General features: G+C 56.4%; 39 protein-coding genes, 1 tRNA gene and 1 CRISPR repeat array (2 of these 41 cut by a window edge). Of the genes, 13 read left to right on the top strand and 27 right to left on the bottom strand.

Annotation, left to right across the window (positions count from 1 at the left end; all coding sequences use genetic code 11):
• The 4 genes from RWZ58_RS05000 to RWZ58_RS04985 form a co-directional block, all read right to left on the bottom strand.
• Positions 1 to 264, bottom strand: the 5' portion of a protein-coding gene (locus tag RWZ58_RS05000) for a DUF6318 family protein (RefSeq protein WP_314657864.1). 234 nt of this gene lie to the left of the window's left edge; only the first 264 of its 498 coding nucleotides appear in the window; its start codon is at positions 262 to 264; its stop codon lies beyond the left edge, outside the window.
• 48 nt (positions 265 to 312) lie between these two features.
• Positions 313 to 1,047 carry a DUF6318 family protein gene (locus tag RWZ58_RS04995; RefSeq protein WP_314657862.1) on the bottom strand — a complete coding sequence of 245 codons (735 nt, stop codon included), beginning with the start codon at positions 1,045 to 1,047 and terminating at the stop codon, positions 313 to 315.
• Between the two features lie 181 nt (positions 1,048 to 1,228).
• Positions 1,229 to 2,119 (bottom strand): peptide ABC transporter ATPase, encoded by an 891-nt coding sequence (locus RWZ58_RS04990; RefSeq protein WP_314657860.1) that lies wholly within the window; start codon positions 2,117 to 2,119, stop codon positions 1,229 to 1,231.
• A 284-nt stretch (positions 2,120 to 2,403) separates the two neighbouring features.
• Positions 2,404 to 3,147: a DUF6318 family protein gene (locus RWZ58_RS04985; protein ID WP_314657858.1), complete on the bottom strand. Its 744-nt coding sequence runs from the start codon at positions 3,145 to 3,147 to the stop codon at positions 2,404 to 2,406.
• A gap of 699 nt (positions 3,148 to 3,846) precedes the next feature.
• On the opposite strand from RWZ58_RS04985, the gene zapE reads away from it, so the two are divergent.
• Positions 3,847 to 4,896 (top strand): cell division protein ZapE, encoded by a 1,050-nt coding sequence (zapE, locus tag RWZ58_RS04980; protein ID WP_049327058.1) that lies wholly within the window; start codon positions 3,847 to 3,849, stop codon positions 4,894 to 4,896.
• Positions 4,897 to 5,025: 129 nt separating this feature from the next.
• On the opposite strand, the gene cas3 is transcribed toward zapE, so the two are convergent.
• A complete protein-coding gene (cas3, locus tag RWZ58_RS04975; RefSeq protein ID WP_314657856.1) occupies positions 5,026 to 8,175 on the bottom strand; it encodes a CRISPR-associated helicase Cas3' in 3,150 nt (1,049 codons plus the stop codon).
• 377 nt (positions 8,176 to 8,552) lie between these two features.
• On the opposite strand from cas3, the gene casA reads away from it, so the two are divergent.
• From casA to cas2e, 7 genes are all read left to right on the top strand, one after another.
• Positions 8,553 to 10,238 carry a type I-E CRISPR-associated protein Cse1/CasA gene (gene casA, locus RWZ58_RS04970; RefSeq protein ID WP_314657854.1) on the top strand — a complete coding sequence of 562 codons (1,686 nt, stop codon included), beginning with the start codon at positions 8,553 to 8,555 and terminating at the stop codon, positions 10,236 to 10,238.
• Positions 10,231 to 10,845: a type I-E CRISPR-associated protein Cse2/CasB gene (gene casB, locus RWZ58_RS04965; RefSeq protein WP_314657852.1), complete on the top strand. Its 615-nt coding sequence runs from the start codon at positions 10,231 to 10,233 to the stop codon at positions 10,843 to 10,845. Before casA ends, casB begins: the two co-directional genes overlap by 8 nt.
• Positions 10,846 to 10,873: 28 nt before the next feature.
• Positions 10,874 to 11,995, top strand: a complete 1,122-nt coding sequence (gene cas7e, locus RWZ58_RS04960) for a type I-E CRISPR-associated protein Cas7/Cse4/CasC (RefSeq protein WP_314657850.1) — start codon at positions 10,874 to 10,876, stop codon at positions 11,993 to 11,995.
• Complete coding sequence (gene cas5e, locus RWZ58_RS04955; protein ID WP_314657848.1) at positions 11,995 to 12,711, top strand: type I-E CRISPR-associated protein Cas5/CasD; 717 nt, start codon at positions 11,995 to 11,997, stop codon at positions 12,709 to 12,711. The genes cas7e and cas5e overlap by 1 nt, the downstream gene beginning before the upstream one ends.
• The gene (gene cas6e / locus RWZ58_RS04950) at positions 12,708 to 13,388 is read left to right on the top strand and encodes a type I-E CRISPR-associated protein Cas6/Cse3/CasE (protein ID WP_313987848.1); all 681 of its coding nucleotides are present in this window, start codon (positions 12,708 to 12,710) and stop codon (positions 13,386 to 13,388) included. The genes cas5e and cas6e overlap by 4 nt, the downstream gene beginning before the upstream one ends.
• 111 nt (positions 13,389 to 13,499) lie before the next feature.
• Positions 13,500 to 14,441, top strand: a complete 942-nt coding sequence (gene cas1e, locus RWZ58_RS04945; RefSeq protein WP_314657845.1) for a type I-E CRISPR-associated endonuclease Cas1e — start codon at positions 13,500 to 13,502, stop codon at positions 14,439 to 14,441.
• Positions 14,438 to 14,776, top strand: coding sequence for a type I-E CRISPR-associated endoribonuclease Cas2e (gene cas2e, locus RWZ58_RS04940; protein ID WP_049352937.1), 339 nt, complete (start codon positions 14,438 to 14,440; stop codon positions 14,774 to 14,776). Before cas1e ends, cas2e begins: the two co-directional genes overlap by 4 nt.
• Before the next feature lie 94 nt (positions 14,777 to 14,870).
• A CRISPR array of direct repeats spans positions 14,871 to 18,376; the repeat unit is 29 nt; unit sequence ATGTTCCCCGCGCGAGCGGGGATGAGCCG.
• Between the two features lie 164 nt (positions 18,377 to 18,540).
• Here the strand turns inward: cas2e and RWZ58_RS04935 are convergent.
• Positions 18,541 to 19,293, bottom strand: a complete 753-nt coding sequence (locus RWZ58_RS04935; protein ID WP_314657843.1) for a nicotinamide mononucleotide transporter — start codon at positions 19,291 to 19,293, stop codon at positions 18,541 to 18,543.
• A gap of 492 nt (positions 19,294 to 19,785) precedes the next feature.
• On the opposite strand from RWZ58_RS04935, the gene RWZ58_RS04930 reads away from it, so the two are divergent.
• The 4 genes from RWZ58_RS04930 to RWZ58_RS04915 all read left to right on the top strand — a co-directional run bounded on the left by RWZ58_RS04930 (position 19,786) and on the right by RWZ58_RS04915 (position 27,500).
• A complete protein-coding gene (locus RWZ58_RS04930) occupies positions 19,786 to 20,865 on the top strand; it encodes an S-layer homology domain-containing protein (RefSeq protein ID WP_314657841.1) in 1,080 nt (359 codons plus the stop codon).
• Positions 20,866 to 21,255: 390 nt separating this feature from the next.
• A complete protein-coding gene (locus tag RWZ58_RS04925; protein ID WP_314657839.1) occupies positions 21,256 to 24,345 on the top strand; it encodes a DUF5074 domain-containing protein in 3,090 nt (1,029 codons plus the stop codon).
• Between the two features lie 579 nt (positions 24,346 to 24,924).
• Complete coding sequence (locus tag RWZ58_RS04920) at positions 24,925 to 27,117, top strand: LPXTG cell wall anchor domain-containing protein (protein ID WP_314657838.1); 2,193 nt, start codon at positions 24,925 to 24,927, stop codon at positions 27,115 to 27,117.
• 310 nt (positions 27,118 to 27,427) lie between these two features.
• Positions 27,428 to 27,500, top strand: a tRNA-Glu gene (locus RWZ58_RS04915).
• A 159-nt stretch (positions 27,501 to 27,659) separates the two neighbouring features.
• On the opposite strand, the gene RWZ58_RS04910 is transcribed toward RWZ58_RS04915, so the two are convergent.
• The 11 genes from RWZ58_RS04910 to msrA all read right to left on the bottom strand — a co-directional run bounded on the left by RWZ58_RS04910 (position 27,660) and on the right by msrA (position 37,674).
• Positions 27,660 to 28,508 carry a DUF6318 family protein gene (locus RWZ58_RS04910; protein WP_314657837.1) on the bottom strand — a complete coding sequence of 283 codons (849 nt, stop codon included), beginning with the start codon at positions 28,506 to 28,508 and terminating at the stop codon, positions 27,660 to 27,662.
• A gap of 172 nt (positions 28,509 to 28,680) precedes the next feature.
• The gene (locus RWZ58_RS04905; protein ID WP_314657835.1) at positions 28,681 to 29,385 is read right to left on the bottom strand and encodes a DUF6318 family protein; all 705 of its coding nucleotides are present in this window, start codon (positions 29,383 to 29,385) and stop codon (positions 28,681 to 28,683) included.
• Between the two features lie 174 nt (positions 29,386 to 29,559).
• Positions 29,560 to 30,270 (bottom strand): DUF6318 family protein, encoded by a 711-nt coding sequence (locus RWZ58_RS04900; protein WP_314423584.1) that lies wholly within the window; start codon positions 30,268 to 30,270, stop codon positions 29,560 to 29,562.
• A 192-nt stretch (positions 30,271 to 30,462) separates the two neighbouring features.
• Positions 30,463 to 31,230 (bottom strand): DUF6318 family protein, encoded by a 768-nt coding sequence (locus RWZ58_RS04895; RefSeq protein WP_314423587.1) that lies wholly within the window; start codon positions 31,228 to 31,230, stop codon positions 30,463 to 30,465.
• 106 nt (positions 31,231 to 31,336) lie between these two features.
• A complete protein-coding gene (locus tag RWZ58_RS04890) occupies positions 31,337 to 32,137 on the bottom strand; it encodes a DUF6318 family protein (RefSeq protein WP_314657833.1) in 801 nt (266 codons plus the stop codon).
• Between the two features lie 39 nt (positions 32,138 to 32,176).
• Complete coding sequence (locus RWZ58_RS04885) at positions 32,177 to 32,929, bottom strand: DUF6318 family protein (protein ID WP_314657832.1); 753 nt, start codon at positions 32,927 to 32,929, stop codon at positions 32,177 to 32,179.
• A gap of 250 nt (positions 32,930 to 33,179) precedes the next feature.
• Positions 33,180 to 33,932 (bottom strand): DUF6318 family protein, encoded by a 753-nt coding sequence (locus RWZ58_RS04880; protein ID WP_314657831.1) that lies wholly within the window; start codon positions 33,930 to 33,932, stop codon positions 33,180 to 33,182.
• Between the two features lie 259 nt (positions 33,933 to 34,191).
• Positions 34,192 to 34,977 carry a DUF6318 family protein gene (locus RWZ58_RS04875; RefSeq protein ID WP_102033859.1) on the bottom strand — a complete coding sequence of 262 codons (786 nt, stop codon included), beginning with the start codon at positions 34,975 to 34,977 and terminating at the stop codon, positions 34,192 to 34,194.
• A 266-nt stretch (positions 34,978 to 35,243) separates the two neighbouring features.
• On the bottom strand, positions 35,244 to 36,044 hold the full coding sequence (locus RWZ58_RS04870) for a DUF6318 family protein (protein WP_005507520.1): 801 nt from the start codon (positions 36,042 to 36,044) through the stop codon (positions 35,244 to 35,246).
• A 141-nt stretch (positions 36,045 to 36,185) separates the two neighbouring features.
• Positions 36,186 to 36,950, bottom strand: coding sequence for a DUF6318 family protein (locus RWZ58_RS04865; RefSeq protein ID WP_303975931.1), 765 nt, complete (start codon positions 36,948 to 36,950; stop codon positions 36,186 to 36,188).
• A gap of 202 nt (positions 36,951 to 37,152) precedes the next feature.
• Entirely contained in the window at positions 37,153 to 37,674 is a 522-nt protein-coding gene (msrA, locus tag RWZ58_RS04860; protein ID WP_303940552.1) for a peptide-methionine (S)-S-oxide reductase MsrA, read from the bottom strand.
• A 98-nt stretch (positions 37,675 to 37,772) separates the two neighbouring features.
• Here msrA and RWZ58_RS04855 point away from each other — a divergent pair, with 98 nt between their 5' ends.
• A complete protein-coding gene (locus RWZ58_RS04855) occupies positions 37,773 to 38,705 on the top strand; it encodes a Nif3-like dinuclear metal center hexameric protein (RefSeq protein ID WP_303940549.1) in 933 nt (310 codons plus the stop codon).
• A 136-nt stretch (positions 38,706 to 38,841) separates the two neighbouring features.
• On the opposite strand, the gene RWZ58_RS04850 is transcribed toward RWZ58_RS04855, so the two are convergent.
• From RWZ58_RS04850 to RWZ58_RS04805, 10 genes are all read right to left on the bottom strand, one after another.
• On the bottom strand, positions 38,842 to 40,470 hold the full coding sequence (locus tag RWZ58_RS04850) for an S-layer homology domain-containing protein (protein WP_314657826.1): 1,629 nt from the start codon (positions 40,468 to 40,470) through the stop codon (positions 38,842 to 38,844).
• Positions 40,471 to 40,812: 342 nt separating this feature from the next.
• A complete protein-coding gene (locus tag RWZ58_RS04845; protein ID WP_314657824.1) occupies positions 40,813 to 42,384 on the bottom strand; it encodes a gluconolactonase in 1,572 nt (523 codons plus the stop codon).
• A 275-nt stretch (positions 42,385 to 42,659) separates the two neighbouring features.
• The gene (locus tag RWZ58_RS04840; RefSeq protein WP_314657822.1) at positions 42,660 to 44,225 is read right to left on the bottom strand and encodes an S-layer homology domain-containing protein; all 1,566 of its coding nucleotides are present in this window, start codon (positions 44,223 to 44,225) and stop codon (positions 42,660 to 42,662) included.
• 353 nt (positions 44,226 to 44,578) lie between these two features.
• Positions 44,579 to 46,117 carry an S-layer homology domain-containing protein gene (locus RWZ58_RS04835; protein WP_314657819.1) on the bottom strand — a complete coding sequence of 513 codons (1,539 nt, stop codon included), beginning with the start codon at positions 46,115 to 46,117 and terminating at the stop codon, positions 44,579 to 44,581.
• A gap of 308 nt (positions 46,118 to 46,425) precedes the next feature.
• Positions 46,426 to 48,369, bottom strand: coding sequence for an S-layer homology domain-containing protein (locus RWZ58_RS04830; RefSeq protein WP_314657817.1), 1,944 nt, complete (start codon positions 48,367 to 48,369; stop codon positions 46,426 to 46,428).
• A 378-nt stretch (positions 48,370 to 48,747) separates the two neighbouring features.
• Positions 48,748 to 49,629: an S-layer homology domain-containing protein gene (locus RWZ58_RS04825; RefSeq protein WP_314657815.1), complete on the bottom strand. Its 882-nt coding sequence runs from the start codon at positions 49,627 to 49,629 to the stop codon at positions 48,748 to 48,750.
• Positions 49,630 to 50,081: 452 nt separating this feature from the next.
• Positions 50,082 to 51,914, bottom strand: a complete 1,833-nt coding sequence (locus RWZ58_RS04820; protein WP_314657813.1) for an S-layer homology domain-containing protein — start codon at positions 51,912 to 51,914, stop codon at positions 50,082 to 50,084.
• 419 nt (positions 51,915 to 52,333) lie between these two features.
• A complete protein-coding gene (locus RWZ58_RS04815; RefSeq protein WP_314657811.1) occupies positions 52,334 to 54,343 on the bottom strand; it encodes a peptidase in 2,010 nt (669 codons plus the stop codon).
• A gap of 447 nt (positions 54,344 to 54,790) precedes the next feature.
• The gene (locus tag RWZ58_RS04810) at positions 54,791 to 56,809 is read right to left on the bottom strand and encodes a superoxide dismutase (protein ID WP_314657809.1); all 2,019 of its coding nucleotides are present in this window, start codon (positions 56,807 to 56,809) and stop codon (positions 54,791 to 54,793) included.
• A gap of 262 nt (positions 56,810 to 57,071) precedes the next feature.
• Positions 57,072 to 57,671, bottom strand: the 3' portion of a protein-coding gene (locus RWZ58_RS04805) for an S-layer homology domain-containing protein (protein WP_314657807.1). 2,742 nt of this gene lie beyond the right edge of the window; 600 of the gene's 3,342 nt are visible here — the last part of the coding sequence; the start codon falls outside the window, past its right edge — the gene reads right to left on this strand; it ends in the stop codon at positions 57,072 to 57,074.

The raw sequence follows: 57,671 nt of genomic DNA, 5'->3' as shown, positions 1-57,671 counted from the left end.
ACGGTATTCGCCGTCGGGTGCTTTCGAGCCGCCAGAATATCCACGAGTCACAACAGGCTTCGGGGTGGTTGAGACCGAAGCAGATGCAGACTCAGATGCCACTGCAGACGCCGAAGCGGTCTCGCTCGGAGCAGTGGTCGATGATGCCGAGGCGGCTGCCGCCTCATTGTTAGCTTGCTGACCGCAGGCTGCAAGAATGGTACTGAGGCCTATGAGTGCGCCGCCGCTCAACATTGCGCGGCGGGTAAAAATGGTGGAAGTCATGGAAGTGTATTCCTCGTATCGGCGTGGTATGTGAATCAAAAGAAAAGGCTATTTATCGTTTTGCAATTCTTCGTCTGATTTACTTCCAACAATCTTCCAATAACCATCAGAATAGGTGAAGAGGAAGTAGAAAGTATCGTCACTGGTGTCAGTGTTAGCTTCCATATTCAATGTACCGTCGGGTTCTACATACATAACGGTGCTCCAGAACCGGCGATGCAACATGCGGTACTTTTTCTTCGCCTCATCGTAGATGAGCGGGCCTTGAGGTTGGTAGCTGTCCAGCCCGTCAACGGTCCATCCGCCGCGCTGGTAAAGACTCTCGATGTACTGGTAGAACTCGTATTCTTCAGCGTCTTTCGTGATGTACTTGAACGCGTAGGAGCAGTCACCGGTCTGGATGGCGTAGTTATGGGAGACAAGCCAGTCCTTCATCATGCGGTAGAGGCCTTGTTCGGTCTCAGGGTACTGTGCGGGCTCTTTGCGGGGTTCCTGGACGTTCTGCGCAGGGCCGTAACCATCAGCTTTGCGATACTTGCCATCCGGGGCTTTGGAATTGCCCGAATATCCACGAGTCACAACAGGCTTCGGGGCGGTTGAGACCGAAGCAGATGCAGACTCAGATGCCACTGCAGACGCCGAAGCGGTCTCGCTCGGCGCGGCAGAGGCGGTGGCTGCCCCCTCGTTATTTGCCTGCTGGCCACACGCCGCAAGCAGGGCCCCCAGGCCCACAAACACGCCGCTGCTCAGCATTGAGCGGCGGGTCAAAAGAGTGGAAGTCATAGAGGAAACTCCTCATATCGGTGTGAAGTGTGAATAGGTGGCTGGCTAGAAACCGGAAGACTATCCAGCCGAAGGGAAGAACCCCGATAGATGAGAAGCCACATGTGTTTCGAGAAGCCACCATTATCGTGGCTTCTCGGCGAACATGTGGCTTCTCAGCGTAAGACCCACGGGGGGGGCTTTACATGTCGGGCCAGTCGCGGTGCAGTGAATACTCTGTGTCCCCGTCACCATTGTCGTTCAGATGCCAGCGCTGGCCGGTGCGGATATCGGCCTTGCGTAGGCGCGGGTTCGGGTTATCCTTCTTACCCATGGTGGGGTCGTTCTTGCAGCCCCAACGAGTATCGTCTTCATCGCAGGTGCCGCCGACACGGCCCACATCAACCCACCACACACGAATCAGTAGCGGTTCAGCAGTGTCCTTCTTGATGACAGTACGCATCGCCTGCCATGGGCCACCATTGACGCGGTACCGGCCAGCATAAGAGACCGTTGCGTAGGCGTGGAAGTTACCCGAACGCTTATATGCATAGCTGGTCGCAGTCGGTCGTGCTTTCGAGCCTGACTTCGGGTAGATGGGCTCGCCGATGGTGTAAGACGTGCCCTCGTCACCGTTGCCGTACTGGACGGTCATCTGCACCGGATAAGACTCGATTTCAACGTGACCGGCCGAAAGCTCACCTTCCCAATAAGCGGTGGGAGCTTCAGCGTAGAAATTGACGTTGTCGCCCTTGTAGATATTCGGGTCACCTTTAGCTCTGCCGGTGCCGTTACCGGAGTTATAGGACTGCTTCAGGATAGGGGGTCGGATATCGGTGTTGGCGAATTTGTCTTCAATTTCTTGAAGCATTTCAGCAGGGTTTGGCTTGCGAGGTTCTCCGGGGTTATTGGCGGTTAGGGTGCGGGATTCTACTGGGGTGCAGTAGGTTCCGATGCCGGAGGTATTGTAGTAACCGGTGTAGTCGTTGCCGTCGTCAGGCTGCATCCAGGTGCGGAAGTACTGTCCTGGCTGATGATCAGCGGTGACGCAGGAGTCTTTATCGGTGGTTGAAGCGTAATATTGACCGCCCATGCCATCATTTGCAAGATAATGCGTCTCCTCAAATTTTTGCTGTTGCTGTTGTTTTGCAGTCCTAAGATCATCTTGGGCAGACTCATGATTAGGATAAGCATTTGTTTGAGCTATATCATCTACATCATCATATGAAGAGGGAACGCTATACGGTGCTTTTACGTCGGAAATACTATGATTGTTGTTATCTGAGGTGTCCTCTAAAGCGTAAATTAGATGTGAAGCAGGGCCAATAAAACCTATTATACATGTCGCACAGAATAGGGATAGTTGTTTTTTGTGCATTATTTAATAACTCCTTGTTCGCGGAGCTGCTTATTAGAAACATAACCAGACAGATACCAATAACCATCCTTATAGCGATAACGCATCATGAAAACTTCGTTATTATCATGCTTGGTATTGGAATGCTCCGTCCTGCTTCCATCAGGATTGACATAGATGGCATAGGTCCAAAGGCGCCGAGTAAGAACCCAATACTCTTTTGCTTTATCGTCGTAATTGAGGGTGCTCTCTGCTTGAAAATCTGAGGTTCCCGCAATAACCCAGCCGCCACGCTGATAAAGACCCTCGATATCCTTGAGGAACTTAATATCCTTCTCGTAGGTATCCAGCATATAGGGCCATACATACTGCATATCACCGGTCTGAATGCCGTAGTTACGGGCTCTGACCCAATCGGTCATCATCTCACGCAGACCGGCGAAGGTTTCGGGGTACTGTTGCGGCTTAGCCTTGGGGAGAGGGACGTTCTGAGCCATACCGTATTCATCAGCTTCACGGTATTCGCCGTCAGGTGCTTTCGAGCCGCCGGAGTAGCCACGAGTAATGACCGGGCTCGGAGTAGCTGATGCAGAAGCAGTATCAGATGCCGCGGTAGACGCCGAAGCTGATTCGCTCGGCGCGGCGGAGGCGGTGGCTGCCGCCTCGTTATTTGCCTGCTGGCCGCACGCCGCAAGCAGGGCACCAATGCCCACAAGTGCGCCGCCGCCCAGCAGGGTACGGCGGTTGAAGATGGTCGAATCCATAGAAGATGCGCTCCTATCGTCGGTGATGGTGTGTTGTTTAGTTACTAGTGTCGGGCTGCTTTTGTGGGTCGTATCTGACCTCCGGAAGGAAAACAGCCCCGTAGTGCGCCTAACAAGCGCATCAATGCGCCGTAGAACACTACAGTTACCACCCTACCGCATCTTTGTGTCTATTTGCGTTGTTTTGAGTGCAATAGTATCTGAACGTCATTATTCGGACACATCAATGCTTTATGCATCAAATAAATCTACACTCGCGGAGGCGCCGACCCTGCAGAATTTGTGCCATGGTTTAGTGTCTTCGACCGTGGCTTTTAACTACGACCAAAGACGCTAACCTATGGCACGAATCCGTAACCCATTACCGAATTTGGGTCTGCGTCGGATATGTGGGCGGGAGTCGGTAATGACTTAGTTTTTTCGGTAATGGGTTAATGACTTTAGGGTGGGGTTTTAACCACCTCCAAAGACGCTAAGTCATGACTGAAATTGCTAGGTCATGACCGAACCTCCACCGGCGCGGAGCAGCACCTCCACTGGCACTGAGCGGCCCAAGCAAAACAGAGTGGCCCCGCACCCCGCCCACTCCCTCCTCATGCCCGTAATGTGGCGGGCAACTCATGCGGCTCACGCGGGGTGTTAGACAGTACTACACTTAAAGCGGAAGTCACATCGCCGTCACTGAAGAAAAGAGTTTTTGTGCCCACCACGACCGTACACTTGACCGACCGCATCCCTCGCGTTTCTGCTGATGAGTTGCTGGCGGGTTTCCGCCCCTCTGAGCGTTTTGGTGAAGTGTCTTTTGATAGCTACATTCCTGATCCGAATCAGCCGTCGCAGGCTGAGGCTGTGCAGAAGCTGAAGGATTTTGGCGACAAGATTAATGGTGGCGGCGCTGGTGCCGGTTTCTTTGGTCGCCTGTTTGGTGGCAAGAAGAAGGATTCGACGAAGGCTGGCCTGTATCTTGACGGCGGTTTTGGCGTGGGCAAGACGCACCTGTTGGCGTCGCTGTGGCATTATGTGGATGGTCCGAAGGCGTTTGGCACGTTTGTGGAGTACACGAACCTGGTGGGTGCGTTGACGTTCCGTAAGACGGTTGAGGCGTTGAGCAGCTACAAGCTGGTGTGTATTGACGAGTTTGAGCTGGATGATCCGGGTGATACTGTGCTCATGTCTCGTCTGATGCGTGAGCTGGCGGATGCTGGCGTGAAGCTTGTGGCGACGTCGAACACGCTGCCTGGTGCGCTGGGTGAGGGCCGTTTCGCGGCTGAGGATTTTAAGCGTGAGATTCAGGTGCTTGCTTCGCAGTTTGAGGTGCACCGTGTGGATGGTGAGGATTTCCGTCACCGTGGCTTGCCTGCTGCGCCGGAGCCTGTTGCTGATGATGCGTTTGATGCGAAGGTTGAGGAAGTGTTCGGCGGCCAGACTGTTGGTGTTGATAACTTCGCTGACTTGGTGGAGCATCTGGCGAAGGTGCACCCGTCGCGTTACCGTCAGCTGATTGATGGTCTGGATGGTATTGCGTGGCGTGATGTTCACCCGATTACTGAGCAGTCGGTGGCGTTGCGTTTTGTGGTGTTGGCTGACCGCCTGTATGACAAGGACCTGCCGATTGTTTCTTCGGGTGTGCCTTTTGACAAGGTGTTTACTGAGGAGATGCTGGCTGGTGGTTATCAGAAGAAGTATTTCCGTGCGGTGTCTCGTTTGACTGCGTTGGCTCGTGAGGGCATGCTCGGCGAATCTGAGTAGCCGCCGCCTGACGCTGTGAAACCCTGCAGGGTAAATCCTGCAGCGTGAACTGCGCCGAAAAGTTTATATAGTAAAGACCCCCGCCGGATGCTCCACGAGAGGATCCGGCGGGGGCTTTGTTTATCTTGGCTAGTCTTCGTTATCAAGCTTGAAGCTCTGCAGCCCTAGCTTGGTGGTGTATACCAGCTCGTAATCGCAGAGCCTGTACGAGTACACGCCTGCTTCGACCTCTTCGAAGGGCAGGATGAGCTGCCCTTCGAGGACGAATGATTTCTGCCAGTTTTCGATGCGTTCCTTTTCCAGCTGGTCGAGTGCGGCGTCGAAGCGGAGCTTCCTGCCTTTGATGCGGTTCTTGGGCGCATCTGAGTATTGGTAGGGGAGTCGAATCGATGAAGCCGCAAGTTGCATGCTTTGCCAGTAGCTCGGCGGGTCATCGGCTGAAGCGTCAAAGCAGAGAGAGTCAGCCTCGTCAGTACCGTTGATGGAAGGCAAGAGTCGGTAGCTTACAATCGCGCTCTTGGGGTTACCCGGGTCGTTTCGCTCCACCACGATTGCGATAACCTCCAAAGACGAGTCGGTATCGCGAACCTTGGCCTCACCAACTTGGTCGTCGGAGAATCGCAAGTCGTCAGGCTTAAGGAGACGATTCATACAGTCCGCCATGGTGTACTGTTCGCGCTTGGGTGCGCAGAGCAGATAGCCTTCAGCGCGGGTCTCAGCTTGTTTCTGACTCTTCTTGCATTCCTTCTCGGCGCTTTCATAGCGCTCAGACCATGCTTCCGGGATATCGGCAGAAGCACTCTTACGGTAGGTCTTTTGCACGAGCGGACTAATATCAGCCGGAATACGAATGGGCGTACCGTCAAAGTGGGGGAGTAGCTGCGCGTAACTGCTGAGCAAGATCATCGGTTCATAGACAGCTTTGGATCCGCTCGGAAAATCTGGCGCCTCGTTGTGCGAACCCACAACCTCAACTCCACGCACGTAACACACCGGCTTGCGGTACGCGGGGGCTCGCTCTGAACTGTCACGGTTCTCATGGCGGTGTAGACGTCCCATGCGCTGAAGCACCAGGTCGACCGGCGCGAAGTCGGTAATCATCACGTCAAAGTCCAGGTCAAGCGACTGCTCGATGACCTGCGTACCCACCACAATGAGGCGGTGCGGGCGCGAAGAATCCTCCCCGTCAGCTTCGCTGTAGTGCGCCTTCTTGCCGAGCTTCGATACGAGGAGTTCTTCTTGCTCGGCGCGGTGCGTGGCGGTAAAGCGAGAGTGCGTGAGGATAACGTGCTCTTCACCGAACCGTTCACTCAGAAATGCGTGCATTTCCTGGGCTCGTCCAACGGTATTGCAGATGACTGCGGCACATCCGTGGTCGTTAGCGAGCGGTTCGAGTACATTCAGGACGCTTTTGGGGCTGTCGTCAATGAGCTTCAGCTCGATTTCGGTTTGCTCTACAGGCTGTTCAACCTTCCATTTCTTGGGAGTTCCATTGTCTTCGGCAGCGAGCGTGTGAATGACGGGGTAATCCAAATCAAGAGGAGAATTATCAGTCACAGCAGGTGCTGAAGGTACTTGATTTTTCGCAAGATTAGCCATCATACGAGCTAGCTTGTCATTATTCTGTGGCGCAGAAACAGAAGCAGCTGCCTTGTTCAGTTCTGCTCCAATCCTCAGGCCCTTTGCATAGTTCTCCATGAGATCATTGCGAGTGGCTGACGGCAGGGTTGCCGACATGAGAATGACGGGCGCATTCATCTGGCCCAGCCAGTAGAGCGCAGCGGAAAGATACTTGCTCATGTATGCGTCGTAGGCGTGCACCTCATCAATGATGATGACTTTGGAAGCAAGACCGAGGTGCCGGAGCATCACATGCCGTGTTTGTAGGGCGGTCATGAGTACCTGGTCGATGGTACACACAACGAAGCTGGAGAGGAGTCCCTTCTTGGTGCCGCTGAGCCAACTGTGGCGGGCGAGAGACGTTCCGGGGCGTAACGTTTTTCGGTTGTTTTCTCGCCCGGGGGTAGATGATTCGTCGAAAATATCTGCCTTGGAGAGTGCCTCGTAGGACTTGTTGAAGCGGTTCTTGGAATGGCCCAGGAACATGGAGTGCGGCTCAATAGGTCCGCCCTGTTCTTGTGCCACGTTGTTTGTCTGGTATTTCACCCATTCGATAACACGGTCAAAGAGAGCGTTGGAGGTCGCCTGAGTCGGTGCCGCGAAGGCCACTCCGGTGCGACCGGTTGCCTGCGCAAGGAACTCGGCCGCGATGAGGCCGGCTTCAGTCTTACCCTGACCCATCGGCGCTTCGATGCACATCATGCCGCCGCTTTGCATGGAGCGTGCCGCTTCGACTACGACTTCCTGCATGGGGCGTAGGGTCGGGTTGCTCCACCCAAAACGGGATGCGTAAAGATCAGCTACGGGTGTGTCGGGGTTAGTGTCCAGCGCGGCAATCCAACGCTGTTCGAGCCCGAGCGTCTGCCAGCCGATGCGCGCTCGCTGCTCCTGCTCGGCTGAACCGAAGGTTCCCATGGGGAAGAAATCAGGGTTTGAAGCAATCCAGTCTGACATGATGACGAAACCGGTAATGCAGAACTGCACGGAAACGGGGAGAACCTGTCCGTGCTGTGCTAGCTGTTGCAACGCTGAGGATGCGCCAAAACGTTTCAGGGTAATGTTGTAGAGCTCCTGCCAGGTGGCATGCCACCTGGGGGAGAGGCGCTCCAAAATAACGTTGCTCAGTTCAGTGGATGTAGGCATGTAGTCTGCGGGTGTGCCGTGGTGTGCACCGGAGATACTCGCGAGAGTTTCAGCAACTTCGCGCTGCATGCCCTCAACGTTGCTGGTGAGTAGACGGATGAGAATACTCTGGCTGTACTTGCTGTGTGGGCATCGCAAGCCGCTAGTAGGAGTGACAAGGTCTTCGGGGAACTCAAAGTCCTGCTGTTCGATACGCTGACGGTACACAGCGAGGTTTTCGTCGCGTCGTGCATCGAGTTGCCCGGAGAATTCGGGGGTTGCCTTGCCCATGTCGTGGGTGGCGGCGAGCCAGCATACGAGTGCGCGCGTATCTTCCATGGAGAGATGGAGATGCTCACTGAATCGCTTTTGCAGGCCGGGGGCGAGCCACGTATCCCAGAGTCGGGCGGCGACAGCGCCGGCGTCGAACATGTGCTGAACGAGGGAGAGTCCGCGGGTGGGGGAGTCCTTATCTCCTGTTTTTGCCCAGAATGATGCCGTTTCAGGTGTTGAAAGATGCTCAGGGGCGGGTGCCATGATTCTCCTTAGACGGTAGACTAGTGCGTGCCTCGCTACGGTGCGAGGCGTATGTTCCCCGAAGCAGACGGGGATGAGCCAGTATTTATAAAATTGGTTGATGTGGTCCCTGCGTGAGCGGGGATTCTGCTTCTATTGCTTCCTCTACCACTCTACACCTTAAAAATATTAAAGGTATTAATAAATATTGGTAGATTGCCTTGACTTAACCTTCTTGGTGCTCCTATAGTGGAACTATCAAGCCGACAGAGGCTCACCAAGAGCCTCCTGACAAGGCTAAACCGCTGGTCTCCTCCTATTGTGGACCAGAAACAATTTTTATGACTGCTCATTCGTCACGCGACAGTGAGCTGATTTCGATGATGAAAGGAGTGAGAATGGCTAGCTTGGAAGAACCCCGCTTCAACCTTGTTGATGAAGCATGGATCCCGGTTCGACTGAAAACGGGCGAGGTTGCTGAGCTGTCACTCCATGATTTCTTCAAGCGGTTGTATGAGATTGACCGAATTCAAACGGATAATCCGCTAACCGATGTTGCAATCTTGGGCGTTGCACTCGTTATCTTTGCGCGCGCCACTTTTCTTAGCGAAGGTGTTAAGAGCTGTGGCGGCGCGGCTCCCTGGATTCGCCAGATGCGCGAGCCCGACGCTAATAACCTGACTGCTGTTCTGGGATACCTTGAAATTTTCAAGGACCGTTTCTGGCTGGTAGGCGGTGACCGCCCCTTTATGCAGGTGCATGATTTGCACACGGCTAAGGGAGACACCAAACCCGTTAGCCGCTTGCTTTTGGACTCGGAGAGTGAGTACTTCTCGGTTCGTGCTGAAAAGACCCTGGAGTCTCTGAGCTTTGCTGAAGCGGCGCGCTACCTGCTGACGATTCAAGCTTGGGACTACTCGGGCATTAAATCTGGTGCGGTAGGCGACCCCCGCGTTAAGGGCGGTAAGGGCTATCCTCTGGGTGTTGGCTGGTACGGCACCACTGGCAAGGTGATTGTTCACGGCGCCAACATGATGGAGACCCTGCTGTACAGCCTCGACTACGCGCAGCTGACTGATGATGAGTCGTTTACGCTCGACCTCCCGGTATGGGAGCGTGTTGAGCCTGATACCGCAGCACCCCGTGCGTACACTGGTGGTCCCGCGGCTCAATACAAGGATCAGCCGGTGCCCGCGAGTGGTATGTGTGAGATTCTGACCTGGCAGTCGCGTCGTATCCGCCTGCATCATGACGGCGAGCGCGTAACTTCGGTCCTTGTTGCTAATGGCGACAAGTGGTTTGACCGTAATACCTATACTGACCCTCTGACCGGGTATCGGTACAGCAAGAATCAGTCGTCGAAGACTGAACAGGTGTGGATGCCTCAGGCTCATTCGGCTGAACGTACCTTGTGGCGTGGTGCTGATGCTCTGCTGACTCGTCTTACCCCGGAATCGGAGAAGCAGAATAAGCCTGCTCCTGTGATTCGTCAGTTGGGTTCGGGAAGGTACTTCCCGACCGATGCGGAGGTACAGGTTCAGCTGGTAGGTGTTGAGTATGGCAACCAGAGCGCCGTGATTGAGAATATTATTTCTGATTCTATGACCCTTGAGCTTTCTCTGCTGACTGATGAAGGTGTGAGTGCCTCCCAGATGGTGCGTGAAAATATTCAGGCAACCATGGATGCGGCAATTGCTCTGGGGCAGTTTGCGGGTAATTTGTTGCGTGCCGCAGGTCGGGAATATGAATTCCGTGCAGATGCTACCGAAGCCGTGCTTAACCGTATGGAAGAATCTTTCCGCCTCTGGCTTGCAAATCAGGGGGCTACAGAAGACATCTCTGTCAAGAAGGAAGAATGGCAGCGTCTGGTGCGTAACGCTATCCAGCACGAATCGAACATCCTTATTGATAGTGCAGGACCCAAGGCTATGCTTGGCTTCTTTGGTAAGGATCTTTCCGGGAACGAAGTTCTTTACAGCGTTGCTCACGCAGAACGGCAGCTCCATGCGCGTCTGCGTAAGATCATCCCTTTGGCTTATCAAGCCTCTACCTCTCACTCACCTCAGGAGGATACGAATGAGTGACCGTACTGCGCAGAATGACCTGCAACAGTTTATTGCTGCAAAGGTGATGCGCCTTTACCACCAGAAGAGTAGCGGTGTTTCGTCTGCTACTGCACAGCTGGCGAAGCTTCGCCGGGGAACGGGTGAACCGCCCTTGGCTCATCCTGAGCTTTGGGGATTCGTCTTGGAGAAGGAAGACGGTACTGAAGGTATCCCCGAAGAGTACCGAGGCAAGGGCGACCAGCCGAGTAACGCGGAGAATGCTGCATACACTGCTTTGACTCTTTTTGCGCTGCACCAGCAGGCGCAGAACCAGCCCATGCATGTTGCGGGTATTTCTTTCGGTCAGGCAGTCGGTCGTTTGGTCAGTCAGACTACTTCTTCGATGAAGAAGCGTTTTGATTCTCTGCTGACCGCTCAGACGGAGAACGCTCGCCAGCATTACCTGCGTAGCCTGATTACTCTGCTCCGTTCCGAAGGTATTGCCTTTGACTACGGTCGATTTGCGGTGGATTACATGCATCTTCTGAACCCTACGAGGCGTCAGAAGGTGCTGTACCGCTGGAACCGCGACTTCTCCTACGGACTCATCCCTGTCCGCGCTGCTGCGAACAAAACCACTAAGTAACTATCACTCCTGAAAGAAGGAAAAAATTATGACTACTTTCGTCGACATCCACGCCCTGCAGACCCTGCCTCCGTCGAACATTAACCGTGACGACACCGGCAGCCCCAAGTCCGCCTTCTTTGGCGGCGTTCAGCGTCAGCGCGTTTCCAGCCAGGCTTGGAAGTCCGTTATTCGCCGCGATTTTGAATCGCACCTTGACCGCTCGAAGCTGGGTGTACGTACCCGCCTGGTTGCTGACAAGGTAGTGGCACGTATCCTGGACCTTGCGCCTGAGTTCGATGCTGACCTGGCTGAAAAGGCTGTCGTTGAGGCGTTCAAGGCGGCAAAGATTAAGCTGGAGAAGCCGAAGAAAAAGGAAGACGAAGAAGCAGGCCGCGCTGTTTCTGGCTACCTGATTCTGCTGAGCAACCAGCAGATTGACAAGCTGGCACAGGCAATTATTGATGCTAATGGTGAGAAGCTCGTTGCGAAGGATGTTAAGGAAATCCTCGACACCAACCACAGCGTTGACATCGCCCTCTTCGGTCGCATGCTGGCAGAAGCTGCCGACTTCAACGTTGACGCAGCATGCCAGGTAGCACACGCCCTGAGTGTTCACGGCTCTGAGCCTGATTTCGACTACTACACCGCCGTGGATGACGTCGTTCGTTCTTCGGATGACGCTACCGGTGCGGGCATGATTGGCACCGTTGAGATGGCGGCAAGCACCTTCTACCGCTACGCCAACATCAACCTGGATGCACTGAACGCTAATCTGGGCGATGTTTCTGCAAGTGTTGAGGCAACTCTGGCGTTTGTCCGTTCCTTCATCAATTCCATGCCTACCGGTAAGCAGAATTCTTTCGCTGCACGCACCCTGCCTGACGCGGTTATCGTGACCGTTCGTAACGACCGCCCCATCTCCTACGTGAACGCCTTCGAGAAGGCTATCACCGAGGTTGAGGGCCGCCGCGTGGCTGCTGCTCGTGCGCTCGCATCTGAGGCTAAGAACATTGAAGAAGCATACGGTTACGAGCCGGTCGCTTCGTATGTTCTGGCTTTGGGTGACCTCAAGGAAGAACTGGCTGGTCTTGGCGAGTCTGTTTCTCTGAAGGGTCTGTTGGAGTCCCTGGAATCTCAGCTGACTGCTCTCACCTCTCAGGAGTCCTAATGCCTACCCTGCTCTTGAAGATGAGCGGGCCGTTGCAGTCATGGGGCACTCAGAGCCGTTTCCGTCGCCGTGATGCTGGGCATGAGCCGAGCAAGTCTGGCGTGATTGGAATGGTCGCTGCAGCCCTGGGGCGCTCGCGTAACGAGCCGGTTGATGACCTGGTTGCGTTGAAGTTCGCGGTGCGTACGGATGCCCAGGGTACCCTGATTCGTGACTATCAGACCGCTAAGAATTGGGCTAAGAACCCGAATGGTGCGGCTTCTCTTTCGACCCGTATGTACCTTTCGGATGCTGTTTTTGTGGTGGCTCTGGAAGGTGAACGTGAACAGTTGGAGACTATCGAGTCTGCGCTGAAGAAGCCCGTATATCCTCTGTATCTTGGGCGGCGCGCATGCCCGGCTGGTTACGACCTTGTCATGGGTATTCGTGATGAGTCTGCTGAGGAGACTCTGCGTTCCTTGGAGTGGCAGGTGCCTGAGTACCGTCGCAAGGACTTTCCGAGCCCGGTTGCGTTGCGTATCCTGCGTGATGCGTTGCCTGGTGAGCGTGGCGATTTGGTGCGGGATATTCCGGTGAGCTTCAGCTCGGAGCATCGGCAGTATGCTTCGCGTGAGGTTGTGCCGGTTGAGCCTGTCCTCGTAAATATCAAGGAAGATAAGAATTCTTCCACCCAGGATACTGAGCCTGATTACATGAAGGCGGTGATGGAAGCATGACGTATTTTTCTCGTTTCATGATTAATCCGCAGCGTCGTGGTGCGTGGAAACTGCTGCGTAGCCCGCAGGCGATGCATGCCGCTGTGATGGCGACTTTGCCGCCGGATACAGACTATTCTGAGAGCCGTATTCTGTGGCGTTTGGATGAGTCTCAGCATGCGCCGACTTTGTATATGTTGAGCCCTGAGAAGCCTGATTTTTCGGCTCTTGTGGAGCAGGCTGGTTGGCAGACTCGCCCTGGTGAGAGCGCTCATTATGGTCGCCTGCTGGCGAAGCTGGAGAACGGTCAGGAATGGGCTTTCCGTCTCGCCGCGAACCCGGTGAAGCGTCACACAAATAAGCAAACGGGTAAGCGAGAGGTGTTCCCGCATGTGACGGCTGAGCAGCAGCAAGCGTGGATCCGTGAGCGTGCTCCGCAGTGGGGGTTTGAAGTAATTCCCGCGGTTGAAGGTCAGGATGTTGAGGAGTGCCCGATGGTTTCTTCTCGTCAGGACCTTGCGTTTGCTCGTCGTAATGCTGAGGGTAAGGTCGGTAAGGTGACTCACCGTAAGGCTCAGTTTGATGGTGCTCTTCGCATCACTGATGTTGAGCTGTTCCGTAAGTCTCTGCTCTCCGGTATGGGTAGGGGCAAGGCGTACGGTATGGGCCTTCTGACCTTGGCGCCCCTGTCCCGCTAGGTAACGCGGGTGAAGGGCGGGGGACTGTCCTGCGTGATGGTGCCCCGCCCTTTCTTTATTCACTCATATTTTGTGCCGATGGTGGCACGTTGATGTTCATAGGAGAAGATCATGCAGGGGGCTGTTCCTCCGAGCTCGTCTGAGCTGTTTCGTAGTTCTGACCGTTTGAGTTTTGTGTATGTGGAGCATGCGACGATTTCCCGTGCGGATAGTGCGGTGACGTTTGTGAAGGAAGAGGGCGTGGTTCATTGCCCTGCTGCGAGCTTGAGCGCTTTGTTGTTGGGGCCGGGTACTCGTATTACTCATCAGGCGATGGCTTTGTTGGGGGAGTGTGGTACTACGGTGGTGTGGGTTGGTGAGCAGGGTGTTCGTTATTATGCGAGCGGTAAGTCTGTGGCGCGTTCTTCGCGTCTGTTGATTGCTCAGGCGAAGTTGGTATCGAATACGCGGAGCCGTTTGGCTGTGGCACGCATGATGTATCAGTGGCGTTTTCCTGGTGAGGACACGAGCGAGCTGACGATGCAGCAGCTGCGTGGTAGGGAGGGCGCTAGGGTGCGTTCTGTGTATAGGCAGTGGTCTGAGCGGACTGGTGTTCCGTGGGAGCGCCGCGAGTATGATCCGAATAATTTTGGTGATGGGTCGCCGATTAATCAAGCGTTGTCAGCTGCTCATGCTGCGTTGTATGGGATTGTTCATGCGGCGATTGTGTCTTTGGGGTGTGCACCTGGGCTGGGCTTTGTGCATACGGGTCATGCTTCTTCTTTTGTGTATGACGTTGCTGATTTGTATAAGGCTGAGGTTACGATTCCTGCTGCGTTTGAGGTGGTTGCTGGCTATACGGAGGGCATGGATATTGGGTCTGTGACGCGTAGGGCGGTGCGTGACCGTATTCGTTCTGAGAAGGTGATGGAACGGGTCGTGCGGGATATTCAGCGGCTTTTGCTGTCTGAGGAGGTTCCCGAGGAGATGCTTGATAGTACTGAGATGCTTTTGTGGGATGAGTACACGGGAGGTACTGCGGCGCGTGCGAACTTTTCTGGGGATGAGTCATGATTGTGATTGTGCTGTCTGCTTGTCCGGTAAGTCTTCGTGGTGATTTGACGAAGTGGCTTTTGGAGATTAATCCTGGGGTGTTTGTGGGTCGTGTGAGTGCCAGGATTCGTGAGAAGTTGTGGGCGCGTGTGCTGGAGTCGGGTGGTACTGGTCGGGCGACGATGGTATTTCCGGCGGATAATGAGCAGCGGCTTGAGTTTCGGGTGAATAATGCGGATTGGGAGCCTGTCGATTTTGAGGGTGTGAAGCTGATTTATCGTCCGGTGGTTCGTAAAACGGTACCGAAATCTGGGTGGAGTAAGGCGAGTAGGTATCGCCGTGCTCGTCGTGGTTAGGAGCTGCTGTTTATCGTGTATCCTGGATGCAGGCTCTGGCTCCAAAGTGATTCTATTTTGCTGATGTAGGGGATAAACCCCCATGTCAGCAAGTATGTTCCCCGCGCGAGCGGGGATGAGCCGTACCTATAAGTTAACCTATCGTCATCCGCGTAATGTTCCCCGCGCGAGCGGGGATGAGCCGAGGGGGGGGAAATGAGTAGGTACCTGCACCTGATGTTCCCCGCGCGAGCGGGGATGAGCCGTTCAGCACGGGGATGCCGCTCGGGGTGTATCGATGTTCCCCGCGCGAGCGGGGATGAGCCGCTCAGCCTGCAGACCGTCCGTAATCTGCGTAGATGTTCCCCGCGCGAGCGGGGATGAGCCGGACGAGACCGGCAAGACCGCCGTACTCACGGTATGTTCCCCGCGCGAGCGGGGATGAGCCGCAGGACCTGGAGAACTACGGCACTATCCCCGTATGTTCCCCGCGCGAGCGGGGATGAGCCGGGTAAGCCACTTAGGGAGCGTGAGCGTGTCGTATGTTCCCCGCGCGAGCGGGGATGAGCCGATTCGCCCGTCTCAACATTCGTAACGCGAACAATGTTCCCCGCGCGAGCGGGGATGAGCCGCCGGTGATGGAAGCCGCAGCGATGACTCAGATATGTTCCCCGCGCGAGCGGGGATGAGCCGGATGCCTGGGCTGTCGTGATCGCCGAAGGCGAATGTTCCCCGCGCGAGCGGGGATGAGCCGTACGGCAAGTTTTCGAAGTTCCGAATTAGCAAATGTTCCCCGCGCGAGCGGGGATGAGCCGCCGGTGGTCATGGGTGCTCTCCTAGAGGTAGGATGTTCCCCGCGCGAGCGGGGATGAGCCGGGGGTGTATGTTACCAGTCTAGCATGTTTTAGATGTTCCCCGCGCGAGCGGGGATGAGCCGCAGAATCAGACCGACCATGCCAGAGGCACCAGATGTTCCCCGCGCGAGCGGGGATGAGCCGTTTTCCCGCCGCGCAGGTCAGTCAGCTTTTTGATGTTCCCCGCGCGAGCGGGGATGAGCCGCGGCCGCGCTGGGACGTGCCGGCAGTGAAACCATGTTCCCCGCGCGAGCGGGGATGAGCCGTCCATGACCTGTTTCTTCGCCTCTGCGGTCGAATGTTCCCCGCGCGAGCGGGGATGAGCCGCCATCATTTTCCCGGCGGGAGGGGGTGCAGAGATGTTCCCCGCGCGAGCGGGGATGAGCCGCTTCTCTACGTCATCGACGGTGTCGAGGCGGAATGTTCCCCGCGCGAGCGGGGATGAGCCGGACTCCACTGCCACCTCTGCGACAAGCCAATAATGTTCCCCGCGCGAGCGGGGATGAGCCGCGGGAGGTTACGCTGGTGGGCTACCTTTTCGAATGTTCCCCGCGCGAGCGGGGATGAGCCGAAAAAATGAGCACCGAATCCGAATCTGTAGACATGTTCCCCGCGCGAGCGGGGATGAGCCGAACACGGCGCAGCCGTCCTCAAAAAAACCAAGATGTTCCCCGCGCGAGCGGGGATGAGCCGGAGTGCCGCGACCGGAGACGCTTAACGCGCTGATGTTCCCCGCGCGAGCGGGGATGAGCCGCCCTCGCCGGTGAAAACACCAATCTGGCGGAAATGTTCCCCGCGCGAGCGGGGATGAGCCGGGCGTACCGACCATCTGGAAGCCAGCGTTAGGATGTTCCCCGCGCGAGCGGGGATGAGCCGAATGCCGACAATGTCCAGTTCATCAATTGGGAATGTTCCCCGCGCGAGCGGGGATGAGCCTACACCGGCGAATCAGGCGCAATCTCAGAATCAATGTTCCCCGCGCGAGCGGGGATGAGCCGCTGCGCTCGCTAAGGCAAACCAGCTGGTCAGCATGTTCCCCGCGCGAGCGGGGATGAGCCGCCCCGCCCCCGCCCGGGCGACAATAACAATAAATGTTCCCCGCGCGAGCGGGGATGAGCCGCGGGACGAAGGAGCGAGGTTCAAGGGCGGTTGATGTTCCCCGCGCGAGCGGGGATGAGCCGGGAGGGAGCCCTGCCCTGTGTGCTTCTCAGGGATGTTCCCCGCGCGAGCGGGGATGAGCCGCGCGGCGACATGACGGAGAATCCGCCTGAGGTATGTTCCCCGCGCGAGCGGGGATGAGCCGAACCTCACCCCCGATTCATTCAGGCGTGAGGCATGTTCCCCGCGCAAGCGGGGATGAGCCGGTGACGCCGCAATCGACAGGGCAGGGGATGTGATGTTCCCCGCGCGAGCGGGGATGAGCCGAGCGGTCTCGAAGGCACCTACGGGACCAACTTATGTTCCCCGCGCGAGCGGGGATGAGCCGTCTGCCCACCAACCACAACATTTAGCGGGGTGATGTTCCCCGCGCGAGCGGGGATGAGCCGCCTGGCTGAGGGCACAAAAATAGAGCGGCAACATGTTCCCCGCGCAAGCGGGGATGAGCCTACGCGGGTGATGTCCAGGCCTGCCGGTGCTACGTGTTCCCCGCGCGAGCGGGGATGAGCCTGGCTCACCGGCGGATAGGCTACCAGCCGGGTGATTTTCCCCGCGCGAGCGGGGATGAGCCGCCCACGGTTTTGTCGGCGTGCATGATGCGGTAATGTTCCCCGCGCGAGCGGGGATGAGCCGCCGCTGGAGCACCCGCGCGCGAAGGTGGACGGATGTTCCCCGCGCGAGCGGGGATGAGCCGGACGCTATCGACGCTATTTCTTCGGCTCTTCGATGTTCCCCGCGCGAGCGGGGATGAGCCGCTCACTGAATCTCTTGAACACACTATTATTGGATGTTCCCCGCGCGAGCGGGGATGAGCCGCCCACCGGCGGCCTGGCGCATCCTGGGTCACGATGTTCCCCGCGCGAGCGGGGATGAGCCGTGTGGAGCTATGAGGTGGTGGAGGAAGAGGATATGTTCCCCGCGCGAGCGGGGATGAGCCGGGCGGCGCAGGCGGCCGCGACAAGTTCCATAAATGTTCCCCGCGCGAGCGGGGATGAGCCGACATATTCTAACCCTTCTTTGCCTTGATCTTCATGTTCCCCGCGCGAGCGGGGATGAGCCGGACGCGTTAGAGCTAGTGGAAGCCGCTAACGCATGTTCCCCGCGCGAGCGGGGATGAGCCGAATGGTTGCGCGGCGGTAAGGTTCACTTCTTCATGTTCCCCGCGCGAGCGGGGATGAGCCGCCTGCTCCGGTTAAAGATAACGGCGACCGACAATGTTCCCCGCGCGAGCGGGGATGAGCCGTCTGACCGCGCCCAATGGGGTAGCGCATATCGATGTTCCCCGCGCGAGCGGGGATGAGCCGGTGGCGAGGGCGTGCAGGGTAATCATGCGGGAATGTTCCCCGCGCGAGCGGGGATGAGCCTTCACTGTAGCAGATGCCGCGCGTATCGAGGCCATGTTCCCCGCGCGAGCGGGGATGAGCCGACCACCACCATTTTTGAGGTGATTAAGGGCCTATGTTCCCCGCGCGAGCGGGGATGAGCCGGCTGGCCCGCCGATAACACCCCCGAAGTGGGAATGTTCCCCGCGCGAGCGGGGATGAGCCGTGCTTCGGCCTCAAGGTCCGTCACTCCAAGCAATGTTCCCCGCGCGAGCGGGGATGAGCCCGTCTGCGTGGTCTCGGCAAAGCCCTTGCGGGTGTACTCCCCACACTCGCGGGGCATGGGTAAGGCCCCTCGGCCCGCAGCAGTAAGCTGCAGGTCGAGGGGCCTCCTCATGCGTTAGCGTTAGCTGGTAGAAAGGTCAGCACTAGAAAGCTAAGGAACCACCCCTTACGCCACCGCCACGGTGCCCTTGGCTGCGGTGCCGCTTCGGGTCCACAGCAGGAGCGCTGCCACGCTGTTGATGATGTAGAAGATGTACTTGCCGACGTTCGCGAAGTTGCCCTGGGTCAGCGCCTTCATGCACTGCACGGTGTTGTACAGGAACCAGAACTGCCACTGCATCGTGAGCTTGAGCGCGTTCAGAATGTTTGCTGACAGGGAGAGACCAAACACCACGGTCGTAATCCAGAACAGGAACGAGGTCTTGCCGCCGTAGCCAATGTAGTTCGTGACCAGGGAGAACGCGAACGAGCCCGCCACAATACCGCCGATAATCAGCTGACCCTTCGCGCCGGTCGGCGGTTCCATTGCCTTGCCGCGCTCGGAGTTCTGCCACCTACGAATCGCGAAGGTGTACACGATGAACGTGACCGGGTAGGTGATGATTGCTGCCTTGTTGCCCAGAATGTAGTCAATCGCGCCAGACAGCGCCGTGTTAATAATGCCGAGCACGTTGCCGATGTTTGAGAGGCGGCCGGTCAGGCGGGTAGACATCATTGAAATACCCACGTTAATCACGGAGATCACGCCGAGGGGGATGAAGGGCGTGATCGGGCCCCAGTCAACGTATTTGGCGAGGTTGGTGCTCAGGTATCCTGATGCGACTGCGATGGCGATAACCAGTGCCACGCCGAAGAGGTCGGCGTACTTGGACTTGGCGAAAAAGAGGAGGGCCTTCTCAGAGAATTCCTTGGCCTCCATGGGTAACTCCTTTGTTGAGAATATAGAAACAGTGATAGGGTACCAATAACTATAACTCTTTGAAAAGGGTTCGCAACGGCGTGTCACACATAAAACCGCAGAATCCCACGTATTCCACATTCCGGAACGCCTCGGTGCAGAACAACCCAAAGTTACCCCATCAAAAACCCATACCAACTTCCGGCAAACGTTGCCAGATATGGCCCCTACTTCGTCGAACACCGAAAATGGGCGTAAAATCACCGCCGTTTCATCTTCGCTTTAACGGAAACCTTAAGGTAGGCTAGATGACTGGGTCCAGGAATCATGCCGGTCTCACTCACCGCGCATCCGCCCGACAGACACCCGCACCCCGCATGCTGCGCTTCACTCACGCACGCCAGAGGGGGGAGGGAGCCCAACGTATCGGCCTCACTCACCGTTTACGCCGCTGTCCGCGCGTCCTGCCACCCGTAACTCACTCAACTCAAACAAGAACTGAATAGGACAATCATGCCCTTGATTAACCATCGACTCTCACGACGATTCTTTGTAAAGGGTGCTTCCGCCGCCGCCGCTGCAGGCGCACTGACCCTGCAGGCACAGGCCGCTCAGGCAGACGAAGCACCCGCAAACCTTGCCCCGGCAACCGAGGAAACCAAAGGCCCGCGCCTCGTCATTCAGCGCGCCACCATCACCGAAACCGGTATGACCGTCAACTACACTGCACACGGTCTGCGCGAATTCCTCACCGAAGGCACCACCCTGACCGTACGCCACGGCTACGTTCGTAACGACTCTTTCGAAACTCTGCGCTCCTGGATGCTCACCCCCGAATTTGACGGTGACGCTGACAGCTTCAGCGGTAGCGACCAGTTCCCCATCGAGCTGATGCAGGGGGAGGGTGTCGATCACGCCCTGCAGTTGGATATTTGCTCCGACCCGTGGGGCCAGGAGATTACCCACCAGATTGCTGCACGCATCCCTGTGGCCGAGACCAAGATTCTGAAGACTTCTTTCGAGGACGTTCCGGATAACCACCCGTTCGCTGAGGATATTCGCATGGCGAACCAGAAGAAGTGGCTGATGCCGAACCCGCAGACTGGCGCGTTCGAGCCGGACCGCCCCGTGACCCGTGAGGAGCTTATTGCTCTGCTGAACCACGCTGCCGGCCACGCTGGCGTGAGTGAAAACTCTGAGGTTGCTCCCTTCGCGGATGCGGCAGGTCGCCCGACCGCGAACGCCCTGCACTGGGCTCGTGACCGCAAGATCACCGAGCCGCTCACCGGTGGCGACAAGATTGACCCGACCGCACCGGTTTCTCACGAGGAGCTGGCGGCTGTACTGTTCCAGTACAACGCGGAGGTTCAGCTGACCGAAATGAACGAGCCTGCCGGTTCTCGTTTCCGCGACGTGCTCGGTGCGGGCACTCTGCACCGTTACGTTGCGTGGGCTGGCGCGAACGACATCGTGCTCGACGCTTCGGGTATGTTCAAGCCGACCGCGCCGACTACTCGCGCGGAGCTGGCTCGTTTCATTCGCCGCTACAAGCTGCAGAACCTGCTGTTCACTGACTTCTCGTACGTTTCCTAAATCTCGTACGGCTCCTAATTTTTAGCTACCCCCGGCGTTGCGCGCTGGGTAGCATGAAACCCCCGTCTTCTGGCTTTTGCCGGAGGCGGGGGTTTCGCTATGCCCCGTATTGCCGCTTCTCGGGGAGTTTTAGTGACAGGCTGTGCCTGTCATATGAAATTTTGCGTCATATATACCTGAAATCTTGCAAAAACCTGGAAGCTAAGTAAGTATTACCTAGAAGGTAAATTAATGGTTGCCTTACTTAATACTGTGTGAAGGCTAGTTCACTCCTTGTGGGTGCACGAAACACCCGCCGCAAAGGCAGAAAAACACCGCGCCTCACCGCCCCCCCCCGTAGGCGGGGGAGAGACGCACCTCCACACACCACCCACGAAAAAGGACATACATATGAACCTCGCTTCGAGCAAGGCATTCAAGGGCCTCGCTGTTGGATCGCTGGCACTGGCAATTTCAGGTGTTGCCACCATCCCCGCATCGTTCGCGGCAGACTCCATCCCGGCGGCAAGCCAGAGCACTGACGCTCGCACCATCACCGATAAGGCGATGGCTAAGATCACTCAGGGCCTGCCCGGCCAGTTCCAGGTCGCATATTCCAAGAAGACCAACAAGATTTGGGTTGCGGGCACCGCTGACCGCGACGAGCACGTTTCCACTATTGCTCGTATTGACGCGAACTCCCTGAAGATTGAGGCTGTCGCCGAGTTGCCCATCGTCAAGAACGACAAGGGCTACTCCTACGAGGGTGCGTACGGTATCACCGTCGATGACGAGGAAGGTACCGTGTGGGTGACCAGCACCCGCGATAACTCCGTTGCCGTGTATGATCAGGCGACCATGAAGCAGCTGTGGACCAATGCGGGTCTGAGCAAGGACGACCCGAACTGGATTGAGCACCCCCGCGAGGTGCGTGTCGATCACGAGTCGGGTAAGGCTTTCGTGACCGGTCGCTTCTTTGTCTCGGCTATCGATCTGAAGACCAAGAAGGTCGAGAAGATTCAGCTTGAGGGTGCACCCGATGGCGGTACCCGCTACATCAGCATGAACATTCTGGTGGACGGCGGCAAGCTGTACGTGCCCGAACGCACCGGCGGCAAACTCTTCGTGATCGACACCAAGACCTTCAAGGTCGAGAAGACCATCTCTGTGAAGGGCGATAAGGACGGCGAGGTTCGCCCCTCCGACGTGGCTATTGACCACTCGCAGAACGAAATTTACGTCTCCTCCCAGGGCGTGAAGGGCGAGAACTCCGGTGTATCCGTGTACGATGCGACCACCTACGAGTTCAAGAAGTTCATTCCCTTCGGCACCCAGGCGCTCTCGCTCGATAACGATGAGGCCAACGACCTGGTGTACGTCTCTGACTTCGGCACCGGCAAGGTGGGCGTGATTGACGGCGGCGCAGCGGACAAGCTGATTGCCGAGGTCGCCATGAACGGCGGCAAGGCAAACGACCTGGTCGTACTGCCCAACGGCTCCGTAGTTGCTGTCGACAAGCAGGCTGGCGCAACCGCAACCGTGCCCTACGTCCTCGACGGCACCACCGGCACCGTCAGCACCTCCAGCCAGGTCACCAGCAAGCCTTCTAAGGACAAGCAGGGCAACGAGGTTCCCGCCAAGACCTCCGAGATTCAGGCGAACTCCATCCTGAAGTTCAAGGTCACCGCAACCGCAGGCGACAACTCCGAGGTCAAGCAGGTCACCCCCGAAACTCGCGAGTTCCAGGGCTACCCGGCAACCGCCACCAAGACCAAGGCTGACACCGCCACCACCCCCTCCACCGAGGCACACCGCACCGTGGACGCAAACGCTAGCGTTGCGAACATCATTCAGGGTCTGCCCGGCCAGTTCCAGGTTGGCTACTCCAAGAAGAACCACAAGCTGTTCGTACCCACCGTGGGTGCGCGCGGCGGCCTCGCCTCCTCCCTGGCACGCGTGGATGCAGACACCCTGCAGACCGAGGCATTCGCCGAGCTACCCGTGAAGAAGAACGACAAGGGCCAGTACGGCTACACCTCCGCATACGGTGTGACCGTTGATGACGTGGACGGCACCGTCTGGGTCACCAACACCACCGACAACTCCGTGGCAGTGTACGACCAGCAGACCCTCAAGCTCATCTGGACCAACGAGGGCGTGAAGGAAGACGACCCGAACTGGATCGAGCACCCCCGCTCCGTTCTGGTTGACCACGAGTCCGGCAAGGCGTTTGTGACCGGCCGCTTCTTCGTCTCCGCAATTGACCTGAAGACCAAGCAGGTTGAGAAGATTCAGCTCGAGGGCGCCCCCGACGGCGGCACCCGCTACATCAGCATGAACCTGTTCCTGGACGGTGGCAAGCTGTACGTGCCCGAGCGCACCGGCGGTAAGCTCTTCGTCGTGGATACCAAGACCTTCAAGGTTGAGAAGACCATCCAGACTCAGGGTGAAGACTCCAACGTTGAGGTTCGCCCCTCCGACGTTGCTGTGGACCACTCGCTGAATGAGATTTACGTCTCTTCCCAGGGTGTGAAGGGCGTCAACTCCGGTATCTCCGTGTACGACCTGCAGACCGGCGAGTTCAAGAAGTTCGTCAAGTTCGGCACCCAGGCACTCGCCCTGGAGCACGATGAGGACCGCGACCTGGTGTACGTGACCGACTTCGGTACCGGCAAGGTTGCGGTCTTTGACGGCCGCGCCGACGAGGTGATCGGCGAGGTCGAGATGAACGGCGCAGCCGCGAACGACGTGACCCTGCTCAAGGACGGCTCCGTACTGGTCCTCGACAAGAAGGACCGCGACGAGAAGGTGACCCTGCCCTACGTGCTCAACGGCACCACCGGCGAGATCACCACCGCCAGCGAGTACACCACCCTGCCCGGCAAGGACCGCCAGGGTAACGATGTTCCCGCATCGGTTCAGCAGCTGAAGGCTAACTCCATTCTGAAGTTCAAGGTTGCCCTGAAGGACACCGACGCGAGCGCAGCTCCGGTGGGTATCACCCCGACTTCGCTGCAGTTCGCTGGTTACCCGACGGTGACCGGTGTGAAGGCTGAGGAGCCGAAGCCGGCTGACCCGAAGCCTGCTGACCCGAAGCCTGCAGATCCGAAGCCTGCTGACCCGAAGCCTGCTGACCCGAAGCCTGCTGACCCGAAGCCTGCAGATCCGAAGGTAGAGGACAAGAAGTCTGAGGACGTTAAGTCTGAGGATAAGAAGTCTGACGCTAAGACCGGTGCACAGGACTCCAAGTCTGCTCCGGATGCTGTGAAGGCTGATAAGTCCGGTTCGGCTGTGAAGAACGGTGGTTCCTCCGCAGGTGGCTCCGATAATTTGGGCGGTGGCTCTTCGGTAGCTAAGAGCGACGCAGGTTCCTCGCAGGCTGGTTCTTCGCGTAGCGCTCTGGCGAACACCGGTGCTAACGCTGTAATGCCGCTGGTTGCTTTCGCTTCTGTGGCTCTGATTGCTGGTGCTGCCCTGGTGATGCGCCGCCGCAAGGCATAAAGCGTAGCGTTTAGTTTTCGGGTGTAATCGCTCGATATAACGCGTGAAAAGGCGGGTATTTTCTCTTTCGGATTCTTCGAATCTGGGGGAGGGGTACCCGCCTTTTGTGTGCCCGCTTGGGCTAATGCTGGGTAGGTGGTTTTAGGACATATTTATATATGTGCACTTGCCTGTAAAAATATAGGTTTTGAATGTCGAGAAAATGTTTGACCCGTGGTGAATCTCGCTGGCGCGCCTCGCCTAAACTTTTACATTAATGTGTAAATATAAAAGCATCACAATACCCCTCGTGACCTGGGTTTTTGCCCGCAAGAGCAAGGAAAAACCTGGGAAGCGTCTCAACCTTCACGTGATACTGAAGGCGAATTAGGGGATCACTTACAAAAACACAAAACACACCCACGTTGCTGCTTGTATTTTCCTGAGAAAACACTGAGGATTAGAAGGTAGGTAAATTTATGCGTTACCTGCATTTCTGCTTTTCGTGCCGTCGAATATGTCACCGCGTATTCACGGGTGTCTCGTTAGCATTCGCATGCGGCATGTGAGCACTTCCGTTACACATTTGAAGGACACACATTGAACCTCACTCCCTCCTCGGGTAAAGCACTGAAGGGGCTCGCTGTCGGCTCCCTCGCGCTCGCAATCTCCGGCGCAGCCATGATTCCTGCCTCCTTCGCAGCACCGAACACCGCAAACCAGACCGCGACCACCAGCGCCTCGGTTCCTTCCACCGCATCGCTGAGCCGCGTTGTTGACACTTCTGCATCCGTCGCGCAGATTACCCAGGGCCTGCCCGGTCAGTACCAGGTTGCCTACTCTAAGGCGACCAACAAGATCTGGATGGTCGGCGTGGGTGCACGCGGCGACCTCGCCTCCACCATTGCTCGTGTCAACGCAGACACTCTTCAGATTGAAGAAGTAGCAGCGCTTCCCTTTGAGCTGGATAAGAACGGCGAATTTGGCTACATTTCCGCGTACGGCATCACTGTTGATGACGTGTCCGGCACCGTGTGGGTTACTAACACCACCGACAACTCCCTGTCCGTGTTCGACCAGAACACCATGGAGCAGATTTGGACTAACCACGGTATCGCCGAGAGCGACCCGAACTGGATTGAGCACCCCCGCTCCGTGCTGGTGGATCACAACTCCGGCAAGGTGTTCGTGACCGGCCGCTACTACGTGTCTGCAATCGACATGAAGACCTTCGAGGTTACCAAGCTGCAGCTGGAGGGCGCCCCCAACGGCGGTACCCGCTACGTCGGCATGAACATGACCATTGATGGCGACAAGCTGTACGTGCCTGAGCGCACCGGCGGTAAGGTCTTCGTCATCAACACCAAGACCTTCAAGACTGAGCAGGTTATTCAGACTCGCGGCGAGAACTCCTCCGTTGAGGTTCGTCCCTCTGATGTCACCATTGACCACTCCGAGAACGAAATTTACGTCTCCTCGCAGGGCGTGGATGGCGTTAACTCCGGTATCTCCGTCTACGACCTGACCACTGGTGCGTTCAAGAAGTTTGTTAAGTTCGGCACCCAGGCGCTGTCCATGGAGAACGACGAGGACCGCGACCTGGTGTACGTGACCGATTTCGGTACCGGCAAGATCGCCATCTTCGACGCTAAGACTGACCGCGTGATTGGCGAGGTTGAGATGAACGGCGGTAAGGCTAACGACCTGACCATCACCGCGGACGGCTCCGTCATCGCAGTGGACAAGCAGGACATTGCTAACACCACCGCAGCGGTACCTTACGTGCTGAACTCGAAGACCGGTGACGGCTCCATGACCGACACCTACACCTCCAAGGCGACCGTGGACCGTAATGGCAAGGCTGTTCCTTCCTCGCAGCAGAAGCTGGTTCCGAACTCCATCGTGAAGTTCTACGCCGAGGTTTCCGAGGGTGAGTTCACCTCCACCGCGACCATTAACCCCGCTAAGGTTCCCTTCCAGGGCTACCCGAAGCAGGCTACCGCAGTGCTGATTGACCCCACTCTGAACTTCGCTGAGGGCACCGTCGACATCACCCGCCCCTACACCTTCCACGTGTCCGGCTACGACTTTGAGAAGCCCCCGGCAGAAGGTATTCGCCTGTTCCTCGTCAAGGAAGGCGAATGGTCGATGGGCTTCGACAAGCTGACCGATAGCGAACTGGCAAGCATCCAGAAGGTGTCCACCATTGTTCCGGCGAGCGCGTTCGTCTACAACGCACGCACCGGCAAGTACTCCTTCGACGCAACCCTGCGTGTTCCCGCGAACACCATGCAGTACAGCCAGGGCTACATGCTCGGTACCGTCACCGCTGGTTCTGACGTGGCTACCAACCGCAATTACGATTCGGCTGTTTCGCTAATCGTCAACGACGCTAAGGACGCTGGTAACGCAGATAACCGCGATGAGGCTGACGAGCCGGCATTCCCGACCAACGCCTCGGCATCGCCTTCCGCACCTGCTGCAGTAGCGGAGAAGCCGGCGGCTGACCAGCCCAAGGGTGAGCAGCCGAAGGCTGAGGAAGCTAACAATCAGCTGGGAACCACCGCGAAGACCACTCCGAAGAAGACCTCTTCTTCTGCACAGTCTGAGTCTCAGCCTAAGAGCTCCGGTTTTGATTCTCAGGTGAGCGCTTCGGCGACCAAGTCTGCGCCTCAGAGCAAGGGCTCGCTGGCTAAGACCGGTGCCCAGAACGTTCTGAGCCTGGCTGCTGTCGGTGCGTTTGCACTGATTGCTGGTGCCGCTGTGATGGTGCTTCGCCGCCGTAAGGCATAGTTTCTTGCTCTAGTTTGAGCGGATGCGCCCCGTACACTGCGCGGGGCGCATTTTTGTGCCCGGGTTTTTGTGTCCCGGTGCTTCTGTCGGGGAGCAGGGGGGCGGGTGCTGAAATATCGCCGGGGGAGCGCTTGCCTATGTGCTTGTGCGTGTGCTTGTTCGTGGCTGAGCAGGAGCTCATGCTGGGGCATTGCACTAAGTGTAAAATATGTGATTCAATTCACCGCTTTTCGATTTGGTTGTTTCTGGGAACCTCTGTATAGTTATATGTGTTGCCAGGGAGACCTGGTAAAAGAGATGTAAATCTCACGGCCCCATCGTATAGCGGCCTAGTACTCCGCCCTCTCACGGCGGCAACACCGGTTCAAATCCGGTTGGGGTCACACTAGGAAAAAGCCTGGTTTCTTCGGAAGCCAGGCTTTTTTGTTTATCTGATTAAAGAATAAAAGCGAGAAGCTACATGTGTTTCAAACACATGTAGCTTCTCGGCAGTATAGGGGGAGCAGAAAACTACCCTCCGGAGTCTACAGTGCCTTCTGGGTCTACTGTGCCGACGCCTCCGCAGAAGCAGTAGTCGCCTCCGCCGAACCTGCAATAGTCGCCTCAGCAGAAGCACTTGGGCTCAGCGACGGAGCCGGCGAAGCGGACGCAGTACCCGGAGCACGGCGCACCATACGCCAAGTGCCGTCCTGGTAGTGTGCCACAATCTGACCAGCCACCGGCTTGCCGGGGTACTTGAATACCTCGGTCAGCGGCTGCACACGATCGTTGGTCTTGCTGTACACGCCAGCACCCTCAGCACCATCAATCACCATCTCGGTTGCCCAAGTGTAGTAGCCGGTGCGGGTGTCCTTAGTCGGGCGGTCAGCGGTTAGCGACAGAACCATCGGACGCTCCGAACCGATAACCCAGCCGGTCTCCGAAGCGTACATGCTCTGGAAGAACTCAGCCACAGTCGAGTAGTCGCCGGTGTGGTCAATGTTCGTGAAGCGGGTGCCGTCACCGGTCAGCAGCAGGTAGTTCAGGGTAGCCTGCCAGTACGCAATGAACGCGTGCAGACCCTCAACACTGTTCTCACGCAGCTTCGCCGGCTCCACGGGGATTGCGACGTTCGCTGCCTTGTGCTCCTTGGTGCCGGGTTCAAAAGTGCCGGTGGAGGAATAGTCAGCAAGAACGACCTCACCCTTCATGCTGGGGCCAGGCTCAACAGTGGTGGTTGCCTCCGCAGTGGGGGATGCAGACGGGGTAGCGCTTGCGGTCGAAGACTCGGTAGCGGATGCGCTCGCGGTTGCCGAAGACTCGGAGGAGTTCGAGGAACATGCGGCAAGAAGCGCGGCGGTACCCAGACCCAGTGCGGTCAGGGCGGTGCGGCGGGTATACATGGTAGACATGGGGCTCTTTCTGAGGTGAGTAAGGTATGTGCCGGTATTGAACTAATTCCAGAATATCGCAGGGGAGCGGCCAGCCCAATGTTGTGTGTGCCTCCATGACCGTAACAGCAGCGGTAGATGGCGAAAAACACGGGGCCCGAGGCTCTCGCACAGCTACGACATGACCGGGGCTCTAAACGGAGGTGTCGGAGGTGCTGCTGCTTGAGCTGGGTGAGATTGGGGCCAGCTTGACTCGTTCATTTCTGACCGTCCACGCGCCGCCCTGATATTCCAAGGCAAGGTAGAAATCATAATCACCAGAGTTGCCAGTCAACGAAGCCATGGTTAGCTCCCTGCCGTCTGTGTAGTGGATTGTTGCTCCCTTGTGGTAGCGGCTGCTGACCCTCCAGCGATATTGCTGCTCGCTAACCTTCTCCGGGGCGTCCTCGGTCAGCTCCGCTGAGATTGGTGCATCGGTGCCGTACATCCAGCCAGTGTTGTTCTTGTAAAGCTCAACGAAGGCTTCTGCCTTGTAGATATCGTTTCGGTTTGTATCCACGGCCATAAATGGGTCAATATCGCCGGAGAGTAGCAAGTAATTGAAAGATGCCACCCAGAATCCTAATGCGGCGTACATACCCTCGGTGGTCTTGGCCCGCATCTTTGCGGGAGGAATAGGCTTGGGTGGATTCTCCGCCTTTTTCGAGCTGGTTGCGGGAATGTAGGTGCCGAGTGATTCGTAGCCGTTGAACTTCAGCTCGCCCTTGTAGGAGCGCTGTGTATCGGGCGTGCTCTGGTCGCTGAGCGGGCGAATATCACTGGCGCAGGCAGTCAAGGAGGCGAGCGCGGCGGTGGCGGCGATGCCAAGGGCGGCGCGTCGGGTCACGAAGGTGGACATAAGGTACCCTTCAATAGATTATCGGTGTATCTATTTCAGAGTACCTTAGTGTATTTGGATATGTTTATGATTTCTTGGGTATCAAACCTGGGAAAATACTACAAAAACTGCGTTAGCTAACGAAAAGTGCTGTTTGTTAGGCGTACGTGGTGTCGGTGTCTATGCCACTGCATCCTAAACGTTGAGGCCAGAATTGCTTCTGCCCGAGGAGTCGGGGGCAGCTGTCGAAGAGCTTTTCGTCTCAATGGTGACCATCCACGTATTGTTCCGATAATTCAACACAAAAGTGACCTCATCATTAGCAGAGCTGCCGCTCGTATCTGCAATGTGAATATCCCTGTCCTCCGGTACGTAATGGAGAACGGCGGCCTTATGGTTACGGCCAATACCCTTCCAACGGTACTGCTCATCGTCAACCTTCTGTGGAGTCTCTTCGATCAGTTCAGCCAAGAGCGGCGTATCGGTGCCGTACATCCACCCCTCATCCTTCGCGTACAAGTCTACGTATATCTTCATCTTCTGTACGTAGATACCGTCTAGGTCCACGTCCTTGAACAGGGTAGCGTCGCCGGTAACCGTCAGATAGTTCAGGGCTGCGAGCCAGTAGCCCAGCGCCGCATACATGCCCGAGATTGTTTTCGACTTTATGTTCTCGGGAGGAACGGGCATGGGCGGGTTCTCCGCCTTCTTCGTGGTGCTTGCGGGGCGGTAGGTTCCGGTGGACTTGTAGCTATTGAATTTCAAGTCACCCTTGTAGGGGCGCATCGGGTCAACTACGCTCGGGTCCTCCAATGGGCGAATATCACTTGCGCAGGCAGTCAGGGAGGCGAGCGCGGCAGCGGTAGCAACGCCCAGGGCGGTGCGGCGAGTAACGAAAGTAGGCATGAGAACCCCTAAACGGTTTGTCAGTGTACTTTTAAGCGTACCCGAAGGAACTGACGCATGTTCAAAGTCCGCTCATGAACGCATAAGGGAACATCGCCACCGCACGTAGGTAAAGAGGAAGCCCCCGCATGCAATCTCAACTGCATACGGGAGCTTCCCTCACTTTTAGAACCAGCCGCTTAGAGGCGGGTTTTAGGCGCTAGCGCTGCTCTTCTCGGAAGAGGATGCATCAGCATCCTCATCACTGAGCATGTACCACGCACCGTCCTTGTAGTCCGTCGCGAAGTTGGTTGCCTCGCTCTTAGTGGATCCATCGACTAGGGGAGCGGGGTCCTGACCCTCAATGTGGATCTTCGCGTTGGGGTCATAGATGATGCGTCCGAGCCAATCGTAGCGGTTGGGTCCGCCCGCGACCTTCTTCGGGGCGTCGGTCAGAAGCTGAACGGTAACCGGCGCATCCGTGTCGTATACCCAGCCCCTGCCGGAAGAGTAGATGATAACAGCATTGCTGCCCTCGTTCGCATAGTGGGAGTACGGGTCAGCCTTCTTGAGCGGCTCGTAATCGCCCGTCATAAACATGTAATTAAAGCTCGCCAGCCAGTAGCTGAGGAACTGGTACATGCCTTCAACGGTTGCCTCGTTCATCTTCTCCGGAACAACAGGCTTCGGCACGTTCTGTGCCTTCTTTTCAGCCGTGGCAGGAACGTACTCGCCGTTCTTCTCGTACTTGTCGAGCTTCACCGTGCCCTTATACGACTTCTTGCCGGAATCAGCGGCAGACGCTGAAGCGGATGCGCTCGCAGATTCAGAAGCACTTGCCGAAGGTGAAGCCTCACCGGAAGGAGAAGAAGAGCTATCAGCCAGCGGGCGGATATCGCTAGCGCAGGCAGTCAGCGCTACAGCCGCACCGGCACCGGTAGCAGCCGCTAGTGCGGCACGTCGAGAAAGAAAAGTTGCCATGAAAAATCCTTAAGTAGTGCGTAGGGTCATGGGCCTAAGCCCTAAATCTTATGCGCCTGTAAGCGAGGTGAATCCCCGCCCCTAAGACGGACTCAGCAAAGATGCTCTAGGCATTCTTAGCGTTAGCCTCATCGGATGTTTTGGTGCTCGGGCTTGCAGAGCCTTGTCCATGTACCTTGGTGGGGTAAGTGAACCACTTGCCGTCCTGATACGACAATTTCAGGTCGGAAAGCTCAGGCTCCATGGAAGTGTTCTGGTACATAGGCCTGTTTCCCTTACCCTCAACATGCATCATCGCCTTAGAATCTTTGGACAGCGTGATACGCCAGTAGTAGAGGGAGTCGCTACCCGATACCTTCTCAGGTTGCGGGGTCATAATCTCAGCCTGAAGCGCATGCTCCGAACCGTAAAACCACCCCTCATTGGACTCATAAAAAGTCACATAATCATGGAAAGACTTCACATCCCTGCCGGAGGGGTCAGCCTGCTTCAACGGCTCATCGTCACCGGTGAGCACCAGATAGTTGACGCTGGCAAGCCAAAAACTAAAGGCAGAGTATGCGCCATCAATGGTTTTCTCATGCATATTCGCCGGAGGGAGGGGCTTGGGCACATTCTGCGCCTTGTGCGTCTCATCCGCGGGGACGTACTCACCCTTCTTCTCATAGTTATCGAACTTTACCGGCCCCAGATAAGACTTCTCAGAAGAACCATCCGCAGAGGATGAGCTAGCAGAAGCGGAGGGGCTAGCAGAGGCGCTAGAACTTGCTGAAGAGGAAGCCTCTCCAGAAGCAGACGGGGAGCTATCAGCCAACGGACGAATATCGCTGGAGCAGGCACTCAGCATCGTAATAGCGCCCGCACCGGCAGCTAGTAGGACTGCACGCCGAGAAAGGAAAGTCGTCATCAGAAATCCTTAAGTAGTGAGTATCAGAAGGAGCGGAATTTAACTGTTATTGTCCAAGAGCATGCGCCACATGCCCTCTTTGTACTCCATGATGAACTTCGTCGTGCGAGGAATCGTCTTTTCCTCCTCAACGATAGTCGCATCAGGCTCACCCTCAATGTGGTACTTAGCGGCAGGATCATAAGCAACAGTCACAAGCCATTCATAACGGTCCTGCTTATTAGCAACCGGCTGAAGCTCATTCTCCGCAATCTCAATCTTGTACGGCTGATCCGAACCGTAAATCCAACCCAGACCCGACTCGTAGAGCTTAATCATGGTCCTAGAGTTCCTCAAAAAAGCCTTCGCAGGATCCGCCTTCATCAGCGGCTCAACATCGCCGGTCAGAATCAGATAATTCTGGGAAGCAAGCCAATAACCCATCAGAGCGTAAGCACCCTCGGGGCTGTTCTCCTTCATCTTCTCCGGGATAAGAGGCTTCGGCACGTTCTGCGCCGGCGCCTCCGCACTCGCCGGAATGTAGGTGCCGCTCCGCTCGTAGTTATTGAACTTAATCGGACCCACGTATGAGCCGGGCGTGTGATCATCGGTAGGAGAAGGTGACGCCGAGGCGCTCACAGAAGAGGAAGCCGCGCCAGAAGTAGCGCCAGAAGCAGCATTAGAAGCTGAACCAGAGGAACCACCCGAGCCCTGCGACAGCGGACGAATATCAGTAGTGCACGCAGTCAGCGCTGCAAGAATACCGGTCGCACCCACGCCCAGGAGAGTACGTCGAGTGAAGAAGGTAGTCATCGGAAGCCCTTCGTTGGAACCAATACAGAACAGATAAAAACACCGTGCGCCAGAGCAGGCGTAGACGCCCTGTAAAGACCTATCAGTACGTCAATGTATACACCTTTAAGGTTACCCGAGAGCCACCAAATAGCCCCGTGACCACTTCGAATGTTCAGAAAATTAAGACCCCACACCCAGCGTTTTACCAGGTGCGGGGTCTTCCATCATGAGAAGTCAGCATGCGAGGGAACCTTCAGTAATACGGCAACTATGCGGCGCTAGACAACTCCCACTTGCCGTCCTTGTAATCCAGTCGGAACCTCGCCACCTTCTTCTTCGACTCATCAGCGCTCGTCGCCTTCTCCGGCTGACCATTGTAATGCCGCATCATTTTGGGATCCATATAGGAATAGCCCTCCCAAATAAAGCGAGTATTATTGCTACCCGGCACCTCACGGGGCGCATCCGTCAGCAGCTCAACAATATACGGAGTTTCCGTACCGTACACCCAACCCAAACCCGACGCATACAGCTTAATCGTGCTGGGATACTTCTCCCAGCCGTAACCATCATGGTAAACGATCTCAATCGGACCAGGGTTACCCGTCATCATGAGGTAATTCAAGCTCGCCAGCCAGAAACTCAAGAAAGCATACGCACCATCAACGCTGTGCTCCTTCATATTCGCCGGAGGAACAGGCTTCGGCATATTCTGCGCCATCTGCGTAGCGCTCGCCGGAACGTACTCACCGGTCTTCTCATAGCTATCAAACTTCATTGGACCCTTATAGGACTTACCCGAAGACGGAAGACCCGAGGCTACAGAAGCACTCGCAGGCGCCGAAGCAGAAGGAGACGCCGATGCAGACGCAGATTCGGAGGTGGTCGCCGCCTCCGACGGAGAAGCCGAGCCGGTACTGCCAGCCAGCGGGCGAATATCGCTAGCGCACGCAGTCAACGCAGAAAGTGCACCCGCAACAGCAACACCCAGAGCGGTACGTCGAGTGAAGAAAGTAATCATCGGAAGTCCTTCGTCAGATCCTTCACCCACAAAGCCGTCAGCACGAGGCTCAAACCTGCAGGTAAAGACCATATGTAGTACGTCAATGTATATACGTTAAGCGTACCCGAGGCACTCTCAGCCGACCCCGAACACCCGCAGGGTTTCCCCTGAGTGTTCCCTGGGTTTTTGGCAAAAGAAACCCCCACCCACGGTGCATGACCGCAGGCGGGGGAGAAGCCTATCTTAAACCGTTAGGCCTGAACCGTTAAGGTGAGGTCTAGACAGAAGAAGAGTTAGAAGAAGAACCGGAAGCCGCCGAAGAAGAGCCCTCATTGCCGGTAAGCATAAACCACTTACCGTCCTTATACTCCACAGCAGCCTTCATCAGCTTGCCATTCGGGCTAGAAGACGTCTTAAAAGGTAGGTCAGACTTACCCTCACGATGAATCTTCGCATCTGCACTGTAGTTCATGTAGCCCGGCCAGTAGTAACGGGTGCCGCTACCGGAAGGCTTCTGCGGTGCACTACTAATCAACTCCATAGTAACCGGGGTGTCCGTACCGTACATCCAGCCCAGATTACTCTCGTACATCAACGTAAATTCCTGCAGGCTCTTCGCATACACATCTGCAGGGTCAGCCTTCTTCATCGGCTCAGCATCACCGGTCATCAGCACATAGTTGAAGCTCGCCAGCCAGTAGCCAATGAACGCATACATGCCATCAACGTTCTGCTCGTTCATGTTCGCCGGAACGAGAGGTTTGGGCACATTCTGTGCCTTCTTCTCAGCCGTGGCAGGAACGTACTCACCCTTCTTCTCGAAGTTATCGAACTTCACAAGGCCCTTATAGGACTTATCAGAAGAGGAAGACGAAGCCGATGCCGAAGCGCTCGCGGATGCGCTTTCGGACGCACTCGCCGAGGCCTCACCGGAGGGGGAACTATCAGCCAGCGGACGGATATCGCTAGCGCACGCAGTCAATGCCGCCAGTACGCCGGCACTGGTAGCACCCAACGCCACGCGACGGCTCACACCAGCAGAGACGGGGGAAGGGCTCATCATTATCAGCCTTTCAAAAGAAGTCAGCAAAGGAAATTGAGTGAATTGACACCTCCATCATACCGGCAAACACACAGATACCCGGCAGTAGCCGTCATCGAGTGCCGATGACAAAGCAACCTAATACCGCTGCAAAGCAATCTAAATGCCGCAGCAAAGCATCACCGAGTTCCGGCATAAAGAAACCCCCGCCCACGGTGCATTACCGGGGGGGGGGGGGAGAGAGAAGCCTATCTTAAGCCGTTAGACCTTACCCATAGGATAGGTGCTTAGACAGAAGAAGAACTCGAAGAAGAATCGGAAGCCGCCGAAGAAGAGCTCTCATCGCCGGTGAGCATAATCCACTTACCGTCCTTGTACTCCACACCAACCTTCGTCAGTTCCCGCGAGCTATCCTCCATAAAGGGTTCATCAGGGCCCTGACCTTCAGCGTGAATCTTCATGTCCGCGCTGTAACTCATGTATCCCAACCAGTCATAGCGAATTCGGCTACCGGAAATTTTCTGCGGTGAATCAGAAAGCAACTCAAGAATAATAGGAGTATCCGCACCGTAGAGCCAGCCCGCATTATTTTCATAGGCAACCGTCAAATTCCGGTAATTCTCCAGCGCATCCGCAGATTCAATCTTCTGCAGCGGCTCAGTATCGCCGGTCATTAGCAGATAGTTGGAACTCGCCAACCAATAACTAACGAACGCGTAAATACCGTCAACGTTCTGCTCGTTCATGTTCGCCGGAACGAGAGGCTTCGGCACATTCTGCGCCTTATGAGTGGCGGTCGCCGGAACGTACTCGCCGTTCTTCTCGAAGTTATCGAACTTCACGAGGCCCTTATAATGCTTGCCGGAAGAAGCAGAAGGCGAAGCGCTAGCCGAGGCACTGGGTGAGGCACTAGCTGAAGCGCTCGCGGATGCACTAGCAGAACCGGAAGTAGAGTTAGACGCCGAGCCATCAGCCAGTGGACGAATATCGCTGGCACAAGCGGTCAACGCGGCAAGTGCACCAGCGGCGGTCGCACCCAGCGCCACGCGGCGGTTCACACGGGTAGATATGGGGGAAGGGCTCGTCATAATCAGCCTTTCAAAGGAAGTCAACAAAGGAAATAGAGTGAGTTGACAACCCCATCATACCCTAAAGTATGCAAATAGATATCAAACGTTTCCACTTGCATCCTTTTGTGAAGAAAGGTCTAAAAAGCTGCAATTAGTGGACTAGGATGCCGAGGGGCTCGCAGATTCCGTGCTCTTATCACCATCCTTATCTTTCTGAGTGCTCATAAACCAAGCACCCTCCTTATACTCCACAACAATCCTCATCGCCTGACCCTGAGAATCTTCAGCCCCCGTAAGGGCCTTATCGCGGTTATCGCCCTCCGTCAGATGCCTCTTCGCATTCTGATCAACCAGAGAACGAGCACGCCAGAAATAAAGAATACGGTCACCCTCAATCTGCGTGGGGGTATCCGTCAGCAGGTACACAGACATCGGCTCACTCGTGTCATAAATCCAGCCGCGCCCCGTCTCATAGAGCTTAATCATCGGCTCAAGCTCCTTGGTGTAGTCAGTGCTAAGATCCGTCTTCTTCATCGGCTCAATATCACCCGTCAACGCCAAATAATTAAAGCTAGAAATCCAATAGCCAATCAGCGCATAGATACCGTCAATACTCAGCTCCTGCACCTTCTCCGGCATGATCGGTTTGGGCACGTTCTGCGCCTTCTTCTCAGCCGTGGCAGGAACGTACTCGCCGTTCTTCTCAAAGTTATCGAACGTGACCTTACCCTTATACGACTTATTCGCAGACGGCAACGTCGGCGAAGCAGAGGCGCTCGCGCTCGCTGACTCAGAGGCGGCAGTATCAACCGGCGGATGCACCGTACGCGCACACGCAGACAACACAGCGGCAAGACCAACACCGCCCGCACCCAACACGGCGCGGCGGCTCAAGGCGACGGGCTTAGAAGAAGAGCTAGTCATCAGCAGTCTTTCGGTGAGGTCAACGGACAAGGGGGAGTGAGTCGACACCCCCATCATACCGGGCGCACCTTATAGCAACCGTAAAGCACAGGAGAACAACAAATAGCCGGGCGCATACGAAGACACCCCGTAGCTGCCACACAACAAAAGACAGCTACGGGGTGAACAACGTAATACGCCTCGACTGAACCGGACGCACCGACTAACGGAGCAGATGCGCAAAATTACGGCGTGCCTGAGCCACCTTCGGGCTTACCACAAACGCACAATAACCCTGCGCCGGATTCAACGCGTAATAGTTCTGGTGATAATCCTCAGCCTCATAGAACACGCCCAGGGGCTTAATCTCCGTAACAATGGGGGAGGGGTACAGCTGCTGAGCACGCGCCACCGCACGCTCAAACGCCTCACGCTGCTGCTCATCCGCGTAGAAAAGCACCGAACGGTACTGCGAACCGGTATCCGCACCCTGACGATCCCAGCTGGTCGGATCGTGGCTCGTGAAGAAAATATCCAGCACCGTATCCAGGTCAATGACCTGCGGGTCAAAGCTGAGCTTCAGCGCCTCCTGGTGCCCGGTCGTACCCGAACATACCGAACGATAATCGGGGTCGGGAGTATCGCCGCCCGTGTAGCCGCAGACGCTCTCCTCAACCCCGCGGAACTGGCGGTACACCGCATCCAGGCACCAGAAACAGCCGCCGGCAAGAACAACATCAGTCATGATTCCTCCTTGAACTATAAAACCACACTACCTGAAGAACACCGCCGAGCCGCATAATATTCCTGAGCTGCCGCCGCGCCACCTGCCACAATAGAGGTATGACTGAAAAACTAGAAACCCCCACCCTCGCAGAAGTCGTCGACGCCTTCCACACGCTCTTCCCGCCGCAGCTCGCCGCCGGATGGGACGCATCCGGCCTCGTCGCCGGACGTGGCGCCGCTAAAGTGAGCACCGTCCTCTTCGCAGTAGACGCCCTCACCGCCACCGCTGAAGAAGCCGTAGCCGAAGGCGCGCAGCTACTCATCACCCACCACCCGTTACTGCTACGCGGCGCAAAGTTCATCCCCGACAGCGACTACAAGGGCAATGTACTGCACACCCTTATCGAAGGCGGATGCGGCCTGCTCGGCGCGCACACCAACGCCGATGCCGCCGTTGAAGGCGTGAACGAAGCACTCTGCGACGCTATCGGCCTGATTGACCGCGAACCGCTCACCGAAGCACAAACCCAGGTACTCGACGAACAGGAACACTCGGTAGGCACCGGCCGCCTCGGCACCCTGCCCGAAGAAATCACCCTCAAGGAGCTCGCAGAACGCCTCGCAGCGGCACTGCCCGCAACCGCCGGTGGCCTGCGCATCGCCGGACGCGCCGACCAGCCGATCCGCCGCGTCGCCCTCTGCGGTGGTGCCGGTGACTCCCTCTTCGACGCTGTGCGCGCCACTGACGCGCAGGTGTACATTACCGCCGACCTGCGCCACCACCCCGCTAGCGAATTCCGCGAAACCGCACGAGTTGACGGCAGTAACATCGCCCTGATTGATTGCTCCCACGCCGCCAGCGAATCCCTCTGGCTGCAGTCGGCGGCAAACCGCCTGCGCGCCCTGCTCGCTGAGCGCGGTTTCACCATCGAAACGAAGCTGTCTGCACTCAACAGCGACCCGTGGGACTTCACCGTCTCCACCGGCGTGGCAACCGGTCAGGATGCGCGCTCGGCAAGCACCGCCGCAGCCCCCGCGTGGGAACTATAGGGCGAGAATTCTAGGGGCGAGAACTCTAGAAGAATCCGCGCGGATTCCCTCAGCGCGTAAGAGCCCGGGCACCCCGTCCGTTGTGACGAGGTACCCGGGCTAGAACCGGCCCGGCCTGCTTAGTTACCTGGCCTACTTAGTTAGCAATGCGATACAGGCCGGTAGTGATAGGGTTCAGCACACGATGCCGGTAATAAAACAACATCCAGTCCAATTCAATGCGGGTCACAGCATGATTCGGTTCAAACATGCCGGTCTCGGGAGTAATAACATTCTGCTGGGTAGCCCACAGAATCTCACGGTAGAACGCGGAATCCGGCGTAACATCCGGGAAGGACGAAACACCCGATACTTCCGGTGAACCAGACGCACGGTAAATCATTGCGGCAACGGTTGCATTCGTGAGACCGTCCTCCGCGTGGAACTTTCCGTCAGGTCCGCCGAAAGTAACGCCCTTTTCACGAGCCCAAATGTAGGCGGCGTAGTTCGGATTGTCCGTCTTCACATCCGGCCACGGAGAGACTTCAGGAAGGTCCACCTTGGGGCTGCCCTTCATCTCATAAAGGGCGGAAGCCAGCTCACCGCGGGTGGCAGGCTGCTTCTGTTCCTCGTCGTTCAGCGATGTCGAAAAGTACATACGTTCCTCTACGGGTACGTAAGCATTCGTGAACCGCTGGACACCCTCAAACTTCAAATCCTGGTGCGCCAAAAGAACGCCGCGGTGCTCCGGGGCAAAACCCACCATCGGCGTGATGAGAGTCTTATCCGTCTTGCTGGGGTAACCGTAGTCGCTCCACGCCTCAATGACGTACTGCTTGGACGGATCCAGCGTGTTCGCGGGAATCTTGAGATTGACGAAAGCGAAGCCTCCCTCCAGGCCCGTCTCGTATTCATCATCACCGTGGACGTAACGCTTCATCTCGCTCATAACCAGGACGGGGGAACCCGTGCCCTTCTCGCGAATGACGTACATCATGCCCTCAACGCCGGGGATGTCAGTCCCTACGAAGCCCTGACCCTGAATCAGCAGCTCCTGATCCTTCGTGGGGTCCTTCAAAGCGTCGTATTTCAACTTAGGTGCGAAGGTATCGAAGTGATAATCATTGGTGCTCAGACCGTGATGCGTCACAACGTTCTTGCGAGCCCAGATATCCTGAACGGTTGACTGCGGCTGGCCCTCGGGCTCGGCAAGGATGCCAACCTCGTAACGCACCTTGTCCAGAGTCATATCCGGGAAATACTCCGTGAGAGTGTAGTAACTCGGCAAAGTATTAGCTTCAACCTTCAGCGGGGCGACAAAGGTGCCGTCATCGTCAATGGTGAAGTCCTTGCCCTCTTCAAACCGCAAGAGGGTATCGGTCACCTGATGGGCGTTGTAGGGGACGTTCTCCTCGGGCGCGATGTAGATGACTACCTTGCCGTGCTGCTTGCGCCACTCCTTGGTGAAGCCGGTGCCCAGAACCGTAATTTTACTGTCCTCACCGGTGTACAGGCCGTCGCCCTCTTGCTTGAAGACGTCACGGCCGTCCTGGTAGTAGTAATCCTCATAGACAACGGTGAAAGACGGCTCATCCGCGACATCCTGAGTTGCAGGGGCGGGGGTATTGGCAGTCGGTGCGTTAGCAACGGGCGCGTTTGCGGTGGGGGCTGCGTCCTGGGCCAGCACCGGGGTCATCGGCAGGACCATCGCGCTCGCCAGTACGAGCGCGCTACAGTTCCGAGCCGCGTGGAAGAATGAAGACTTAGAGTTCGGAAGTGAGGACATAAGACATCCTTAGGGTCATTTCTCCGGGGCTGCGCGAGCTTACCGGCAGGTTGGGAATCGGCCGCAGAATCTGCGCACGCCCGATGAGAAAAGTGGTTGAAAATCCCCCTCGGTTTCGGGGATATCCTCACCCTATCAAAGCGTTGAACGATTGTCAGGAAACACTCAAGGGGTACTTGAAGGTTCTTGGAAATCTCACACAGTGCGTAGCCGTTAAAAGCTGATCCCCGTGCTCCCGAACAGAAAACCATTCGGGAACACGGGGGATTCAGAGAACTATCCGATGCGCCGCACTCTCCCTCAAGGTAAAACTCGAGGGAGACGCAGGCGGTCTAAGCGACCTTACTTAGCGCGAGCCTGGAACGCCTCAATCAGAGTCTCCAACTCACCATGAGTCACCATGTGCTGAGCATCAAAAGCGCCGCTAGCGTTCAGCACCACCTTGTTCTGCTGAGCCCACAGAATCTCACGGTAGAACGCCGAACCGGGAGCTACATCGCTGTAGGGGGAGTTGCCCTTAACTGCGGGCGAACCAGCCGCACGGTAGGTGAACGCCGCAACAGTAGCATTCGAAATTCCGGCATCAGCATGGAACTTGCCGTCCGACCAGCCGAAAGTAATACCCTTCTGACGCGCCCACACGTAGGCGGGGAAGTTCGGGTCGTCAGTCTTCACATCCGGCCAGGGAGAAGTCTTGGGCAGCTTCACCTCGGGGGTGCCCGCCTGAATGTACAGGGCGGCCGCGAGCTCACCGCGGGTTGCGGGGGTCTTCAGCTTCTCATCGGAAGGATCAGGCTTCTGGCTGTCGTCCTTCTTGGGGTCCTGAGCGTTGGGCAGGTTCGCATCCTTGTAACCGTTCGTGCCGTTCAGATCCAGGTCCTGCCATGCGAGCAGGGTGCCGCGACCCTCAGTGGACTTGCCCACAACCGGTGCGAGCAGCTCGCCCGTCTCGCTGTAACCGTCATTAGCCCACACCTCAATCACGTATTTCTTCGAAGCATCCAGAGTGTTTGCCGGAAGATGCACGTTACCGTACAGGTTGCCGTCACGGTACGCCGACGACTCAGTGGGGTGATCAAACTCGATGATGTCACTGGTTGCCAGAACCGGGGTGTTCGAACCCTTCTCACGAACCACAAACTGAACACCCTTAACGGAGTGGATATCGCCGTTGAACCCCTGGCCACCAACGTTCAGATCCTGCGACTTCGCGGGATCAGCCACACCGTTGTAGCCCAGGCGCGGTGCGAACGGTGCCGGCTTCTCACCCAGAGTGCTCAGCACCTGGGTGCTCACCACGTTCTTGCTGGTCCACAGCTCCTGAGCGGTCAGAGGCTTCTGGCCCTTCTGCTCAGCAACCACGTGAATCTCGTAGCGGACATCGTACTTGGTGCCGCCGGTCGGATCGTGGAAGTTGTCATCATCAACGAAGTAGTAGGCGGCAAGCTTGTACGCCTCAACCTTCAGGTCAGCCTCAAAAGTGCCGTCATCGGCAATGGTGAAGTCCTGACCCTCCACGAAGCGCAGCATCTTCGAAGTCGGAATCTCGTAGCCGGACGGTGCGTAGTTCGCGGGGGCAATGTACAGCGCCACGGTACCGTGCTGAGCGCGCCACTCCTTGGTGTAGCCTGCGCCCTTCACGTGGACGGTACCGCCCTCAGTCGTGACGAGGGAGGGGTTCACGCCGTCGTACTTGTAACCGTCAGGGATGGATACATCCAGGGTCGGGGTATCCGCAGCGTCCTGGTTACCTGCCTGCGGGGTGGCGGCAGCAACGGCTGCATCAGCGGCAGGAGCGGCATTCTGAGCCAGCGCCGGGGCCATCGGCAGAACCATGGCGCCAGCCAACGCCAGCGCGCCGCAACCCTGAGCTGCGCGGAGGAATGAAGACTTAGAGCTCGGAAGCGAGGACATAACACATCCTTAAAAGTTGTTTCTCGCAGGGCCCTGCGAGTTCACCGGCGGGTAGGGAATTCGCCGTTGAATCTGCTGCGCCCTATGAGAAAAGTGGGTGGAAGCCCCGTCGGTTTCGGGGACATCTTCACCCTATCAAACCTTCGAAATGATGTCAGGGAACACTCAAGAGAGACTTGAAGGTTCTGAGGTATTTCACAGGTTGATCAGCCGATAAAAACCGAACCCCGCGCACCCGGTGAGAAGAAGACTCTCAGGGTGCACGGGGTTATGACTCAGACTAGAAGCAACCCACCATAGTCAGTGCGGTTCTGAAAAATGAACATCATCTGCTCCAGCTCACCACGATTTACCATCGTGGTCGCCTCAAAAATACCCCTCTGCGGGTTAATGACACCATGCTGAGCAGACCACAAAATCTCACGGTAGAAGGCGGAACTCGGATTCACATCCGTAAACGAAGAAACACCGGAAACAGCTGGGGAACCTGCTGCACGGTAGGTGAACGCCGCAACAGTAGCGCGTGAAATACCTGCATCCGCATGGAACTTACCATCAGACCAGCCGAAGCTGATGCCCTTCTCACGAACCCAAATGTACGCAGCGTAGTTCGGGTCGTCTGTCTTTACATCCGGCCACGGGGAGACAGCTGGCAGGTCAACCCTGGGGGCGCCAGCTTGAAGGTACAGCGCCGCAGCTAGCTCACCGCGAGTAGCACGCTGCTGCTGTTCCTCATCGCTAAGCTTTGAGAAGAGATGCTTATACTTGGGCTTGGGTAGAGATACATTCGTGAATTCCTCAAGACCTTCAAACTTCAAGTCCTGACGGCCCATAAGGACACCGCGGTGCTCCGGCGCCAAACCCACAATCGGGGTGATGAGAGTCTTATCCGTCTGGTTGACATAGCCATAGTCGCTCCATGCTTCAAGGACATACTGCTTAGACGGATCCAGAGTGTTCGCGGGAATTTTGATGGTGCGGTAAACAGCGTTTCCCCACAGCGCCATTACGCCATCGCTACGTTCGTAGTAGCGCTCCATCTCGCTCATGAGCAGGACGGGGGTGCCGGTGCCCTTCTCTCGAATCGTGTACATGACACCCTCACGACCGGGGAGCTCATACGCGCTGAAACCCTCACCCTTAATCATCAGCTCTTGATCTTTCGTGGTGTCCTTCAGTGGATCGTACCTCCAGTGGGCCCCGATAATTTCAGGATGGCGACGGGTATATATTGGCTTGTGAATAGCCACGTTCTTACGAGCCCAAATATCCTCAATGGTCGGCCACGGCTGATCCTCGCCCACGGTGAGGATGCCAATCTCATAGTGCACATCCTCCCCGCGGAAATACGGGACCCCATAAGCGGGGGTGTAGAAACTCTCCAGGTCGCCATATCTGATCGTCAGCTCTGCCTCAAAAGTGCCGTCATCGGCAATAGGGAAACGCCAACCTTCTTCAAAGAAACGCACCGACCTTGAAGGCTCAACGTTATCGGGATGATACTCTGTAGCGGCAATGTAAAGGACTGCCTTGCCGTGCTGCTCACGCCATTCCTTGGTGAGGCCGGTGCCCCTCACCGTAATTTCGTTGTACTTATCGGTGTACAAAGCCGCACCCTCCCCATAATCAATGGTGAAAGACGGGCCATCCGTGACGTCCTGAGAAACCGGGGAGGCGGTATCGGCAACCGGTGCGTTAGGGACAGAAATGTTAGTGACCGGTGCTGTATCCTGAGCCAGCGCCGGAGTCATCGGCAGAACCATAGCGCCAGCCAACATGAGAGCGCAACAACCCTGCGTTGCACGGCGGAATGAAGACTTAGAACTCGGAAGTGAGGACATAAAGCATCCTTATGGTACGTCCCATTGGATGTTTGCAATTCCTGCAGGATGATTTCCGGCCGAATCTTCACCGTCGAAGTTGCGCTAATCCAATAAGAAAATCGTTGATTATCCCCATCGGTTTTGGGGGTAGCCTCAGCATATCAAACCCTTAATGAGAAGTCGCAAGAAATCTCAAGGAATAGTTGAAAGTTTTGAATTTTTGTGCCGCAATGATTCCGCGAGCACCCAAAAATAGATGCAGAAAAAAGCAGAGAAAACGGGCATAGAAAACCCCGTGTTCCCGAATAGAAAAACCATTCTGGAACACGGGGTATTCAGCTTAGAAATAGTCCGCCTTACTTGGCTTGGTTCTACTTAGCTCGATTCTGGAAGTTGAACAGCATCTGCTCCAGCTGACCACGATTCACCAGGTCCGTCGCATTAAAAGCGCCGAAATCCGGATTAATGACATACTGCTGAGTGGACCACAGAATCTCACGGTAGAAGGCGGAACTCGGATTAACATCCGTGAACGAAGAAACACCAGAAACAGCCGGAGAGCCCGCTGCACGGTAGGTGAATGCCGCAACCGTAGCGTTCGAAATGCCTGCATCCGCGTGGAACTTACCATCCGACCAGCCGAAGGTAATGCCCTTCTGACGAGCCCACACGTAGGCGGCATAGTTCGGGTCGGTGGTCTTCACATCCGGCCAGGGGGAGACTGCCGGGAGATTCACCTTGGGGCTACCAGCCTGAGCGTACAGCGCAGCCGTCAGCTCACCGCGAGTAGCACGCTGCTGCTGCTCCTGGTAGGTGAGCTTCGAAATCAGGCTCTTGTACTCTCCCTTAGGTGCAGTAGCATCCGCGAAGTCCTGAACACCCTCAAACTTCAGATCCTGACGGCCCATAAGAACACCGCGGTGCTCCGGCGCCAAACCCACAATCGGGGTGATGAGGGGCCTGTCCTTCTTGGTGAGGTCGTAGTCGTAGTCGCTCCACGCCTCAATGACGTACTGCTTAGACGGATCCAGGGTGTTTGCGGGGATCTTGATGGTGCGGTAAAGAGTGCCTCCCTCCAGGCGGGTTACGCCATCGGGGCCTTCATAGTAGGACTTCATATCGCTCATCGCCAGGACGGGGGTGCCGGTGCCCTTCTCACGAATCACGTACATGGCACCCTCACGACCGGGCAGCTCCTCACCAACGAAACCCTCACCCTTGACCAGCAACTCCTGATCCTTCGTGGTGTCCTTCAGAGCATCGTACTTCCACTTAGGTGCCATGACTTCAGGATGGTAAGCGCGGGTGTACATCGGGTGGTGGGCGATAACGTTCTTGCGAGCCCAAATATCCTCAATGCTCGACTGGGGCTGACCCTTAGCCTCGGTCAAAATACCCGTCTCGTAACGCACCTCGTCCAGGGTGATACCCGGGAAATAATCGATGGGAGTGTAGAAACTCTCCAGAGCCTTGGCCTTGATGGTCAGCTTTGCCTCAAAAGTGCCATCATCGGCAATGGTGAAGTCCTTACCTTCTTCAAAACGGAGCATCGACGTGGAAGGCTCAGCGTTACCGGGGCGGTCCTTCGTAGCAGCAATGTAGAAGACAACGGTGCCGTGCTGCTCACGCCACTGCTTAGTGAAACCGGTACCCTTCAGAGTCACGGTGCCGCCCTCGCCGGTGTACAGAATACCGTCATAATCAGCGGAGTACGTCGGCTGTGCCGCTGCGTCCTGAACAGCCGGCTTGGGGGTCACAGCATTTGCCGCCGGTGCATTAGCAACAGGTGCCGCATCCTGGGCGAGTGCCGGAGTCATCGGCAAAACCATCGCGCCAGCCAGCGCCAATGCACCGCAACCCCGTGCTGCACGGAAGAAGGAAGAATCCTTGAAATTCGGAAGAGCGGACATAATCATTCCTTATCGGTTGAACCCATTGCGCCGATGCAGTTTCTAAAAGGGGTGTAAGAAATCTTCGTCGAATCTGCGCCAACCCAATGAGAAGTGGTCGAATGCCCCCGTCGGCTTCGGGGACATTTTCACCCTATCAAAGCGTCAAACAGATGTCAGGAAACACTCAAGAGAAGCTTGAACGTTCTGAGGGTTTTCACAGGTTGACCAGACACTAAGAACTGAACCCCGCAAACAGAACCCCGTGTTCCCGAACAGAGAACCTGCCCGGGAACACGGGGTTATTCAGCTGGCTATGCTTAGCGAGCCTAGAAAGCCATCATCAGAACTTCCAGCTCGCCGCGAGTCACCATATGCTTGGGGTTGAACGTGCCGCTCGTGCTCAGCGCAACCTTGTTCTGCCCAGCCCACGCAATCTCACGGAAGAATGCAGAACCCGGGGCCACATCGGTGTACGGGGACCAGTACTGCACGGTGGGGGACCCAGCCGCACGGTAGGTGAAAGCCGCGACGGTAGCGTTCGAAATGCCTGCATCCGCGTGGAACTTGCCGTCCGACCAACCGAAGGTGATGCCCTTCTGACGAGCCCACACGTAGGCGGCGTAATTCGGGTCGGTAGTCTTCACATCCGGCCAGGGGGAGACTGCCGGGAGGTCCACCTTGGGGCTACCCGCCTGAGCGTACAGCGCTGCCGTCAGCTCACCGCGGGTAGCGCGTTCCTTGCGCTGCTCATCGGTCAGGCTGGGCTGCTTACCTTCAGTAGCGTCAGAACCCTTGAAGTTCAGGTCCTGGGAGGCCAGCAGAGTACTGCGACCCTCGGGTGCCTTGCCCACCACAGGGCCGGCAAACTCGCCGTTCTTATAGCCGTCGTTACTCCAAACCTCCACGACGTACTTCTTCGCCGGGTCCAGAGTATTCGCCGGCACCTTCACGACGCCGCGTACCTCGCCGTTCTCGAACTCAGAAAAATGGTGATAGCGGTTATACCAAAAGATGTCACTCGTCGCCAGAACCGGGGTGTTCGAACCCTTCTCACGAATCACATACTGAACACCCCCGGCAGAGGCAAACTTGCCGTAGAAGCCGGTACCCAAAAAGTAAATGCTCTGATCAGCGGCGGTGTCACCCAGAGCCTTGTACTCCACCTTGGGGGCAAACGCGCTGGAGCGGAACGCTTGAGTGTCCAGCACGGTACGATACAGCACGTTCTTACCAGCCGACAGGTCCTCCACAGTCAGCTGGGGCTCACCCTGCTTCTCGGTAAACATGCCAATCTCGTAACTCACCTCGTAACGCTTCTCGTAACGCGGAATGCCGAGGAAAGGAGCGCGAGGCTTGTAGTAGCTCTGCAACGCACCGGGCTTGACCGTCAACTGAGCATTCAGGGTGCCGTTTTCAGCAATGGTGAAGTCCTTACCCTCTTCAAAACGGAGCAGAACATCATTGGCGGGCAGAACATCAGCGCCGTCAGGAACACCCTGAGAAGCAACAATGTAAACCACTACCTTGCCGTGCTTCTCACGCCACTCCTTGGTGTAGCCCCAACCCTTCACGTGGATGGTGCCGCCCTCGGAGGTATACACCAGCTGTTCCTTGTTGTCGTACGAAAACTTGAACGTAGCCTTCTGAGGAGTCTTACCCGGAATATCCGCAGCTGTCGTGCCGTCAGAACCATCGAAGTCCAGCTCCTGGGTAGCCAGCAGGGTACCGCGACTCTCGGGTGCCTGACCCACGACGGGGGTAATAAACTCGTCGCCCTCGTATCCGTTGTTACCCCACACCTCGACAACATAATCCTTTGACTTATCCAGGGTGTTTGCCGGAATCTTCACCGTACCGTGGATGTAGCCATCCTGGTAAGCGAAAGCCAGATTCTCGTGGTTATATTCAATGATGTCGCTAACCACCAGAACCGGGGAGTTCAAACCCACCTCTCGCACAACAATCTGGATACCCTTCGGGGAGTTAATTTCGCCGCCGAAACCCCATCCCGAGAATTCCAGAACCTGATCCTCATCAGTATTCTTCAACGAGTGGTAGCCCAAATGAGGATAGAACTCATCAGAAGTAGCAACAGGATTCTCACGGACACGATCATCCGACTGAGAACCGGCCGCTACAGGAGTATCTGCAGTAGCGTTCTGAGCAATAGCAGGAGACAGCGGCAGAATAATCGCACCCGCTAGTGCCAGTGCACTGCAACTGCGGGTTGCATACAGGAGTGAAGACTTAGAGTTCGGAAGAGCGGACATAAATATTCCTTATCGGTCATGTCCATTGCGCCGATGCAGGTTCTAAATAGGAATGAGAAATCTCCGTCGAATCTGCGCCAACCCAATGAGAAGTGGTTGAGTGTCCCCATCGGTTCAGGAAACACTCTCACCCTAACAAACCTTCAAGTAGAAATCAGTGCGTTGCTCAAGAAAAACTTGAACCTGCCGAAATATTTCACTGCGTGCATGATGCCGCGCACAGAAAGCCCCAAACCCCCGGCAATTCCAACCCCAGACAGTCCCGCGCACACTCCTCAAAACACAAGAGGCCCCGCACTCCCAACAAGGAGTACGGGGCCACCAAACACACACTAACCAAGCGCTAAAACGAAGCGCGAAAACTACGCAGTGTAAAAACTACGAAGTGCGGAAGTACAGGTACATCATCATCGCAACACGACCGCGAGACGTCTGAGCCGTCGGCTCGAAAGCATTACCCTCAGACACCGTCGACACGCCACGGCGAGACGCCCACACAATCTGACGGTAGAACGGAGTCGCAGACGAAACATCGCTAAACGGGGAAGTACCCGACATCTGAATCTTCTGCGCACCATCAGCACGGTACAGCAGAGCCGCAGCAGAAGCATTCGACAGGCGCGCGTCAGCGTGGAACTCACCATCAACCCAACCGGAGGTAATACGCTCCTGACGCGCCCACAGGTACGCATCATAGTTCGGGTCAGACTCATCAACATCCGCATACGGCGAATGCTCCGGACGAGTCACCGACGGCGAACCCGCCAACTTATAGAACATGGTGATCAGCTCGCCACGAGTCACCGGATCCTCAGCACCAAAATGGCCCTCAAAAACCGGCTCCATCGTCTGAGTGCGAACAGCCCAACGAATACCCGCATAGTACGCAGAATCCTCGGGGGCATCATCAAAAATAGTGTTCGCATCCGGCGCGGTCACAGACGGACGCAGAATCTTCGGGCCCTGACCCGAAGAGCTCGACGCCAGAGGAGAAGCAGAAGCAACCGAGACAGTCGCCGGCACAGCAGTATCTGCCGAAGAAAGACGCGCCTCCGACGAATCATAGAAAGAGAACAGAGGGGAGAACGGCAGATACAAAACACCCGCCAGCGCCACAGCGCCAACAGCCAGCTCAATACGGCGGCGCTTACGCTTCTTAGAATCAGCCTGAGAAGAAGCCTCGGGGGTGCCCTCCGGTGCCAGCAGAGGTGCAGAAGAATTATGGGCAGTATCAGTCGACTGCTTAAAATCCTGGGACATAAATCCTCAATGTGGTTGATGTGTCGGTGTGTGATGGGCTCCCTCTAGTTCTACGCACCCAGCCGGATAAGGGCGCGCACCAAGGGGGCGCAACAGTCCTAAGCATAAACCACAGCTTGAAAAATATTAATTTACACTTCACAGAACATTCTTAAAAAAGGGGAGTAGAGCACCCCAAAAATCCGCCCAATAGCGGGTACCGCATGAGGCGCGCCCCACATGCGGTACAGCCCACATTAGCGTGTTAGCCGGCAAAAATACCTCGAAAAACCGCGGAACAGCACCGGGCGACAGTCCCGCACGCGCCCCTACAGATACCTTGCAGGCACCTCATAAACGCCCTGCAGGAGACACAGAAAGCCGGGTCGGCGGGATAAAACCAACGTTTCATCGCCGCCAGCCCGGCATAATCTCTAGAACCTAGAAGCTAAACCCAGTGAACTAGCAAAACCCTAGCGGACCTTGTAGTTCATCAAGAAACCAGCCAGCTCACCACGGCTCACCAGCGCAGACGGGTGGTACTCAGAGCCCGGGAAAACCTGCAGCTTCTGCTGCTTAGCCCAAGTAATCTCACGGTAGAACGCAGAGCCGACCTTTACATCGGTGTACGGCGCCTCAGTCGCAGCAACCGACTTCTTACCATCAAAACGGTACAGGAACGCCGCAACAGTAGCGTTAGACACAGACGCATTCGCGTGGAACTTACCATCAGACCAGCCGAAAGTAATACCCTTCTGACGAGCCCAAATGTACGCAGCGTAGTTCGGGTCATCAGTCTTCACATCCGGGTACGGGCTAGTCGCCGGCAGATCAACCTTCGGGGAACCAGCCATGCGGTACAGTGCAACAGTCAGCTCACCGCGGGTTGCATCATCATTAACGCCGAACCAATCCTTCTCACGAGGATCAATCAGCTTCTGATCAGCAGCCCACAGAACAGCCTTGTGGTTCGCGTGAGCATCCGGAACATCAGCGAAACGCTCACGAGCCTTCTTATTCGCAGACTCACCAGTCAGAGTCAGGTAATCAGCTGCGATGCGCTCACGCTGACCATCTGCATAGTTAATGGTCACGAAAATAGCGTAGTGGCTATCCTCATCCAGCTTGGTGCCGTCAACATTAACGGTGGTCTCAAACGCGCCGGTTGCCGCACGGTCAGCGTTCAGAGTGATGCTATCCAGAGCATCGCCGGTCGGGTTGCCGTCAGCCTCAGCCTCAGAGAACAGAACGTTCACGGTAGCGCCAGCCGGAACCTTGAAGTCCTTACCCTTCACACGGATAGTGGTCGAAGAGCTCAAATCAACCTTGTCAGTGCTCAAAGACACCGAAGGATAAGCAGTCTTAACGTTCTCGCCGTTCACCGGAACAAACGCCTGAGTGCTCAGCGCCTGGCTGTTCGCCTCATCGTTATCTTCCGGAACGTTGAACTCGAAAGTTTGCACAACGTAGGAGCTGCCGGACTTCAGGGTGCCCGCCGGGATGTCCAGAACAGTCGAGAAGCGGCCGTTGGTGTAACCCATGTACTGGCCGAAGAACGCAGAGTAGGAGGTGAACTTAGCCTCCGACTGAGCCAGTGCCGGGCCGGTCGCCTTGCCGGTTGCAGGATCAACCGCACGAACCGCCACAATTAGCGACTCGCTACCGTTGTACGAAATGTTCTGGAAACCGGCACCGTTCACGGTGACCTTAGTGTTCTCAGAAGCATTCACCGACGAAGCGTCGTACGACAGAGTCGGGGAAGAAACGGTGGGAACATCCGCAACCTTCAGCTCAGTACGAACCTCGCCAGCGGGAATCCAACCGTCTTCAGCGTCATCACGGTAACCGAGCACAACATCGAAGGACGAGCCATTGGCCTCCAGATAGTTAGCGCCGATAGAAGCGGTCAGGTTCACGGTGCCGTCAGCCGCAAAAGCGGATGCGGGAACATCCTGAACGTAGAAGGGGTAATCACGCGGGTGGTGCGGCGGGAAAGCAACGCTTTCACCCTTCGGAACAACGTACAGGCGGAACGACTTGCCCTTGACGAAGTCCTTAGAGAAACCGGAGCCGCTAACCGTCACGTTGCCGCCCTTGAGAATATCAAAAGTGCCGGAGGTAACCTGCAGACGCTGCGCACCCTGAACCTCGCCCTGCGCAACAGCCTGGGGTGCTACCGGAGTAGCAGGTGCGGCAAACGCGGGGGAGAGGGGCAAGAGCATGGCGCCAGCCAGAGTGATGGCGCAGCCGCTCTTGGCCATGTTTTTGGGTAGCGCAAAGCGCATGTGGTTGGGAAGTGAGGACATTGTAATCCAATCAGTTTTTATCGGTGTCACGCATCGAGTGTGGTGCGCATAAACACCGTAGCAAATAGTTAAGACGTGCTGGAACCTGAAAGGTCATCAGCGCGAAAATGTCTGTGTGTTTTGTTGCATATCTTAAGGTGAAGTATAGCTTTAAAAAGTATCTGCATGATGTGGAAAATATACCTAAATAGTGTGCTGATAAGCACAAACGCTGGTCACTGTACAAAAAAGAAAGCACAAAAAACCCACCGCATTCGAAAAATTCACACCTATGCAACCTCTGCAGGTTGAGAATATTCACAATGCGGTGGGCAAGGCAACATAAAAGTCACCCACAATAAAAATGGCACATAAACAGAGCCGTAAAGTCGCCTATTTGACGAAAGCTGCCCAAAATAGCTAACATCGAGAACGGGACACTATGTGAGACGGCTGCCGCCGTGCTCCATGCGGTACAGCATCGTAGCGAGTTCCGTGTGCCCAATAAACGACGGCACATACGCCTCATAGGTAGACTGTTCGCTGACATAACCCCAAATGTGCTGATCAATCGCCCACTGGGACTCCTTACGGAACGAGTAATGCCAGCCAAGAACAGTATTCCACCCACGTTCAGAAGAACCACCCGGCAGGCTACTCTTCTTTGACGCCGAAGAAACAGGACGAGGCTTCGCCGCAGGAACCTTACCCTGCGCCCTCTGATACCTATACAGGAACGCCACTGCCGAAGAATTGTAAACCCTCGCCTCCGGGTGGAAATTGCCATCAATCCAACCGAACGTAATGCTCTGCTGACGAGCCCAAATATATGCGGCATAGTCCGGGTCGTTAGGCTGAACATCCGGATACGGGCTGGCCTCCGGAAGCTCAACCTTCGGCGAACCCGCCAACATATAAAGAGCCACCGTTAGATCACGGCGCGTCATATTCTCAGAAGAATAGGACTCTGACTTGGGAAGCTGTTGAGCCTTGTACCACCTCTTCGCAGCCTCACTCTCCTCAAACGCGTTCACCACCAAATCAATGTCAGTAGAAACAACCTGCTCCACAGAATCCGCGGCACCACCCTGACCGGGAAGAACCTTCTCCACCACCAGCTTGTAACCGCCCTGATAATTCAGTGCCTCACCGGGAACAGTGAGCGTCGCCTCCGTGTAACCGCTCTGGATACGGTCAGCCGCAATATCCTGCTCCAGCGCCTTCTGACCGGTCAGATTGCCAGAAGCATCCGTAGCCTGCAGCGAGAAACGGTAATGGCCCTCAGCGAGCTTCGGCAGATTCACGGCACGCACCTGCAACGTGTTCTTCTCCCAATAGGGGCTCACCTGCGGTGAATCAGAACGATATTGGTCCCTCTGCTGCGGCTCAACACGCAGAACCGGGGCGGTATCCTTCACCTCGGTGTTCGAGTTGGGCGAGCGCACCGGAATAAACGGGGCAACATCCGTCAAGAGGCTACCGGGGACCTTCTCCTCATCCGGATTCGGGAAGAGGCCACTGTAGACGCCAATCATGTACGACTTACCCGGTTGCAGAGTGCCTGCAGGAATTGTCACATCCGCAGAGAAATAGTTGTTCAGGAAGCTCCAGCAATAGTATTCACCGCAATCCGTATAACGAACCGCATGCGTGAAAACAGGCTTGCCCACCATCAAACCCGTGGCAGGGTCAACCTCATACAGCATCAGATACGCCGGGGCACTCCCCGGCTCAACAAGCTGCTTAGAGAGAATATGGTAGCCCTCAATCTTCAGCTGCGTATCAACCCAGGGGTTATCAATCGCCGGCATGCTGTACACGTAAGTAGTCTGACCCGGCTCAGGGTCCTGCGTCAGGCTGAGTGGAGTGCGGGCAGTAAGACGGGGATCCTCATACTCCTCAGCGCTCGGCTCAGGTTCGCCCGCCGGATAGTAGGTCAACACCACGTCAAGGGCAGGCGAAGGGGTGGCCCGGATGGTCTGCTTCTTGACCTCGAAGGTGAAGGTGAGGCTTCCGTCCGGGTTGTCGTGGACGATACCGTCTTCTCGAAGATGATCGACCTTGCCGCGGTACAGGGGATTTTGGGTTGCCTCACCGGTACGGGACCATCCGTAATCAGTACCACGGTTCACGAGGCCGAACTGGAAGAGCTTGTACTTCTTACGGAACTCGGGGCTCAACGGGGAGGTCGTCACAGACACCGTGCCGCCCTGAGAAATGTTGAGGGTGCCGGTGGTGACCTTCAAATCAATCTTGTCAGCATCGCTGACGCCAGCGGCTGCGGCACCTGTGCCTGAGGCGGCGGGGGCAGCAGCTACGGGGGTTGCCTGCAACGATGCGGCAGGGGAGACGGGGCTCGCCGGATCCGCTTGAGCAGGCTCCACCTGTGCGGGTTTCGCCTGTGCCGCATCAGCATGCACAGCAGGGGTGACCGCCAGAGCCGGGGTCATACCCAGCAGTAGGGAGAGGCTGATTGCCTTTTTACCCCGGGTATTTTGGAGGCGGTTTTTCTGGGCAGGCCTCTTAGTGCCCTGAGCTGTGGTTGGTCGGAAGAAAGAAGACACGGTTATCCCATCTAATGTTCTGCACTGTGCTTTCTATACCGGGGCTTTGCACGGTGGTTTTTTGCACAGTGGCTTTCTGTACGGTGATTGAAGTGAGTGAGGGAAAACGTTGAGTGGAAGGGGAGAAATGAACGGTGAAAATGAACGAGAAGTTGAGTAGAAAAGGGGAAGCACCAGGCGCCTTAGCGAAAGTGCTGGCGGGCTGAAAAACCGGGCGAATCAGCCCGAAAATTTCAGCCCGCCATCACCGATTGTAAAGCAACACAACAACATGCTGTGTTGCCGCAGGAGGCGACTCTTAAATAGCTACTTCACGGTGACTACTTGAGGCGACTACTTGAGGCGGCTGCCGCCGTGTTCCATGCGGTAGAGCATGACCGCTAAGTCATCAGTGGGCGTTTGCTCCCACGTAAAGTACTCGTGTCGCCCATCCTTGGCGTAGCCCCAAATGCGTTGCTGTACAGCCCACCGAGATTCACGCCAAAAAGCGCTACCATCCTCCAACTCCGTAGCCCAATTCTTAGTGCTCAGCTCAGAATCCTTCAATCCCGGCAGGCTACCATTACTAGGCTGAGGTGCGGCAGCCGGCAAGCTGGGGGACACCTTACCGCGCGAACGCTGATACCTGTACAGGAACGCAACAATAGAGCGAGGAGAAAGCTGCACATACGGGTGGAAATTCCCGTCAACCCAGCCAAAGGTCACACCCTGCTGACGAGCCCAAATATATGCCGCATAATCCGGGTCATCCGGGGTGATATCTCCATAAGGACTCGTCGCCGGAAGCTCCACCTTCGGGGAACCTGCCAGACGGTACAACGCCACCGTCACATCGCGGCGCGTCATATAGCTGTTCCTACCTGACTCAGAAAACTCAGGAAGAATCTGACGATGCCTAAACCACTCCCAGGCAACATCGCCTTCCTTATCCTTCGTCACCTCCAGCTGCAGGTCCTTCGAAGTAAGCTGCTCAACCGACTCAACCGCACCGTCCTTACCGGCAGTCACCTTCTCCAAGACGAGCCTATATGAGCCGTCATAATTCAGCGCCTCACCGAGGACGTTCAGCTTCTCATCCACCGTGCCGTCATGGATGTTCTCAGTAGCAATCTCCTGTTCCAGTGCCTTCTGACCGGTCAGGCGTCCCTGCTCATCAACATGCTGCACCGAGAAACGGTAAGAGACCCCAGGCTGCTTCTTCAGACCCACAGCACGTACCGGCAGAATATTTTCCCCATCATAAGGGCTCACCGTCGTAGCCTTCAGATACATCTCAGAGCTAGCCGATTCCTTATTCGGTGAACGTACCGGAATGAAATCTGCAACATCCTTCAGCAACTCACCGGGGTACTTCTCATCATCCGGACGGTCATAACCGTAGAAACCAATCTTATAGACCTTACCCGGCTTAAGCGTGCCCCCAGGAATCGTAATAGACGTCTTAAAATGCTCATTCAGGAAGCCGCTACAGAACTCACCGCAATCCGTGTACCGAATCCAATCGGTGAATGCCGGTTCGCCTACAATCTTTCCGGTCTTCGGGTCGACTTCATAAAGAGCCAGAAGCGCCGGATCACCCGGACCCTCACGACTACCGCGCGCAGTAATGTGGAACCCCTCAAGCGTCAGAGTCGTATCCTTCCACGGGTCATCAATCGCGGAGGCTCCGAAAATGTACTTTGTCTCGGTAGGCTTAGGGTCCTGCACAACATTAATAGGTGCACGTGCCACGAGACGGAGATCAGACTGCCAAGGCCCCGGATGGTAGCCCTTCTGGTAGTACGTCAGAATGACGTCGAAAAGAGTGCCTTCTTCAGCCTCAATAATGAGCGGCTGAACATTAAGGAAGAAGGTATAGCTCCCGTCCGGGTTTTCTACCATCTGCTTCGGGTTGGGCTCACGGTCAAAGACGTAGCCGTACTGGGTACCCGGCGTGCGGAAGTAGTTATGCCCAAGATGGAAGTAAGAAGAACCGCGTTCGACCAGAGAAAATTCGTAGAATTCGTAATTCTGACGGAACTCAGCGCTGAGCGGAGGCGTCGTCAGCGTTACGGTGCCGCCTCGAGAAATGTTGAGAGTCCCGGGAGAGACTTTAAACCCGTCCATTTCAGGGTTGCGGGGCTCTTCTCGCACGTGCGGAAGCGTCTGCTCAGACTCGTTAACATCCTCTTGCGCCGCAACAGGGGATGCGAGGGTCGCCTGTGCCGGTTGCGCCGGGTGTTCAGGAGCCGCCAGCGCCGCCGGGGTGATACCGGCAAGCGGGCTCAAACCCAGCAGCAACGATAGGCTGAGTGCGCGGGCGCTCGCGGGGTGGCGCGGGGCGCCTCGTGGTGTGAAGAATGAAGACATCATTATCCCATCTACAAAAAACTGTACGGTGAGCGAAGCGAATGAACAGGTGAAGCGTGAATAAGCGAAGCGAGCGAAAAGGTTGAGCAAATCAAGGGCCGGGAAACCGGGGCGCTACTCGTGGGAAGACTCCCATCAGGTAACGCTCCCAATTCCCCACACCGGTGCCTGTAAAGGATGCTAGGGGCGGGACAGGTCCAGCTGTTGAGCCTACGGGCACAACAACTCGAAAAACACAGCCCGCTAGCCCCCTCACGCACCGAAACTAACCAAGACGACTACCGCCGTGCGCCATGCGGTACAGCATGACCGAGAACTCCGAAGAAGAAACAGCATCCGAACTGAAACCCTCGGCGTAGCGGTGATCATGATCCGTATAACCCCAGATGAACTGCCGAGTAGCCCACAGCGACTCCCGCCAGAATGCAGTATCCGTACGCTCATAATCGGACCAATGCGAACGAGAAACCCGAATCTGAGAATCACCTGGCACGCTACTGTTCTTGGGCACAGACGAAGACGGCACACTGCTCGACTCCGGCGCAGGAGCCGGGGCAACCATCCGCTGGTACCTATACAGGAACGCCACCGCAGAACGCGTCGAAAGGGCCGCCTCCGGGTGGAACTTACCGTCCGCCCAGCCGAAGGTAATACCCTTCTGACGAGCCCAAATGTACGCGGCGTAGTCCGGGTCGCTCGGTGCCACATCCGCATAAGGACTGGTTGCAGGCAGCTCAACATGAGGTGCGCCCGCCAGACGGTACAGTGCCACCGTCACATCACGGCGACTCAAAACGGTCTTACTCTCATCCAGAAGAGCCTGCTGCTTAACCCACTCGACAGCAGCCTTCTGCTCCTCGGTAGT

This window comes from uncultured Rothia sp. (assembly GCF_963544205.1).
Classification (GTDB): domain Bacteria; phylum Actinomycetota; class Actinomycetes; order Actinomycetales; family Micrococcaceae; genus Rothia.
Note: the sequence above shows the minus strand (reverse complement) of the source record. Positions and strands in the feature narration are given on the sequence as shown.

Excerpts from the sequence above, each read along its gene's own strand:
- RWZ58_RS04995 (WP_314657862.1), bottom strand. The coding sequence starts at position 1,047 with ATGACTTCCACTCTTTTGACCCGCCGCTCAATGCTGAGCAGCGGCGTG.
- RWZ58_RS04990 (WP_314657860.1), bottom strand. The coding sequence starts at position 2,119 with ATGGGCGGTCAATATTACGCTTCAACCACCGATAAAGACTCCTGCGTC.
- RWZ58_RS04985 (WP_314657858.1), bottom strand. The coding sequence starts at position 3,147 with ATGGATTCGACCATCTTCAACCGCCGTACCCTGCTGGGCGGCGGCGCA.
- cas3 (WP_314657856.1), bottom strand. The coding sequence starts at position 8,175 with ATGGCACCCGCCCCTGAGCATCTTTCAACACCTGAAACGGCATCATTC.
- casA (WP_314657854.1), top strand. The coding sequence starts at position 8,553 with ATGGCTAGCTTGGAAGAACCCCGCTTCAACCTTGTTGATGAAGCATGG.
- casB (WP_314657852.1), top strand. The coding sequence starts at position 10,231 with ATGAGTGACCGTACTGCGCAGAATGACCTGCAACAGTTTATTGCTGCA.
- cas7e (WP_314657850.1), top strand. The coding sequence starts at position 10,874 with ATGACTACTTTCGTCGACATCCACGCCCTGCAGACCCTGCCTCCGTCG.
- cas5e (WP_314657848.1), top strand. The coding sequence starts at position 11,995 with ATGCCTACCCTGCTCTTGAAGATGAGCGGGCCGTTGCAGTCATGGGGC.
- cas6e (WP_313987848.1), top strand. The coding sequence starts at position 12,708 with ATGACGTATTTTTCTCGTTTCATGATTAATCCGCAGCGTCGTGGTGCG.
- cas1e (WP_314657845.1), top strand. The coding sequence starts at position 13,500 with ATGCAGGGGGCTGTTCCTCCGAGCTCGTCTGAGCTGTTTCGTAGTTCT.
- cas2e (WP_049352937.1), top strand. The coding sequence starts at position 14,438 with ATGATTGTGATTGTGCTGTCTGCTTGTCCGGTAAGTCTTCGTGGTGAT.
- RWZ58_RS04935 (WP_314657843.1), bottom strand. The coding sequence starts at position 19,293 with ATGGAGGCCAAGGAATTCTCTGAGAAGGCCCTCCTCTTTTTCGCCAAG.
- RWZ58_RS04930 (WP_314657841.1), top strand. The coding sequence starts at position 19,786 with ATGCCCTTGATTAACCATCGACTCTCACGACGATTCTTTGTAAAGGGT.
- RWZ58_RS04925 (WP_314657839.1), top strand. The coding sequence starts at position 21,256 with ATGAACCTCGCTTCGAGCAAGGCATTCAAGGGCCTCGCTGTTGGATCG.
- RWZ58_RS04910 (WP_314657837.1), bottom strand. The coding sequence starts at position 28,508 with ATGTCTACCATGTATACCCGCCGCACCGCCCTGACCGCACTGGGTCTG.
- RWZ58_RS04905 (WP_314657835.1), bottom strand. The coding sequence starts at position 29,385 with ATGTCCACCTTCGTGACCCGACGCGCCGCCCTTGGCATCGCCGCCACC.
- RWZ58_RS04900 (WP_314423584.1), bottom strand. The coding sequence starts at position 30,270 with ATGCCTACTTTCGTTACTCGCCGCACCGCCCTGGGCGTTGCTACCGCT.
- RWZ58_RS04895 (WP_314423587.1), bottom strand. The coding sequence starts at position 31,230 with ATGGCAACTTTTCTTTCTCGACGTGCCGCACTAGCGGCTGCTACCGGT.
- RWZ58_RS04890 (WP_314657833.1), bottom strand. The coding sequence starts at position 32,137 with ATGACGACTTTCCTTTCTCGGCGTGCAGTCCTACTAGCTGCCGGTGCG.
- RWZ58_RS04885 (WP_314657832.1), bottom strand. The coding sequence starts at position 32,929 with ATGACTACCTTCTTCACTCGACGTACTCTCCTGGGCGTGGGTGCGACC.
- RWZ58_RS04880 (WP_314657831.1), bottom strand. The coding sequence starts at position 33,932 with ATGATTACTTTCTTCACTCGACGTACCGCTCTGGGTGTTGCTGTTGCG.
- RWZ58_RS04875 (WP_102033859.1), bottom strand. The coding sequence starts at position 34,977 with ATGATGAGCCCTTCCCCCGTCTCTGCTGGTGTGAGCCGTCGCGTGGCG.
- RWZ58_RS04870 (WP_005507520.1), bottom strand. The coding sequence starts at position 36,044 with ATGACGAGCCCTTCCCCCATATCTACCCGTGTGAACCGCCGCGTGGCG.
- RWZ58_RS04865 (WP_303975931.1), bottom strand. The coding sequence starts at position 36,950 with ATGACTAGCTCTTCTTCTAAGCCCGTCGCCTTGAGCCGCCGCGCCGTG.
- msrA (WP_303940552.1), bottom strand. The coding sequence starts at position 37,674 with ATGACTGATGTTGTTCTTGCCGGCGGCTGTTTCTGGTGCCTGGATGCG.
- RWZ58_RS04855 (WP_303940549.1), top strand. The coding sequence starts at position 37,773 with ATGACTGAAAAACTAGAAACCCCCACCCTCGCAGAAGTCGTCGACGCC.
- RWZ58_RS04850 (WP_314657826.1), bottom strand. The coding sequence starts at position 40,470 with ATGTCCTCACTTCCGAACTCTAAGTCTTCATTCTTCCACGCGGCTCGG.
- RWZ58_RS04845 (WP_314657824.1), bottom strand. The coding sequence starts at position 42,384 with ATGTCCTCGCTTCCGAGCTCTAAGTCTTCATTCCTCCGCGCAGCTCAG.
- RWZ58_RS04840 (WP_314657822.1), bottom strand. The coding sequence starts at position 44,225 with ATGTCCTCACTTCCGAGTTCTAAGTCTTCATTCCGCCGTGCAACGCAG.
- RWZ58_RS04835 (WP_314657819.1), bottom strand. The coding sequence starts at position 46,117 with ATGTCCGCTCTTCCGAATTTCAAGGATTCTTCCTTCTTCCGTGCAGCA.
- RWZ58_RS04830 (WP_314657817.1), bottom strand. The coding sequence starts at position 48,369 with ATGTCCGCTCTTCCGAACTCTAAGTCTTCACTCCTGTATGCAACCCGC.
- RWZ58_RS04825 (WP_314657815.1), bottom strand. The coding sequence starts at position 49,629 with ATGTCCCAGGATTTTAAGCAGTCGACTGATACTGCCCATAATTCTTCT.
- RWZ58_RS04820 (WP_314657813.1), bottom strand. The coding sequence starts at position 51,914 with ATGTCCTCACTTCCCAACCACATGCGCTTTGCGCTACCCAAAAACATG.
- RWZ58_RS04815 (WP_314657811.1), bottom strand. The coding sequence starts at position 54,343 with ATGACCCCGGCTCTGGCGGTCACCCCTGCTGTGCATGCTGATGCGGCA.
- RWZ58_RS04810 (WP_314657809.1), bottom strand. The coding sequence starts at position 56,809 with ATGATGTCTTCATTCTTCACACCACGAGGCGCCCCGCGCCACCCCGCG.